Annotated in this window: 49 protein-coding genes (2 of these 49 cut by a window edge); 24 read left to right on the top strand and 25 right to left on the bottom strand. The window is 68.0% G+C overall.

Features of this window, described 5'->3' with window-relative positions; genetic code table 11:
- The 8 genes from ACW4E8_RS25445 to ACW4E8_RS25410 all read right to left on the bottom strand — a co-directional run.
- A protein-coding gene (locus ACW4E8_RS25445; RefSeq protein WP_456807045.1) for a c-type cytochrome crosses the window boundary here: on the bottom strand, positions 1-1,612 show its 5' portion. It extends 35 nt beyond the left edge of the window; the window shows 1,612 of its 1,647 coding nt (coding positions 1-1,612); the start codon lies at positions 1,610-1,612; its stop codon lies off the left edge, out of view.
- Positions 1,613-1,754: 142 nt separating this feature from the next.
- Positions 1,755-2,582, bottom strand: a complete 828-nt coding sequence (locus ACW4E8_RS25440) for a class I SAM-dependent methyltransferase (RefSeq protein ID WP_456807044.1) — start codon at positions 2,580-2,582, stop codon at positions 1,755-1,757.
- Between the two features lie 89 nt (positions 2,583-2,671).
- Positions 2,672-3,016, bottom strand: coding sequence for a Na+/H+ antiporter subunit G (locus ACW4E8_RS25435; RefSeq protein WP_013956828.1), 345 nt, complete (start codon positions 3,014-3,016; stop codon positions 2,672-2,674).
- 10 nt (positions 3,017-3,026) lie between these two features.
- Entirely contained in the window at positions 3,027-3,299 is a 273-nt protein-coding gene (locus ACW4E8_RS25430; RefSeq protein ID WP_456807043.1) for a K+/H+ antiporter subunit F, read from the bottom strand.
- Positions 3,284-3,787, bottom strand: a complete 504-nt coding sequence (locus ACW4E8_RS25425) for a Na+/H+ antiporter subunit E (RefSeq protein ID WP_456807042.1) — start codon at positions 3,785-3,787, stop codon at positions 3,284-3,286. The genes ACW4E8_RS25430 and ACW4E8_RS25425 overlap by 16 nt, the downstream gene beginning before the upstream one ends.
- Positions 3,788-3,790: 3 nt before the next feature.
- Complete coding sequence (locus ACW4E8_RS25420; RefSeq protein ID WP_456807041.1) at positions 3,791-5,332, bottom strand: monovalent cation/H+ antiporter subunit D; 1,542 nt, start codon at positions 5,330-5,332, stop codon at positions 3,791-3,793.
- Positions 5,329-5,697, bottom strand: coding sequence for a Na+/H+ antiporter subunit C (locus ACW4E8_RS25415; RefSeq protein WP_456807040.1), 369 nt, complete (start codon positions 5,695-5,697; stop codon positions 5,329-5,331). Before ACW4E8_RS25415 ends, ACW4E8_RS25420 begins: the two co-directional genes overlap by 4 nt.
- Positions 5,697-8,501 carry a monovalent cation/H+ antiporter subunit A gene (locus tag ACW4E8_RS25410; protein WP_456807039.1) on the bottom strand — a complete coding sequence of 935 codons (2,805 nt, stop codon included), beginning with the start codon at positions 8,499-8,501 and terminating at the stop codon, positions 5,697-5,699. The genes ACW4E8_RS25415 and ACW4E8_RS25410 overlap by 1 nt, the downstream gene beginning before the upstream one ends.
- A 316-nt stretch (positions 8,502-8,817) precedes the next feature.
- On the opposite strand from ACW4E8_RS25410, the gene ACW4E8_RS25405 reads away from it, so the two are divergent.
- Positions 8,818-10,386 (top strand): EAL domain-containing protein, encoded by a 1,569-nt coding sequence (locus ACW4E8_RS25405; RefSeq protein WP_456807038.1) that lies wholly within the window; start codon positions 8,818-8,820, stop codon positions 10,384-10,386.
- Between the two features lie 31 nt (positions 10,387-10,417).
- On the opposite strand, the gene ACW4E8_RS25400 is transcribed toward ACW4E8_RS25405, so the two are convergent.
- The 3 genes from ACW4E8_RS25400 to ACW4E8_RS25390 are packed head-to-tail and all read right to left on the bottom strand — an operon-like array spanning position 10,418 to position 13,842.
- Positions 10,418-11,422, bottom strand: a complete 1,005-nt coding sequence (locus tag ACW4E8_RS25400) for a Bug family tripartite tricarboxylate transporter substrate binding protein (protein ID WP_456807037.1) — start codon at positions 11,420-11,422, stop codon at positions 10,418-10,420.
- Between the two features lie 51 nt (positions 11,423-11,473).
- Positions 11,474-12,616, bottom strand: coding sequence for an NAD(P)H-dependent flavin oxidoreductase (locus ACW4E8_RS25395; RefSeq protein WP_456807036.1), 1,143 nt, complete (start codon positions 12,614-12,616; stop codon positions 11,474-11,476).
- Positions 12,613-13,842 carry an acyl-CoA dehydrogenase family protein gene (locus tag ACW4E8_RS25390; protein ID WP_456807035.1) on the bottom strand — a complete coding sequence of 410 codons (1,230 nt, stop codon included), beginning with the start codon at positions 13,840-13,842 and terminating at the stop codon, positions 12,613-12,615. Before ACW4E8_RS25390 ends, ACW4E8_RS25395 begins: the two co-directional genes overlap by 4 nt.
- A gap of 148 nt (positions 13,843-13,990) precedes the next feature.
- Between ACW4E8_RS25390 and ACW4E8_RS25385 the strand changes: the two genes are divergently transcribed.
- From ACW4E8_RS25385 to ACW4E8_RS25370, 4 genes are all read left to right on the top strand, one after another.
- Entirely contained in the window at positions 13,991-14,938 is a 948-nt protein-coding gene (locus ACW4E8_RS25385; protein WP_456807034.1) for a LysR family transcriptional regulator, read from the top strand.
- Positions 14,939-15,040: 102 nt separating this feature from the next.
- Entirely contained in the window at positions 15,041-16,468 is a 1,428-nt protein-coding gene (locus tag ACW4E8_RS25380) for an amidase (protein WP_456807033.1), read from the top strand.
- A gap of 68 nt (positions 16,469-16,536) precedes the next feature.
- Complete coding sequence (locus ACW4E8_RS25375) at positions 16,537-17,490, top strand: Bug family tripartite tricarboxylate transporter substrate binding protein (protein WP_456807058.1); 954 nt, start codon at positions 16,537-16,539, stop codon at positions 17,488-17,490.
- Between the two features lie 170 nt (positions 17,491-17,660).
- Positions 17,661-18,458: a crotonase/enoyl-CoA hydratase family protein gene (locus ACW4E8_RS25370; protein WP_456807032.1), complete on the top strand. Its 798-nt coding sequence runs from the start codon at positions 17,661-17,663 to the stop codon at positions 18,456-18,458.
- A gap of 11 nt (positions 18,459-18,469) precedes the next feature.
- On the opposite strand, the gene ACW4E8_RS25365 is transcribed toward ACW4E8_RS25370, so the two are convergent.
- The 3 genes from ACW4E8_RS25365 to ACW4E8_RS25355 form a co-directional block, all read right to left on the bottom strand.
- A complete protein-coding gene (locus tag ACW4E8_RS25365; protein WP_456807031.1) occupies positions 18,470-19,948 on the bottom strand; it encodes an acyl-CoA-binding protein in 1,479 nt (492 codons plus the stop codon).
- Positions 19,941-21,215 carry an MASE1 domain-containing protein gene (locus ACW4E8_RS25360; RefSeq protein WP_456807030.1) on the bottom strand — a complete coding sequence of 425 codons (1,275 nt, stop codon included), beginning with the start codon at positions 21,213-21,215 and terminating at the stop codon, positions 19,941-19,943. Before ACW4E8_RS25360 ends, ACW4E8_RS25365 begins: the two co-directional genes overlap by 8 nt.
- 81 nt (positions 21,216-21,296) lie before the next feature.
- A complete protein-coding gene (locus tag ACW4E8_RS25355) occupies positions 21,297-22,112 on the bottom strand; it encodes an IclR family transcriptional regulator (protein WP_010812088.1) in 816 nt (271 codons plus the stop codon).
- Between the two features lie 216 nt (positions 22,113-22,328).
- Between ACW4E8_RS25355 and ACW4E8_RS25350 the strand changes: the two genes are divergently transcribed.
- The 6 genes from ACW4E8_RS25350 (at position 22,329) to purT (ending at position 29,142) form a co-directional block, all read left to right on the top strand.
- The gene (locus tag ACW4E8_RS25350; RefSeq protein ID WP_456807029.1) at positions 22,329-23,507 is read left to right on the top strand and encodes a thiolase family protein; all 1,179 of its coding nucleotides are present in this window, start codon (positions 22,329-22,331) and stop codon (positions 23,505-23,507) included.
- A gap of 39 nt (positions 23,508-23,546) precedes the next feature.
- Positions 23,547-24,311: an SDR family NAD(P)-dependent oxidoreductase gene (locus tag ACW4E8_RS25345; protein WP_456807028.1), complete on the top strand. Its 765-nt coding sequence runs from the start codon at positions 23,547-23,549 to the stop codon at positions 24,309-24,311.
- Between the two features lie 43 nt (positions 24,312-24,354).
- Positions 24,355-25,119: a crotonase/enoyl-CoA hydratase family protein gene (locus ACW4E8_RS25340; RefSeq protein WP_456807027.1), complete on the top strand. Its 765-nt coding sequence runs from the start codon at positions 24,355-24,357 to the stop codon at positions 25,117-25,119.
- A gap of 126 nt (positions 25,120-25,245) precedes the next feature.
- Positions 25,246-26,238: a Bug family tripartite tricarboxylate transporter substrate binding protein gene (locus ACW4E8_RS25335; protein WP_456807026.1), complete on the top strand. Its 993-nt coding sequence runs from the start codon at positions 25,246-25,248 to the stop codon at positions 26,236-26,238.
- A 191-nt stretch (positions 26,239-26,429) separates the two neighbouring features.
- A complete protein-coding gene (locus ACW4E8_RS25330) occupies positions 26,430-27,674 on the top strand; it encodes an MFS transporter (RefSeq protein ID WP_456807025.1) in 1,245 nt (414 codons plus the stop codon).
- 262 nt (positions 27,675-27,936) lie between these two features.
- On the top strand, positions 27,937-29,142 hold the full coding sequence (gene purT / locus ACW4E8_RS25325) for a formate-dependent phosphoribosylglycinamide formyltransferase (protein WP_456807024.1): 1,206 nt from the start codon (positions 27,937-27,939) through the stop codon (positions 29,140-29,142).
- A 14-nt stretch (positions 29,143-29,156) separates the two neighbouring features.
- On the opposite strand, the gene ACW4E8_RS25320 is transcribed toward purT, so the two are convergent.
- The gene (locus ACW4E8_RS25320) at positions 29,157-30,488 is read right to left on the bottom strand and encodes a mechanosensitive ion channel family protein (RefSeq protein ID WP_456807023.1); all 1,332 of its coding nucleotides are present in this window, start codon (positions 30,486-30,488) and stop codon (positions 29,157-29,159) included.
- Positions 30,489-30,579: 91 nt separating this feature from the next.
- On the bottom strand, positions 30,580-30,897 hold the full coding sequence (locus ACW4E8_RS25315) for a DMT family transporter (RefSeq protein WP_018313582.1): 318 nt from the start codon (positions 30,895-30,897) through the stop codon (positions 30,580-30,582).
- A 117-nt stretch (positions 30,898-31,014) separates the two neighbouring features.
- Between ACW4E8_RS25315 and ACW4E8_RS25310 the strand changes: the two genes are divergently transcribed.
- Entirely contained in the window at positions 31,015-31,923 is a 909-nt protein-coding gene (locus ACW4E8_RS25310; protein ID WP_456807022.1) for a LysR family transcriptional regulator, read from the top strand.
- Between the two features lie 16 nt (positions 31,924-31,939).
- Here the strand turns inward: ACW4E8_RS25310 and ACW4E8_RS25305 are convergent, their stop codons facing one another.
- Positions 31,940-33,163, bottom strand: a complete 1,224-nt coding sequence (locus ACW4E8_RS25305) for an HD-GYP domain-containing protein (RefSeq protein ID WP_456807021.1) — start codon at positions 33,161-33,163, stop codon at positions 31,940-31,942.
- Positions 33,164-33,387: 224 nt separating this feature from the next.
- Here ACW4E8_RS25305 and ACW4E8_RS25300 point away from each other — a divergent pair, with 224 nt between their 5' ends.
- On the top strand, positions 33,388-33,681 hold the full coding sequence (locus ACW4E8_RS25300; RefSeq protein ID WP_010812104.1) for a putative quinol monooxygenase: 294 nt from the start codon (positions 33,388-33,390) through the stop codon (positions 33,679-33,681).
- 115 nt (positions 33,682-33,796) lie between these two features.
- Positions 33,797-34,798 carry a cysteine synthase A gene (locus ACW4E8_RS25295; RefSeq protein ID WP_436221768.1) on the top strand — a complete coding sequence of 334 codons (1,002 nt, stop codon included), beginning with the start codon at positions 33,797-33,799 and terminating at the stop codon, positions 34,796-34,798.
- A 13-nt stretch (positions 34,799-34,811) separates the two neighbouring features.
- Here the strand turns inward: ACW4E8_RS25295 and prpR are convergent, their stop codons facing one another.
- Positions 34,812-36,776: a propionate catabolism operon regulatory protein PrpR gene (prpR, locus tag ACW4E8_RS25290; RefSeq protein ID WP_456807020.1), complete on the bottom strand. Its 1,965-nt coding sequence runs from the start codon at positions 36,774-36,776 to the stop codon at positions 34,812-34,814.
- A gap of 281 nt (positions 36,777-37,057) precedes the next feature.
- On the opposite strand from prpR, the gene prpB reads away from it, so the two are divergent.
- The 6 genes from prpB to ACW4E8_RS25260 all read left to right on the top strand — a co-directional run bounded on the left by prpB (position 37,058) and on the right by ACW4E8_RS25260 (position 46,053).
- Entirely contained in the window at positions 37,058-37,966 is a 909-nt protein-coding gene (gene prpB, locus ACW4E8_RS25285; protein WP_456807019.1) for a methylisocitrate lyase, read from the top strand.
- 87 nt (positions 37,967-38,053) lie between these two features.
- Positions 38,054-39,211, top strand: a complete 1,158-nt coding sequence (gene prpC, locus ACW4E8_RS25280) for a bifunctional 2-methylcitrate synthase/citrate synthase (protein ID WP_456807018.1) — start codon at positions 38,054-38,056, stop codon at positions 39,209-39,211.
- Between the two features lie 122 nt (positions 39,212-39,333).
- Positions 39,334-41,946, top strand: coding sequence for a Fe/S-dependent 2-methylisocitrate dehydratase AcnD (gene acnD / locus ACW4E8_RS25275; RefSeq protein ID WP_456807017.1), 2,613 nt, complete (start codon positions 39,334-39,336; stop codon positions 41,944-41,946).
- An 81-nt stretch (positions 41,947-42,027) separates the two neighbouring features.
- The gene (gene prpF / locus ACW4E8_RS25270) at positions 42,028-43,218 is read left to right on the top strand and encodes a 2-methylaconitate cis-trans isomerase PrpF (RefSeq protein WP_456807016.1); all 1,191 of its coding nucleotides are present in this window, start codon (positions 42,028-42,030) and stop codon (positions 43,216-43,218) included.
- Between the two features lie 26 nt (positions 43,219-43,244).
- Positions 43,245-44,699, top strand: a complete 1,455-nt coding sequence (locus tag ACW4E8_RS25265; RefSeq protein WP_456807015.1) for a bifunctional 2-methylcitrate dehydratase/aconitate hydratase — start codon at positions 43,245-43,247, stop codon at positions 44,697-44,699.
- Between the two features lie 229 nt (positions 44,700-44,928).
- Positions 44,929-46,053, top strand: coding sequence for an asparaginase (locus ACW4E8_RS25260; RefSeq protein ID WP_456807014.1), 1,125 nt, complete (start codon positions 44,929-44,931; stop codon positions 46,051-46,053).
- Positions 46,054-46,195: 142 nt separating this feature from the next.
- Here ACW4E8_RS25260 and ACW4E8_RS25255 read toward each other — a convergent pair whose 3' ends face one another.
- Positions 46,196-47,047 (bottom strand): AraC family transcriptional regulator, encoded by an 852-nt coding sequence (locus ACW4E8_RS25255; protein ID WP_456807013.1) that lies wholly within the window; start codon positions 47,045-47,047, stop codon positions 46,196-46,198.
- Between the two features lie 126 nt (positions 47,048-47,173).
- Between ACW4E8_RS25255 and ACW4E8_RS25250 the strand changes: the two genes are divergently transcribed.
- Positions 47,174-47,719, top strand: a complete 546-nt coding sequence (locus ACW4E8_RS25250) for a carboxymuconolactone decarboxylase family protein (protein ID WP_456807012.1) — start codon at positions 47,174-47,176, stop codon at positions 47,717-47,719.
- 31 nt (positions 47,720-47,750) lie between these two features.
- On the opposite strand, the gene ACW4E8_RS25245 is transcribed toward ACW4E8_RS25250, so the two are convergent.
- On the bottom strand, positions 47,751-48,764 hold the full coding sequence (locus ACW4E8_RS25245) for a cation diffusion facilitator family transporter (protein ID WP_456807011.1): 1,014 nt from the start codon (positions 48,762-48,764) through the stop codon (positions 47,751-47,753).
- Between the two features lie 143 nt (positions 48,765-48,907).
- The gene (locus ACW4E8_RS25240; protein ID WP_456807010.1) at positions 48,908-49,378 is read right to left on the bottom strand and encodes a PaaI family thioesterase; all 471 of its coding nucleotides are present in this window, start codon (positions 49,376-49,378) and stop codon (positions 48,908-48,910) included.
- Positions 49,379-49,590: 212 nt separating this feature from the next.
- Here ACW4E8_RS25240 and ACW4E8_RS25235 point away from each other — a divergent pair, with 212 nt between their 5' ends.
- From ACW4E8_RS25235 to ACW4E8_RS25225, 3 genes are all read left to right on the top strand, one after another.
- Complete coding sequence (locus ACW4E8_RS25235) at positions 49,591-49,773, top strand: type II toxin-antitoxin system HicA family toxin (RefSeq protein WP_432260156.1); 183 nt, start codon at positions 49,591-49,593, stop codon at positions 49,771-49,773.
- A gap of 42 nt (positions 49,774-49,815) precedes the next feature.
- A complete protein-coding gene (locus ACW4E8_RS25230; RefSeq protein ID WP_456807009.1) occupies positions 49,816-50,220 on the top strand; it encodes a type II toxin-antitoxin system HicB family antitoxin in 405 nt (134 codons plus the stop codon).
- A 102-nt stretch (positions 50,221-50,322) separates the two neighbouring features.
- A complete protein-coding gene (locus ACW4E8_RS25225; RefSeq protein WP_456807008.1) occupies positions 50,323-50,574 on the top strand; it encodes a DUF1289 domain-containing protein in 252 nt (83 codons plus the stop codon).
- Positions 50,575-50,585: 11 nt separating this feature from the next.
- On the opposite strand, the gene ACW4E8_RS25220 is transcribed toward ACW4E8_RS25225, so the two are convergent.
- From ACW4E8_RS25220 to ACW4E8_RS25205, 4 genes are all read right to left on the bottom strand, one after another.
- A complete protein-coding gene (locus ACW4E8_RS25220) occupies positions 50,586-51,305 on the bottom strand; it encodes an MOSC domain-containing protein (RefSeq protein WP_456807007.1) in 720 nt (239 codons plus the stop codon).
- The gene (locus ACW4E8_RS25215; protein ID WP_456807006.1) at positions 51,302-52,009 is read right to left on the bottom strand and encodes a glutamine amidotransferase; all 708 of its coding nucleotides are present in this window, start codon (positions 52,007-52,009) and stop codon (positions 51,302-51,304) included. The genes ACW4E8_RS25220 and ACW4E8_RS25215 overlap by 4 nt, the downstream gene beginning before the upstream one ends.
- Positions 52,010-52,130: 121 nt before the next feature.
- Positions 52,131-54,593: a penicillin acylase family protein gene (locus ACW4E8_RS25210; protein WP_456807005.1), complete on the bottom strand. Its 2,463-nt coding sequence runs from the start codon at positions 54,591-54,593 to the stop codon at positions 52,131-52,133.
- A 122-nt stretch (positions 54,594-54,715) separates the two neighbouring features.
- Positions 54,716-56,093 carry the 3' portion of an aldehyde dehydrogenase family protein gene (locus ACW4E8_RS25205; protein ID WP_340527425.1) on the bottom strand. 56 nt of this gene lie beyond the right edge of the window, so the window shows 1,378 of its 1,434 coding nt (coding positions 57-1,434); its start codon lies off the right edge, out of view; its stop codon occupies positions 54,716-54,718.

Raw genomic sequence — 56,093 nt, 5'->3', positions numbered from 1 at the left:
TGTCGCTTTCGGCAAGGGTCGAGAACGCCTGTTCATGGCCGCGGTTGTCGCGCCCCGCTGTCGCAGTGTCGTAGAGCACGGGTTTCGACCACGGCTGGTAGCTGGCCGGATAGGCCCAGGTACCGTCCGCTTCGAGCCTGCCGGCGATGCCCAGCTTGCCATAGTCCAGTGCATGACCGCCGACCCAGAAGCGCCTGGGCCGCGCCTGCGGATGCATGAGATGCCAGAGCGTGGGCACGGAGCCGTTATGAAGGTACGGTGCCGTCGCCCACACGCCGGAGAGGATGGGCGCGACATAGCCCCCGGTGTTTGCAGCGTCGATATGCTTGCCTAGCTCGGAGCGCGAGATGGCTTGCAGCAGGCCGGGATCGATCGCTTGCCAGCGTGTCGGGTCAGTACCGATATCCGCTTGTGCCACCAGCCGGTTGGGGAAGCTTACAAGGCGCGGGCGCTCTGTGTCCTGGCTGTAGCTGCCGTGGCACTGGGCGCAGTGCGCATCAAAGACGGCGCGGCCGCGCGCGGCGCGGGGGCGGTCAACCGGGCCCGGAAACGGCGGCGGTGTGTAGCCGGCCATGAACCGCATGACGTCTTCCACCTGCGGAATGGCGCGGCCGGCGCGATCCGGCGGCATGCCCATGGTCGGCACGGTGAAGAAGGCCACGATATGCGCCAGCCGCCCGGCATCATCGGCGGCACCGGGCGCTACCGGCGCAAAGCGCGGCGCGCCTTTGCTAGTATAGACGCCGTCGTAGAGCAGCGATGAGCGCAGGCTGCGGTAGCCCAGTTCCGGAATCGAGGTGGAACCACTGGCGGCGATGCCCGCTGAGAGCAGATGAAACTGGAACTTGAGTGCCGCGACACCATTGGTGCTGCCGGCCGCGCCGTTGCTGAACGGCAGTGGTTCGTCACCGCTGGCTTCGAGTTCCGCCACGCGTTTCACCAGCCGCGGCCAGACGAATTTCCGGATGGTATCCAGTTCCTCCTTGCTTGTATCGGGGTAAAGCTGGTGGATGGCCGAGAGGAGCTTCTCCGGATCGGATTTCACCCGCTTCACCGCCTGATAGACCGCGGCGACGAAGGCGTCGAGGTTGAGGGAGGTATTCGGCAGCCCCAGCCAGACATCGTTGGTGGGACGCCCGTCCTTGCCGTAGGTGATGCCCGCATGGCACGATGCGCATCCCAGGTTGGACACCTCCAGGCGGATCTTCGGGATGTCCCGGCCGATCATTCCGCTGACCACGCCCAGGGGCTTGTCGAACCTGGGCTGTTGCTGGCGCGGCCAGTTGCGGACCGCATCGGGATAGATGAAGCCGAACTCGCGCAGGGCCCGGCGCAAGGCGTCCTGGGTGACAGGAACGCCGGGGCCGCCGGCCAGCAGCAGCGCGGTCGTTGCCAGCTTCCACGGCAGCGCATTGGTCTCCAGGGTATCGGTGCTCAGGCCGCCGAAGTCATCGAAGACAAAGCGCGCCGCCCCGAGGTCGTCGGCACGATCCCCGGCCCTGAAGTCCCGCATGACCGCGGATTCGCCTTCAGCATAGCCGCGCAGGAAATCGCATCCCGACAGCGAACCTAACAGCAGACCGATCGCGAGCACGCGTCGTACAAGGGGCATCGTAGTCATCGTCCGACAGTGCGCGCCAGCGGATTCCGGACCGCGCCGCGCTGATGGTAGCCGAGGAGCCGTGCTGCCTCAAGCCAACCGCTGCAGCCAGGCCACCGCCCAGGTGGCGCCGCGGCGAACTGCCGGGGCAGCCTTACCCGGCGAGCGCCGTTACCATCACCACGTGCGCCTGCATCGGCCCGGCCAATGGACCCGCGCCGTAAGCCTCCAGGAGCGCTTGTTCGCAATGGTCGGTTGCCTGGCCGAGCGCATCCGGCCCGCGCCGCTCCAGGTCGGCACGCAACGGCGTGCCCTGGCAGAGTGCCACCGCCGGGATGCGGGCGGCGCTGGCGCGGCTGGTTGCCGCGACGGTTTCAAAGACCGGGGATGACCGGAATCCGCCCAGGCGCAGATCGTGCTCGATGGTGGACTGGCTGTGGTAGCCATATGGGACGCGGGCCATGAACTCGGGCGGTGCGTCGGGAAACAGTGTGGCGAGTGCGCCGGTGACATCGCGGGCAAAGGCGTTGAATTCCAGCCGGTCCCAGACATTGAAGATCAGCATGCCGCCCGGCACCAGCACGCGGCGGGCTTCGGCGAAGGCGCGGCCCTTGTCCGGGAAGAACATCACGCCAAACTGGCAGGCGACCAGGTCGAAGCTGGCATCGGCAAAGGGCAGCGCCATGGCGTCGGCCTCGCGCCAGTGCACCGGGCGGCTAGTGCCGGCCTGCTCGGCCCGCGCCAGCATCGGCGCGTTGAGGTCGGTGGCAACGATCATGGTATCGGCCGGCAGCCGCCCGGCGATTTCCCGGGTCAGCACGCCGGTGCCGGCGGCCAGTTCCAGCACCCGCCGCGGCTGCAGCGCGGCGATGCGGGCAGCCAGGTCGGCAGCGTATGGCGCAAAGATCATCGGCACCATCAAGGCCTCATAGACTTCCGGAATCGCGCCCGCGAAGACTTTGTCCGAGTGTTGCAAGTCCATGAAACCCCCTGCCCTGGCGTGGAAGATGCCGGCATCGCCTGACTGGGTGTAGGACACATTGCGGCGAAAGTAAACCGTGGCGGCCAGACCTAATCGCGGATGCGCGGCATCCAGCCGCTGCCCCGCGTGCGCGGATCGACCGGCAGCTGGCGCTGCAGCGCCGCCTTGGCCAGCATGTGGGCGCTGATCGGCGCGGTCAGGAACAGGAAGGCGGTCACCAGCAGTTCATGCAGGCTGGCATCGCCCCGGAAGCTGAAGTACGCCACCGAGGCCAGCACCACCCCGCCCACGCCCAGCGTGGTCGACTTGGTCGGCCCATGCAGCCGCATGAAGAAGTCCGGCAGCCGGAACAGCCCGATCGCCCCGACCAGCATGAACACGCTGCCCACCAGCAGCAGCGCGCACACGATGAATTCTGCAACAGGATGCAGCATCTGGCGCTCCCTAGTATTCGATGATGTCGCCGCGCTGCAGGTACTTGGACAGCGCCACGGTGCCGACGAAGCCCATCACCGCGATCAGCAGCGCGGCCTCGAAGAACAGTGCCGAATCCAGGCTGATGCCTAGCACCACGATCAGCGCGATGGTGTTGATATTCAGCGTGTCCAGCGCCACGATGCGGTCCGGCAGGCTGGGTCCGCGCAGCAGCCGTGCCAGGGTCAGCAGGAAGGCGAGGCCCAGGATCACCAGGCAGACCGGTATCACGATGGCAAGCATTGGAAGATCTCCTTGAGCGGGGTTTCATAGCGCGACTTGATGAGCTCGACCAGCGCGGCCTCTTCCTCCAGGTCCAGCACGTGCACGAGCAAGGCGCGGCGGTCGTCGCTCAGTTCGGCGCACAGCGTGCCGGGGCTGAGCGAGACGATACTGATCAGTGCGGTGGTGGCGAGTTCGTGCTCGACATCGAGCGGCACCACGATAAAGGCGGGGCGCAGGCGCGCGGTGGGGCCCAGCACCATGATGGCCACTTCCACGTTGGCTTTCACGATATCGAACAGCACATGGAGGCTGAGCCGCAGGATCAGGTCGGGCCGCGACAAGCGGAAGGCGCCCAGCACCAGCCAGCGGTCGGCCAGCCGCCCGATGGCCCAGCCGAGCAGTGCCCCCAGCAGCCAGTGCCCGGGGGCCAGGCTGTTGGTCAGCAGCAGCCACATGATCAGCAGGATCAGGCTCAGCCAGGGATGGGGAAGCAGACGCTGCAGCATGGCTTACCCCGGCTGCCCGGGCAGCACTGCCCGGAGATAGGCGGCGCGGTCCAGCAGCTGCGCCGCCGCGTCAGCCACATAGTCGCTGACCGGCCGCGCGCATACCGTCAGCGCGACATTGCCCGCCAGCAGCAGTGCGCAGCAGGCCAGCTTGCGCGCGTCGGGCCGCACGCGCAGGCGTGCCGCGCCGGGATGGTCTTCGTCGAGGTATTCATCGCCTTCCGGCACGCGCTCCGCCTCGTGCGGCAGCCGCCACAGCAGCCGCGTGCCGGTGCGGGACACGGCAATCAGCAGCAGCAGGCTCGACACCAGCACCGCGGGCCACAGCGTCGGCACCCACGGCGGCGGGGTCGCGCGCAGGACCATGAGCTTGCCGAGGAAGCCCGACAGCGGTGGCAGCCCCACCGCTGCCACCACGCCCACCAGGTACAGCAGCCCCGCCAGCCGCGAGGCACTGACCGGGGCCCCGTCCTCGCGCGCCGGCTCCGGCTCCAGCGCGTCGGCCAGCAGGAACAGCGCGGCGGTGCACAGCGTAGTGCTGGGCAGGTAGAACATCGCCGCGGCCCAGCCGGCTTGCGTCTGCATCGATACGCAGGCGGCCAGCAAACCGACCGATGCCACCACCAGGTAGCTGGTCATCGCGCGCAGCGTGCCGGCGGCGACCGCGCCCAGCGCACCGACCGCCAGCGTGACCAGCGCCAGCACGAACACCCAGTCATGCAGGAATGGCCCCAGCAGCCCCTGCGGGCCGCCGAAGATCAGCGCATCGCAACGCAGCATCGCGTAGATGCCGACCTTGGTCATGATGGCAAACAGCGCTGCAACCGGGCCGGTGGCGCTGGCGTAGGCGCGCGGCAGCCAGAAATACAGCGGGAACAGCGCCGCCTTCAGCGCAAAGACCAGCATCAGCATGGCGCCGGCGGCCACCGCCAGCGGCAGGTCCTGGGCCGGCAGGCCGGCCAGGCGCAGGCCGAGGTGCGCCATGTTCAGCGTGCCGGACAGCCCGTACAGCACGCCGACAGCCACCAGGAAGAATGACGACGCCACCAGGTTCAGGATCACATAGTGCAGCCCGGCGCCGACGCGCGCCCGCCCTGCCCCATGCACCAGCAGTGCATAGGACGCGATCAGCAGGATCTCGAAGAAGACGAACAGGTTGAACAGGTCACCCGCCAGGAAGGCGCCGTTCAGGCCCATCAGCTGGAACTGGAACAGCGCATGGAAATGCCGGCCCTGCCGGGCCGTGCCCTCTCCCGCCGCCGCCAGCGCGGCGACGGCCAGCACTACGGTCAGGGCCAGCATCATCGCGCCGGTGCGGTCCAGCTGCAGCACGATGCCGAACGGCGCGGGCCAGTTGCCCATCGCATAGACCGCAATCTCGCCGGTAGCCGCCTGGCGCAGCAGGTGCACCGCCACTGGCGCCAGCAATAGCGTGGCCACGGCGCAGACGATGCGCTGCGCGCGCAGCCGCTGGGCCGGCATCGCGGTCAGCAGCGCACCGGCAAACATGGGGATCAGGATGGGCAGCAGCACGGCGTGGTTCATGGCCGCGGCTCCTGATTGCGGCCATCGGCATCGCGCCCCTCCTGCAGGCCGGCGGCGTCGACATGGTCGCTGCCGGTAAGCCCCAGCGAGCGCAGCGCCAGCACCACCGCGAACGCCGTCATGCCGAACGCGATCACGATGGCGGTCAGCACCAGCGCCTGGGGCAGCGGGTCGGCATAGCTGGCGCCCGCCACGATCACCGGCGGCCGGCCGATCGACAGGCGCCCCATGCCCAGCAGGAACAGGCTGACCGCATACGACAGCAGCGTCAGCCCCAGCACCACGGTGAAGACGCGCTCGCGCAGCAGCAGGTAGATGCCGCCCGCGGCCAGGATGCCGATGGTCATGGCGTAGAGCGCGGCCATCAGGCGTCCTCCGCGGCCTGTGCCGGCGGCAGGTTGCGCACGCCCAGGTGCGATACGATCACCAGCGTGGTTCCCGTCACGGTGCAGAAGACTCCCAGGTCAAAGATCATCGCCGTGGCCAACTCCACCTCGCCGATGCCAGGTATGTGGAAATGCCCGAACGCAGTGGTCAGGAACGGATAGCCGAAGGCCAGGCTGCCCAGCCCGGTCAGGCCCGCCAGCAGGATGCCCGCGCCGGCAATGGCGCGATAGTCCGGCGCAATGCGCGCTTCGGTCCAGCGCACGCCGCTGGCAACGTACTGCAGCAGCAGCGCCACCGATGTGATCAGCGCCGCGACAAAGCCGCCGCCCGGCAGGTTGTGCCCGCGCAGCAGGATATAGACCGCCACCAGCAGCGTCAGCGGCAGCATCAGCCGCGCCAGCATGGCCAGCAGCAGCGGATGCGCCTGGCTGCTCCACGGCAGGCCATCGGGCGCTGCCGACGGCGTGTCCAGCCGCATGCCCTTGAGCAGCGCCTGCACCGCCAGCCCTGCGATCAGCAGCACGCAGATCTCGCCCATGGTGTCGAAGCCCCGGAAATCCACCAGCAGCACGTTGACCACGTTGTGGCCGCCGCCGCCCGGCACGGACTGGTCGATGTAGAAGGCAGACACCGGGTCATAGGGCCGCGTCATCACGGCGTAGGCCGCCACCGCCAGCAAGGTGCCGCCGCCAAGCGCCAGCACCACATCCCGCCCGCGGCGCGCAGCCCCGGCGCGCTCCGGCGTCTCGCGCGGCAGGTAGAACAGCGCCAGCACCAGCAGCAGGATCGTCACCACCTCCACCGAGATCTGCGTCAGCGCCAGGTCCGGTGCAGAGAAACGCAGGAACGCCATCGACACCATCAACCCGCAGCCGCCCAGCAGCACCAGGGCGAGCAGCCGCTGGCGGTGCGTCACCACCACGCCCACCGCGCACAGCCCGAGCAGCGCCAGCGTGGCGGCGCCGATCAGGTCGATGACGCCCGCCGGCACGCTGCCACCGAGCCTGTCCAGGTCGGACAGGAAGTATGCCGGCACGGCCAGCAGCGCCAGCAGCATCCAGGCAACATAGGTCTGCAGCGAGCCGTTCTCCAGCCAGCGCGTGACGGCCGCGGCAAATCGTTCCAGCGCATGCATGCCATGCTCGAATGACTGGCGCGCGCTCAGGTGGCCGATTGCCTGCTGCAGGCGCCGCAGCGCGTCGCGGCGCAGGAAGAACAGCGCCGCGCCCCCGGTCATCGACACCAGGCTCATCAGCAGCGGCAGGTTGACCCCGTGCCACAGGTTCAGGCTGTACTCTGGCAGGGGCGCGCGCAGCGTGGCCAGCGAAGCCGCCGCCAGCAGGTCGCCCACGGTATAGGCCGGCACCAGCCCGACCACCAGGCAGATCACCACCAGGAACTCCACCGGCACCTTCATGAAGCGCGGCGGCTCGTGCGGCGGGTAGTTGGGCAGGTCGGGCTGCCGGGCGCCGAAGAACACGCCGTAGATAAAGCGCAGCGAATAGGCCATCGTCAGCGCCCCCGCCATCGTCGCCGCGGTCGGGATCACCCAGTTGAAGTCGCCCAGCAGGCCCTGCGCCAGGGTCTCGCCGAAGAACATTTCCTTGCTGAGGAAGCCGTTGAACAACGGCACCCCCGCCATCGACAGCGATGCCACGATGGCCAGCACCGCGGTGTGCGGCATGTAGCGCGCCAGCCCGTGCAGGCGGTCCAGGTCGCGCGTGCCGGTTTCATGGTCGATGATGCCGGCCGCCATGAACAGCGACGCCTTGAAGACCGCGTGGTTGATGATATGGAAGATGGCCGCCACCGTGCTGAGCTGGGTATCGAGCCCGAACAGCAGCGTGATCAGGCCCAGGTGGCTGATGGTGGAATAAGCCAGCAGCCCTTTCAGGTCCCGCTGCAGCAGCGCCAGGCCGGCGCCCACGATCAGCGTGGCCAGCCCCGTCATGCTGACCAGGTAGAACCAGCTGTTGGTGCCGTCCAGCACCGGATAGAGCCGCGCCAGCAGGAACACGCCGGCCTTGACCATGGTGGCCGAGTGCAGGTAGGCCGAGACCGGCGTGGGCGCGGCCATGGCATGCGGCAGCCAGAAGCTGAACGGGAACTGCGCTGACTTGGTGAAGGCCGCCAGCAGGACCAGCACCAGCATCGGCAGGTACAGCGGGTGGTGCTGCACCTTGCCGGCCTGGGCCAGCACCTCGGACAGCTCGAAGCTGCCGCAGATATGACCCAGCAGCAGCACCCCGGCCAGTAGCGCCAGCCCGCCGCCGCCCGTGACCGCCAGCGCCATGCGCGCGCCCTGGCGCGCATCGGTGCGCCATGACCAGAAGCCGATCAGCAGGAACGACAGGATGCTGGTCAGCTCCCAGAACACCACCAGCAGCAGCAGGTTGCCGGCCAGCACCACGCCGAGCATGGCCGCCATGAACAGCAGCAGCAGGCAGAAGAAACGCACCGCGGATTCATTGCGCGCGAGGTAGTAGCGCGCGTACAGGATCACCAGCAGGCCCACGCCGAGCACCAGCAGCGCAAACAGGAACGACAGGCCATCCAGCCGCAGCGACAGGTCCAGCCCGAGCTGCGGCAGCCACGCCACGCGCCAGCCCAGCGCATGCCCCGGCTGTTCGAAGACCGCGCCGCGCAGGCTCAGCAGCAGCACCAGCGCGCCCAGCGGCAACCCGATGACGACAGGCGCCAGCAAGCGCGCGGCCCGCATGCCGATCAACCACGCCAGCGCCGCGGCCAGCAGGGGCAGCGCGATCAGCAGCACCAGCGCCATGCGCCCCCCTCAGCCGTTGCCCGGGGTCACGGCCGGCGTGTGCCGGCCGTCGACGCGCCGGGCGGCAAGCCGGGCCGATGGTGCTTGTCTTGCAAATGGGGCGGTGGTCATGGGCCAGGTCCTCTATGCGGGCAGTCTTGCCCCCTACTTTCCGAATTCTGCCGGCATTGCGCAAGTCATGCTTGCCTTATTGCGCGGCGCACGAAAGAATTCATCGCTTTGCTGGAAGAATCTGAATACGCGCGGCGATGGCGCGTGCTGCGCAGCAGCGAGCGCGCGTAGTACCCTTCGACAACGCATGGCTGACATGACACCAATGAAGCGGCCTTTGTTCCTTGCGATGGCAGTGATACTCGCGTTTGCCGCGGCCGTGTTGCCGATTGCGGCCAGCATGCGCGTGGCCGAAGAGGAAGTCGCCCGGCGCGAGGTGGCGGAACTGCAGATGCTTGCCAATGCTGCCGTCGCCCGCATGGGGATGGTCATGGCAGACGCCACTGGCGCGCTGCACGAAATGGAAGGCCTGCCCGACGCGCCCTGCTCCGACGGCAACCTGGCCAGCCTGAGGCGCATCACCTTCACCTTCCACCACCTGCGCGATGCCGGGCGCTATGCCGGCAATTACCAGTTGTGCTCGGCACTGCTGGGCGACGTCTTCCGGCGGCATATGACATTGCCCGAGCCGGACTGGCGCGACACCCAGGGCTTTGAATACTGGTTCGACCTCGACAACCCGTTTGGCGCGCCCGGCCCCGCCATGCTGGTAGGGCGCCACGGCCACTACGTATCGATCGACCCCAAGTCATTCGTCGACATCGTCGAGCTCGATGGCCGGCACATCGGCGCAGTCAATACTGCCACGGGCGTCTTCATCGCCACCACCACCGGCGCCGACGTGGCGCAGATGGCGCGCGAATACCAGCGCAACGCCAACGGCGCCGACCAACTCGACAATCCCGGCAGTTCCGTGCGCCGTTCCCCCCGGATTCCGTTCGCGGCCGTGGTTCTGGCACCGCCCACCACGCTGCTGGCCACCTGGCCGATGCTGGTAGGCTCTTTCGTCGTGGCGGGGCTGGCGATCGGCGTGCTGCTGGCCGCGCTGGTGTTTCGCGCCATGTCGCGCCGCCTGACCATGGAGGGCGCGCTGCGCAACGCTGTGCGCCGCCGCCGGCTGGAGGTGCACTACCAACCGATCGTCGCGCTGGAAGATGGCCGCTGCGTGGGCGCGGAGGCGCTGCTGCGCTGGAAGCGCGACGGCCAGCCGGTGCCGCCCGACCTGCTGATCACGCTGGCGGAGCAGACCGGGCTGATGCCGCAGATTACCGACCACGTGCTCGACCGCACCATCACCGAGCTGGGCCCGCTGCTGCGCGCCAGGCCCGGCTTCTATGTGTCGATCAATGTTTGCGCGGATGACGTCAGCTCGCCGCGATTTCTCGACGTACTTACCGCGCGCCTGCAGGGCACCGGGATCGCGCCCCGGCAGATCCGCATCGAGATCACCGAACGCAGCTTCCTGCACGCCGAGACCGCGCTCGAAGTCATCCAGGCCTTCCGCGATGCCGGGCATCCGATCTACATCGACGACTTCGGCACCGGCTACTCCAGCCTGTCCTACCTGCAGGTATTCAAGGTCGATGTGCTGAAGATCGACAAGTCGTTCATCGACACCATCGGCCGCGAGGCGGCTTCCAGCACCGTGGCGCCGCACATCATCGCCATGGCCGAGGCGCTGGGCTTCGAGGTCGTGGCGGAGGGCATCGAGCGTGAAGGCCAGGCGCGCTTCCTGCGCGAGCGCGGCGCGCAGTTCGGCCAGGGGTGGCTGTTTTCACGCGCCTTGCCGGCAGACGGCCTGCAGGCGTACCTGGCATCCCCGGCGCTCCCCTGAGCGGCGACGCGCCGCGAGATGCCGGCCGTGACTAGGCGCTTGCCTGGATATTGCGGGCCTTGATCAGCGCGGCCCAGCGGACCTGCTCCGCCGCGATCAGCCGGTCGAAGGCCGGCGCGTCGAGCGCCAGGATCTCCGCATCGAGCCCGGCCAACTTGCCGCGCACGTCGGCCGTGCCCATGGCCTGCTGCAGCACCCCGCTCAGGTAGGCGATCACCTTGTCGGGGGTGCGCGCCGGCGCCGCCAGGCCATACCAGGAGCGCACCAGCATGCCGGGGTAGCCGGCCTCGGCAATGGTTGGCACCTCAGGGAGCGACTGGGTGCGCTGCCCGGCGTTGGCGGCCAGCGCGCGCACGCGCCCGGCCTTGATCAGCGGCAAGGCAATCGACTGCGACAACAGCGCGAAATGCAGCTGCCCCTGGCCCAGGTCCGGAACGGACGGCGGCTGCCCCTTGTAGCCGATATTGACCGCCTTGATGCCGGTGGCCTCGAAGAACAGCTCCTGCCCCAGGTGGATGGAGCTGCCGGTGCCGGGGTTGGGCACGTTGATGCGCCCCGGCCGTTCGCGCGCCCACGCGACAAACTCCGCCAGCGTCCTGGCCGGCACCGATTCCGCCACCACGAATATGGCCGGCACCGCGGCCACGGCGCCGATGGCGCGGAAGTCCCTGACCCGGATCGATGTCTGCGGATACAGGCTCTCGCTCACCGACAGCACCGGCGTGGCCGCCAGCAAGGTGTAGCCGTCCGGCTCGGCGCGCGACACGGCCTCAACGCCGATCTTGCCATCGGCGCCTGGCCGGTTTTCCACCAGGATGCGTTGGGGCATGGCCAGCGACATGCGGTCCGTGGCGGTGCGGATGGTGATATCGACCACGCCGCCGGCCGGATATGGCACCACGGCGTGCACCACGCGGCCCGGGTAGCCAGCCGGCGGGGGCGGCGCGGACGCACGCGCCGCGGCTGGCAGCCATGCCGGCACGGACAGTCCCAGTGCCGCCTGCATCGTCGAAATGGTGAATTGTCTGCGGTTCATGCGGGTCTCCATGCGTGTCACGGTCTTTGCCATTTGAGGGTCTGCGGGACGTCAGGCGCTGCGGGCCTCCAGGTAAGGCCGCAGTGCTGCCAGCGCCTCGCGCGTCTGCTGCACCAGGCGGTGCATCACGGTTGCCACCGGCTCAACCTGGCGGACCCAGGCCACGCTCTGGCCGGCTGCCTCGTACATCAGCGGCGCCACTGCGTGCTGTTCAACGGCCGCCAGCAGCCGCCCGGTGAGCGCCTGCTGGTATGGCATCTCCAGCGGCGCAGGCGCGCCCGGCTCCTCCCACGCGTCCGAGAAGGCGCTGCGCACCACGCGGCAAGGCTTGCCGCTATGCGCGCGCGTGATGACGGTGTCTTCGCTGCCGGCGGCGATCAGCTTGTCGGCCAGCGGGCCGGCCAGCTGTTGCTCGCTGGTGCCCAGCCACAGCGTGCCCAGCCATGCGCCTTGCGCACCCATTGCCAGCGCCGCGGCAATCTGCGCCCCGGTGCCGACCCCGCCGGCGGCCAGCACCGGCCGCCCCTGCGCCGCGGCAATGATCTGCGGCACCAGGGTGAAGGTGCCGATCGGGCCGGTATGGCCCCCGGCGTCATAGCCCTGTGCCACCAGGATATCGACGCCGGCCTCGATGGCCTTGTGCGCATGGCGCGCCGTGCCAACCAGCGCCATGGTGGTCCTGCCGGCCTTGCGCACGCGCGCCAGCGTGCCGGCCGGCGTCCCCACGCCGGCGGCAAAGACTTCGATGTCGCTCTGCGCCACGGCCTCGACCTGCTCTTCGAAGAGCGCCTGCGAGCGGACATACTGCGAGAAGAAGTTGCCCTGCGTGGCTGGCGGCACCGCGAAGCGGGCAAACAGGCTGTCGACAAAGGCCTTGTGCCCTTCGGGCACCGCGGCAGCGACTGTGTCCGCATCCACCGCGCCCGGCAAGGCGGTGGGCAACAGCAGGTCCACGCCGACCGGGCGATCCGGGCACAACCGGCGCAGGTCGCGCAGCTTGCCGGTCAGTTCGTCGGGGCCGTCGCGCGCGGCCGCGTAAACGCCAAGCCCGCCCGCATTGGAGATGGCGGCGGCCACTTCGATGCTGTGTGCCAGCCCATACACGGGCCAGCGGATGCCCAGCCGCCGGCACAGGGGATTGGTGAGATGCACTGCCCCGGGCTGCTCCGCTTGCTCAGGCGTGTGCGTCATCATGCGGCTCCGAACAGGTCGGGTTCCAGGTCCAGGCACGGGTGGCGCGGCATCGCCGCCGCGGTCTTCATCAGGTAGCGCCCGATCAGGTTCTTGTGCACCTCGCTGGTCCCCTCGCCGATCTGGTTCATCTTGGCGTCGCGCATGAAGCGCTCCAGCGGATAGGCCTTCAGGTAGCCGTTGCCGCCGAGCAATTGCAGGCAGTCCACCACCACCTTCATGCACAGGTCAGTGCTGTGCATCTTGGCGATCGAGGCATGGATCGAGGTATCGGGATCCTGGCGGTCGTAGCGCTGCGCGCAGGCATAGACCAGGCAGCGGGCGGCCTCGATGCGTGCGCCCATGTCCGCCAGCATCCACTGGATGCCCTGATGCTCGCCCTCCGCGCGCCCGAATACCTGCCGCACATCCGCGTACTGGGCGGCGATCTGCAACGCCCCGCTCATGCGGCCCAGCGCGATGGCGGCGTGCCCGATGCGCGCCCGCACCAGCGTGTCCTGCGCCAGCGCCATCCCCTGCCCTTCTTCGCCCAGCCGGTTCTCGACCGGCACGGCTACCTCATCGAAATACACCTGGGCGATCGGCACACCATTCCAGCCCATCTTGGGAATGGTCGGCGACACCGAGATCCCGGCGCTGGCGCGCGGCACCAGGAAGGCGCTCAGCCCCTTGCTGCCGGCCGGGCCGTCTGCCAGGCGCGCCACCACCACGTACATGTCGGCCACGCCCGCGCGGGTGATGAACTTCTTGGTGCCGTTCAGCACATAGTGGCCGCCATCGCGGCGCGCAGTGGCCTGCAGCCCGGCCAGGTCCGACCCGGCACCCGGCTCGGTCAGCGCAAAGGCCGCCTGCAGCTCGCCCGATGCCAGCTTCGGCACCACGGCACTGCGCAGCGCATCCGAGCCGCCGGCGACGATCGGCCGCGACGACAGGTCCGTGCCGGTGACCAGCGACGCAGCCGTGCTGCATGCCCGCGCCAGTTCCTCGATGATGCGCACGCGCAGCAGCATCGAAGCCCCGGTGCCGCCCAGGCTGCGCGGAAAGGCGGTGGCGATGACGCCCTCGGCCGCCAGCAGCCGGAACGTGTCCCAGGCAAAAACGTCCTCGCGCCCGACCTGCTCGGCCTGCGGCCCGATCTGCTCCCGGACCAGGGCCTGGACCCGCGCCAGCATGTCGGCTTCCGGGGCTTCGAGTGAGATGAGCGGATGATGCTCGGCGTGGATTGGCATGCTGCATGTCTCCTTTTGGTCTGGCCATCGGGCGCGGCCCTGGCGTAGAGGGGACGATAGACGCCTCCCATGGCATCGATCAATGCCTACAATGCATAGCAGAATTCCACTGCCAGCAAATCCAGGCTGGCCTCGAAAACGCTGCAACATGCAAGACGAACTTACCCTGAAGGCACTTGGCATCTTTGTGGAGGTGGCCCGCTCCGGCAGCGTCACCAGCGCCGCGGCACGGCTGGGCCTGGCGCAGTCGGTGGTCAGCCGGCAAGTCGCGGCGCTGGAGCGCCTGATCGGTGGCGCCCTCTTTTATCGCAACGGGCGCGGCGTGGCGCTGACGTCGCTCGCCGGCCAGTTGCTGGAGCAGGCCGTGCCGCTGCTGGACGGGGCGACCGAGCTGCTGGACACCGCGCGCGGCCACGCCGGCCATGTCAGCGGCGTGGTCACCATCGGCCTGGTGCCGGCGGTGTCGCCGGCGCTGTCCAGTGCACTGCTGGCCGAGATCGGCACGCGCTATCCCGGTGTGCGTTTGCGCATCGTGGAGGGATATAGCGGCGATATCGAAACGCGCCTGTCGCAGGGCGAGATCGATCTCGGCGTGGTCAACCGCTACCGCGCCGCCGGGCGCAACAGCTACCGGCGCCTGTTCGAGACCCCGCTGATGCTGGTCGGGCGCAGCGAGCGGCTGGCCGAACGGTGCCGCGAGCTGGGCATCGGGCCAGGCCCGCTGGCTACGCGGCAGCTGGCGCGCTTTCCGCTGGTGCTGCCGGTGCCGCCCAATGCCATCCGCACGCTGCTGGACGACCTCGCCACGCGGCAGAAATTCAGCCTGGCGGTGGTGATGGAGGCCGGCTCCTCCGCCGTGGTCAAGCGGATCATGGCCGATCACATGGCCTTCAGCGTGCTGCCTTACCACGCCGTGGCGGAGGAACTGGCCAGCGGCCTGATGGATGCCCGGCCGCTGGGCGAGCGCGCCATGCGCCAGTCGGTGGTGCTGGCGGCCAGCAGCCTGCGTCCGTTCACGCAGGCGGCGCGCACGGTGGCGCAGTGCATCCCTGAGCTTGCCGAACGCTTCCTCGTCGATGGCACCTGGCGGCGATAGTCCCCGCGTGCGCGGGCCGGTTGTAAGATGCCAGCTTATCGCCATCACGCCTGCGCGCGCCGAAGCCGGCATACGCGGCCATCTTCAGGAGACGCCCGTCCAATGAGCGAAGCGCTTTGTCTTGCCAGCGCCGCCGAACTGCAGCAGCGCATCCGGCGCAAGGAAATCTCGCCGGTGGAACTGACCGCTGCGGTGCTGGCGCGCGCCGAGCGGCTGCAGCCGGTGCTGAACTGCTTTATCACGCTGTGCGCGGACGAGGCCATGGCCGCGGCGCGCGCGGCGGAAGCGGAAGTGATGTCCGGCCGGACGCTGCCCCCGCTGCACGGCATTCCTTTCACCGCCAAGGACATCGTCAACACCCGCGGCGTGCGCACCACCTTTGGCGCCGTGCCGATGCGCGACAACGTGCCGGCCGAAGACGCCGTGGCGGTGGCGCGGCTGCGCGCGCAGGGCGCGATCCTGGTCGGCAAGACCACCACGCCGGAATTCGGCTCCAAATGCCTGACTGATTCGCCGCTGTTCGGGCGCACCCGCAATGCCTGGCACGCCGAACGCACCAGTGGCGGCTCCAGCGGCGGCGCCGCGGTAGCAGTGGCCAGCGGCATCGCGCCGCTGGCGGTGGCAACCGATGGCGGCGGCTCCACGCGCATTCCTGCCGCCTGCAATGGCGTGGTGGGCATCAAGCAGAGCCAGGGGGTGATTCCGCACAGCCAGGCCCAGGACCTGTTCGGCAACCAGACCTACGTGACGCCGACCACGCGCACGGTGGCCGACACCGGCCTGATGCTGCAGGCCATGGCCGGCGAGCACCCATGCGACCCGTGGTCGATCGGCGTGCCCGCCGCCGACTACGTGGCCGCCGCGCAGCCGCAGGGCGACCTGCGTGGCCGGCGCATCCTGTATTGCCTGGCGCCGCCGGGCCGCCCGGTGTCGGCGGACGTGGCGCGCGCCTTCGAGGCCAGCCTGGACAAGCTGCGCGCGCTCGGCGCCGAACTGGAGCCCTTCGGCGGCGAAGGGTTCGATGTCGAGCCCGTCTGGCGTGCCATCAACCACACGGTTTGGCGCACACGCTTTGCGCCGATCGTGGCACAGCACCGCGATGCCTTGAGCCCGACCTTCGTGCGCCAGGTGGAATCCGCTGCCGCATTCACCGCCGTGGAATACCAGCAGGCGATGTTCGAGCGCTCGCAGCTGTTCCTGCGCGTGCAGGCGCTGCTGGGACGCGCCGACCTGCTCGCCATGCCCACCATCACACGCACCGCACTGCCACTGGAGCAAGACCTGTTCGGCCAGATCGAAATCAACGGCCAGGACTATCCCGATGTGCGCGCGAACTGGTTCCCCTGGACCATGCCGTTCAATATGACGGGGCATCCGGCCATCAGCCTGCCTTGCGGCTTTGGCAGCGACGGGCTGCCGATCGGGCTGCAGCTGGTCGGGCAGTTCCGCGGCGACGCGCAACTGCTGCGTGCGGCGGCCTTGTACGAATCGGTCCATGACCTCACGGGCCAGTGGCCCACCCTGCCCTGACACCTTCTCAACATCGTTCCCTGACTGCCATGACTCATCAAGTCCGATTGACGCGCCGGCTGCTGGCCATGACCGCTGTCGCTGCCGCCACCTTCGCCATGACCGCGCCGGCCGGCGCGGCCGATGCCGAGCCGATGCATATCATCGTCGGCTACGCCCCCGGCGGCGCCGCTGACAGCCTGGCGCGCCTGTATGCCGAGCAACTGCGCCAGGACGGCCACGGCACGGTGGTGGTCGAAAACCGTCCCGGCGCCTCGGCGCGCCTGGCGCTCGACTACGTGAAGCGCGCCAAGCCCGATGGCAAGACCGTGTTCATCGGCCCCTCGCCCCTGTTCACCATCTTTCCGCTGACCTACAAGAAGCTGTCATACGATGCCGACAAGGACCTGGTGCCCGCGGCGGTGCTGACCGATGTGCCGACCGCGGTCGCCACCGGCGTGCAGCAGCCCTACCAGAACATGAAGGAATACGTGAGCTGGGCCAAGCGCAACCCGGGCGGCGCCAGCCTGGGCCTGGCCACCATCGGCAGCGCGGGCCACCTGGGCACAGTGGCGCTGGGCAAGGCCGAAGGCATCGCCATCACGCCCGCGGCGTATCGCGGCGCATCGCCAATGCTGGTGGATGTGGTCAGCGGCAATGTGTCGATCGGCTGGGATGCCGTGGCCAGCATGATGCCGCTGTACAAGGGCGGCAAGCTGCGCTTCCTGGGGGTCAGCGGCACGCGCCGCGCCAAGGCGCTGCCCGAAGTGCCCACCATGAAGGAACAGGGCTTCAGCCAGTATGACCACGCCACCAGCTGGTACGGCGTGTTCGTCCCGGCAGGCACCCAGCCTGACGTGGTGGCGCAGGTGGAAAAGATGTTCCTCGCCGCCTCCGCCAACGCCGCCACTGCGGCCAAGCTGGAAGCGCTGGGCCTGGAAGTGGTGGCGCGCCCCGGCCAGGAAGGCCGCCGCCGCATCCAGCTGGAGCGCGCCGCGTGGAAGCCGATCGTGGAGGCGACCGGCTTCCAGGCCGAGGACTGAGGCTTGGGCTGAGCAAAAGTGCTGGCATCCCCTGGGCTCCGAGTGATATTCAATGAATATCACTGGCGAAGAAATGAATATTGGACGGTGCGGGCGCCGGTCGCTTAGCCTTGGCGCCAAGGCAGGCAACCACAGCCCGCATTCAGCATTCCGCATCCGGAGACATCACCATGAGCAACTTCCTTCTCTACGACCAGCAGGACCATATCGTCACCCTGACGATGAACGAGCCCGAGCGCCGCAACCCGCTGACCGGCAATACCGCCGTGGCGGAGTTCCTGGCCGCGATCGACCGCATCCACGGCGACCGCAGCGTGCGCGCGGTGGTCATTACCGGCGCGGGCACGGCGTTCTCGTCGGGCGGCAATATCAAGGACATGGAACGCCAGGCCTCCGGCGAAGTGCTGGGCATGGAAATCCGGCAGGACTACCGCTGCGGCATCCAGCGGCTGCCGCTGGCGCTGTTCAACCTGGAAGTGCCGGTGATCGCCGCGGTCAATGGCGCGGCCATGGGCGCGGGGCTGGACCTGGCCTGCATGTGCGACATCCGCATTGCCTCGGAGCGGGCGCAGTTTGCCGAGTCCTTCGTCAAGCTCGGCATCATCCCCGGCGACGGCGGCGCGTGGCTGCTGCCGCGCGTGATCGGCCTGTCGCGGGCGGCCGAGATGACCTTCACCGGCCAGCCGATCGATGCCAGGCTGGCGCTGGAATGGAACCTGGTGTCGCGCGTGGTCGCGCCCGAGGCGCTGCTGCCTACGGCCTATGAGCTGGCCGGCCGCATCGCCGCCAACCCGCCGCACGCGGTGCGCCTGGCCAAGCGCCTGATGCGCGAGGCCATGCATACCCGCCTGGATACGCTGCTGGAACTGTCCGCCGGCTTCCAGGCGCTGTCGCACCAGACCGCCGACCACCGTGAGGCGGTGCAAGCGTTCCTGGACAAGCGCACGCCGGTGTTCACTGGCAACTGACCAGCTGAGCGTCAGGCGGACTGCGCCTCCGCCGACTTCAGCTGGTTGACCAGCGCCACGTAGTCGCGCATGGCCTGCTCGCGCGCCAGCCCGCGGCGCGCGGCCCAGGCGTCGTACTTGGCGCGGCCGACCATGTCCATCAGGCCCGGCCGCTCGCCGCTGACATCGCCCACGCTGCCCTGCTTGTAGAGCGCGTACAGGTCCAGCAGCGTGTCGTTGCCGGGCGCGTGGCGCAGGGTCTTCGACAAGGCTGCCGCGGCTTCGAAGGCCTGCTCGGCGGGGCTTGGCCCCTGCGCCGCCGGCACGCCGCCGAAGTGCGCGTCTTCCAGCGCGATCTCGTCCGGGAACCAGCGCCCCTCCAGCAGCTTGCCGTCGCGCAGCGCAAACGCCAGCACGCCTTGCGAGGCCAGCGTGCCACTGCGCAGCGTGGCCGGCACCACCGCCATGCCGGTATTGAGCACCGGCGCGCCGAACGCGGTAAACGCCACCCCCGCATCCGCCCACGCGCGCAGCCGCGGCAGCGCACGCTCGCCCCGGTAGACGCCGCTGGCGCGGTTGCTGCCGGGCTGGAACCACGCAAAATCGCCCTTGCCGCGCGCATACAGCGCGCCAAAGTCGCCGCGCTCCAGGTCGGCGCGCGCGGCGGCAAGCAGCTCCGTCATCTGCGCCGGGCTCATGCGGGCGTCATCGCTGGGCATGCCGAGCGAGGTGGGGACGCTGGCCTCGAAGAACTCCAGCACGCTGCGCGCCACCAGTTCGCGGTCGTTGTCGACGCAGACCATGTGGTAGCTGTCTTCCAGCACCAGCATGCGCGCCTGGCCGGCACGCTTGCCGTGCCCGATCTGCTCGACCAGGTAGTTGGCCGAGCGCAGGCTGGTCAGCTCGTCCAGGCGCGCATGAACCACCAGCGTCGGGCAGGCGATGCGCTGCAGCCCCTGGCGCACGAAGCCGCGCAGGCGGTCCACCTCGCGGATGCAGGCCAGCGGCACCCACCGGTAGTGGAAGTTCTCGCCGCGCGCAAACTTGGCCTTGACGATCTCGCGCAGCTGCTCGTTCTTGATACCGTACGGCTCTTCCTCTTCGACCTTCATGCGATCCGCCACGCCGGGCACGCGGTAGAGCACCGTGCGCAGCGCGCGGTACCAGGGCGTGGCCCAGCCGTCGATATAGACCGGCGGCGCCAGCGCCACCAGGCGGCCCTTGGTGTGCTGCTCGCGCTTGACCGTTTCCACCGCCAGCAGCGCGCCCATGCACATGCCCATCACGTGCAGCGTCTCATGCTGGTCGACGATCTCGCGGTACTTGACGCGCACCGCCTCCAGCCAGTCTTCGGCGCGCACGCCGCACAGGTCCTCGGGGCGCGAGCCGTGCCCCGGCAGCGTCAGCGAATGCGTGACAAAGCCCGCGCGCTTGAGGCGCTTGTGCATCGAGCCCAGGTCGTACTGCGTGCCGCCCAGGCCGTGGATCAGGAACACCCCGGGCTCAGCCATGGGCCGGCTCCGGCGTGGCCCGGCGCAGCAAGGCGGCCACCTGCTCCACCTGGCCGTCGGCGCCGCGGATGCCGGCAAGGCGCTCATGGATGCGCACCTTGCCGCTGTCCGGCAGCGTCACCGCGTATTCCTGCACGCTGTCGGGCGTGTCGCCGCGCGCCACGGCCGACCAGTTGGCCTGCACCAGCCCGCGCTCGGCGGCATCGACGCGGTCCAGCCATTCATCGACGCTGTTGACCTGGCGGATGGTGCCGCCCAGCAGTTCGGCAGCGCCTTCACCCCAGGTGGCGCGGCCGGTGACGGCGTCATATTCGACACTGGCCACGCCCACTGCCTGCAGCGTGCGCGCGTAGCGCAGGCGCCAGGCGCGGGCATCTTCCAGCGCCGAGCGGCGCCCTTCTGACAGTGCGCGGCCGAGCAGCATCACCAGCGCCCAGACGATGACAAAGCCCTGCACCTCGACCACGGCCTCGCCGGGAAAGCCTTCGATGATATTGAACGGACCCGCGCCGCCCGCGGTGCGGTAGATGATCAGCAGGCAGCCGAAGAGCGTGGCGACGGCGCCGCCGCGCGGCCCCCACAGCAGCGCCGTGGCCAGCAGGAATGGCATCGGCACGTAGGCCAGCGTGGAGGCCAGGCCGCCGAAGCGTTGCGTGGCGTGGTCCGAGAACACCACCAGCACCGCCAGCACAAAGAGGATGAAGGCGAGCCCGCCGGCGGCGAACTGCTGCATCGGCATCCCGCCCGAGCGGCGCACGCGAAAGCCGCGGAAAGCTACCACCACGGGGGCCACCAGCAGCAGCCCCGCAGCCGTGGAGAAAAACCAGGCGCGCCACTCGATCGGCAAATCCAGCCCGGGCCGCTGCCAGCGCCACAACTCGACCGCCAGCGTAGCCCCCAGCGCGGCGCCCACCAGCGCGCCCGCGATCAGCAGCGTGGCACCGAGCGGGCTTTGCGGGTCGCGCCGGCCATAGGTGGCAATCCAGCCCGCCGTGCCCAGGCTGATCACCTCGATCAGCCCGAATGCCGCCGCGCCGGGCAGCGGCAGGCCATGGATCACCGCGCCCCACCCCGCCAGCGCGATGCCGGCGCCTGCCAGCACCGCCGGCCAAGACCAGCGCGCGCACACCAGCAGCGCGGCAAACGTGACGCCGCTGCCCAGCCACACCGGCACAGTCTCGGTGGCGGCGTACCCGAGCGTGCGCGACACGCACGCTGCCAGCAGCACCAGCACGCCAACCGTTACCGCCAAGCGGATCTGCTGCATCGGATTTCCCTCCCATGGCACATGCGACTCACGCAGGGCATGGCAAGGGCAAGTTAAGTCACTCGGAGCAATCCGTGGCGATTATCCGGCTACGCCCAGCGCCCCCTCTACATTGCGCACCAGGCTCACCAGCCGCGGGCCGATGTCCTCCTCCATCTGCTTGCTCTGCTGGCTGAACACCGGCACCGAGGCGGCAAAGATCCACGCCTCGCCGTCGCGGCGGGTGCGCATCGGCACGGCAACCGATTCCACCTCGCGGTGCAGGTCGCGGTGGCCGCGGCAGAAGCCGTGGTCTTGCAAGTCGCGGGCGGCATCGGCCAGGCGCTCCTGCAGCCAGTCGGCGCGCTGCGGATCGGCGGCGCGGAGCTGGGCGAGATACGCCTCGCGCTCGGCCTCGGTCAGCAGCATCAGGTAGCCGCGTCCGGAACCTGTGCGCGAGACCGACACGCGCGTGCCGACCTCGGGTCGGAACACATGGCTGCCCACGCCCTGGGCGATTTCGACGTAGGTCAGCGCATTGCCGCTGCCGACGATCAGCTCGACCTGCCCGGCGATATGGTCGGCCAGCTCCTGCATGGCCGGCCGCGCCAGTTGGCGGATCGTCATGCGTGCCAGCGCGGGCGCGGCCAGGTTGATCAGCCCGACCCCGGGCACGTAGCGCGACAAGCGCTCCGAGTAGTGCAGCAGGCCCAGCTCGCACAGGGTGTCGAGCAGCCGGAACAGGGTCGGCTTGGCCAGGCCGGTGCGCTCCATCAGCTCGCGGCTACTCAACTCCTGCACCGTCGGGGAAAAGCAATTGAGGATCGAAATGCCCCGCGCCAGCGCGCTGACAAGGCGCGCCTCGCCGTCGGCATCGGCGGGAGGCGGGGTCAGGGAGGCGTGTGGTGCATTCGTCATGTTATTGCCTTGATTCAAGGTTTTTTGATACGCGTGTCTCAAAACCCGGATGTTGCCCTTCGTTTTTTCCAAAGTCAAACCAGGATTTTTGGGTTTACACGACGCTTTTCCGAAGCCAGAATCCCAATTCATCGTATTGGACGATCACATTTCGGTACTGACGTCTCAATATCCCAGCCACGACTCGCAACGCTCAGCCTTTTCAGGAGACACCCCATGCAACAAGCCGTCATCGTCGACGCCATCCGCAGCCCGATGGGCCGCTCCAAGCCCGGCTCGGCCTTCACCGAACTCCATGCCACCGAGTTGCTGGCCCAGGTGCTCAAGGGCCTGGTCCAGCGCAACAAGCTGGATCCGGGTTTGGTCGACGACGTCATCACCGGCTGCGTGACCCAGGCGGGCGAGCAATCCGCCGGCCCGGGCCGCGTGGCGTGGCTGGCGGCCGGATTTCCTGACCACGTGCCGGCTACCACCATCGACCGCAAGTGCGGCTCCAGCCAGCAGGCAGTGCATTTCGCCGCGCAGGGCATCATGGCCGGCGCCTATGACATCGTCATCGCCTGCGGCATCGAGTCAATGAGCCGTGTGCCGATGGGCTCGGCCCGCATCGGCCAGAACCCGTACGGCCCGTCGATGGAAGCGCGCTATGCGCCGGGCCTGGTGTCACAGGGTGTTGCGGCCGAGCTGGTTGCCGCCAAGTACGAACTGTCGCGCCACGACATGGACAGCTATTCGGCCCACTCGCACGGACTGGCCGCCGCCGCGCGCGAAAGCGGCGCTTTCCGCCGCGAGATCCTGGGCATCAGCACGCCCAACGGGCTGGTCGAGCAGGATGAGACCATCCGCCCGGGCACCTCGGTGGAGAAGCTGGGCACGCTGCAGGCTTCGTTCCGCAATGACGAACTCAGCGCGCGCTTCCCGCAGATCGGCTGGAACGTGACCGCGGGCAATGCCTCGCAGATCAGTGACGGCGCCTCCGCCATGCTGCTGATGAGCGAATCCATGGCGCAGCGCCTGGGCCTGAAGCCGCGCGCTCGCTTTGTCGCCTTCGACGTCTGCGGCGACGATCCGGTCATGATGCTGACCGCCCCGATCCCCGCCAGCCAGCGCGCGATCAAGAAGAGCGGCCTGAAGCTCGACCAGATCGACCACTACGAAATCAACGAAGCCTTTGCCTGCGTGCCGCTGGCCTGGCAGCGCGCGCTCGGCGCCGACCCGGCACGCCTGAACCCGCGCGGCGGCGCCATTGCGCTGGGCCATCCGCTGGGCGCCTCCGGCGTGCGGCTGATGACCACCATGCTGCATGCACTGGAAGACAGCGGCCAGCGCTATGGCCTGCAGTCGATGTGCGAGGCCGGCGGCATGGCCAACGCCACCATCATCGAGCGCCTGTAAGCGGCGCCTGAACCAAACATCCAGTCAAGGAGACACAACATGAAACTGACCAATATGTCCGCCGTCGTGACCGGCGGCGCTTCCGGCCTGGGCCTGGCCTGCGTGCGGCGCCTGGTGGAACGCGGCGTCGAAGTCGTGATCGCCGACCTGTCGGAAGAGCGCGGCAACGCCGCGGTCGACGAGTTCGGCGGCAAGGTCCGCTTCCTCAAGGCCGACGTGACCGACACCGACCAGATGAACGCCGTCTACGATGCCGCCGAAGCCATTGCCCCGCTGCGCGCGCTGATCCATTGCGCCGGCCTGGGCGGCCCGGTGCGCGTGGTCGAGAAGGACGGCTCGCCGGGTTCGCTGGAAAAGTATGAGTCGATCGTGCGCATCAACCTGATCGGCACCTTCAACGCGCTGCGCCTGGGGGCCGCGCGCATGGCGAAGAACGAACTGATCGACGGTGAGCGCGGCGCGTGCGTGCTGACCGCATCGGTGGCCGCCTACGAAGGCCAGATCGGCCAGATTCCTTATGCATCGGCCAAGGCCGGCATCGTCGGCATGACCCTGGTGGCCGCGCGCGACCTGGCACAGCGCGCGATCCGCGTCTGCACCATCGCCCCGGGGCTGTTCGACACCCCGCTGCTGGCCAAGCTGCCGGAGAACGTGCGCGCCTCGCTCGGCGCCATGGTGCCGCACCCGCCCCGCCTGGGCGCACCGGATGAATACGCGTCCACCGCGCTGCACATCCTGGAGAACCCCATGCTCAACGGCGAAACCATCCGCCTGGATGGCGCCATCCGCATGGCACCGCGCTGACCCGCGCGCTGCACCGATATCGACTTCTGACAGGGAAACTCGCATGAGCGACACGCTGCAACTGGAAACCCGCGGCAATACGCTGCTGATCACCATGAACCGGCCCCAGGCGAAAAACGCCATGGACTTCGAGACCGCGACCGCGCTGGCCGCCGCCATCGACCAGCTGGAAAGCCGCGACGACCTGAGCGTGGCCATCCTGACCGGCGCGGGCGGCACCTTCTGCTCCGGCATGGACCTGAAGGGCTTCCTGGAAGGCAAGCGCCCCAGCCTGCCCGGCCGCGGCTTTGGCGGGCTGACCGAGAAGCCGCCGCGCAAGGTGCTGATTGCCGCGGTGGAAGGCTATGCGCTGGCCGGCGGCTTCGAGCTGGCGCTGGCGTGCGACCTGATCGTGTCGTCGAAGGCGGCCAAGTTCGGCCTGCCTGAAGTCAAGCGCGGGCTGGTGGCCGGCGCCGGCGGCCTGATGCGCCTGCCGCGCCGCGTGCCGTACCACATCGCCATGGAATACGCGCTGACCGGCAATATGCTGGGCGCCGAGCAGGCTCACGCCTATGGGCTGATCAACCGCCTGACCGAACCGGGCCAGGCGCTGGCAGGCGCGCTGGCGCTGGCCGACGAGATCGGCGCCAACGGCCCGCTGGCGGTTGCCGTCAGCAAGCAGATCGTGGCCGAGTCCGCCGACTGGAGCGCCGAGGAGATGTTCGAGCGCCAGCGCCCGCTGCTGGCGCCGGTGTTCACGTCGGCCGACGCCCGCGAGGGTGCCGCTGCTTTCGCCGAGAAGCGCAAGCCGGTGTGGACCGGCAAGTGATGGCCCACGCCAGACGGAGGGCATCGATGTCATCCGCCCTGCGCTAGTGGACTACAGAACGGCCGGCCGCAAGCCGGCCGTTCGCACATGCCAAGCAGCACACAGACCAGAGCATGGAGGAGACCCATGAAACACAAGCTGCCAGAATCGCTGTTCAACACGTCCGCGGCCTTGCTGCTGGCGACCGCCGCCGCCACGCTGCCGCTGGCGGCCAGCGCCGCGGCCTGGCCTGAGCGCCCCATCACCATCATCGTGCCCGGCGCGCCGGGCGGCACCACCGACATCCCGACGCGCCTGGTGGCGCAGAAGCTGTCGGCCATCCTGGGCCAGCCGGTGGTGGTCGACAACAAGCCCGGCAGCGGCGGCATCATCGGCACGCAGGCCTTCATGCGCGCGGCGCCGGACGGCTACACGCTGCTGGTCGGCAATACCGGCTCGCACGCGATCAACTACAGCGCCTACAAGCAGTTGTCCTACCAGCCGCAGGACTTCATGCCGCTGACGGACCTGATCTCGTTCGCCAACGTACTGGTGGTCGGCGCGCAGGCGCCGGTGCGCAGCGTGGCCGAGCTGGTGGCGCAGCTCAAGCAGTCCCCGGGCAAGTATTCCTATGCCTCGGCCGGCATCGGGCAGACCACGCACCTGACGGCGGAACTGTTCCGGCTGCGCACGGGCACCGAAGTGATTCACGTGCCGTACAAGGGGTCGACGCCAGCCACGACCTCGGTGCTGGCGGGCGAAACCACCTTCATGTTCGACAACCTGACGCAGGCGCTGCCGCAGATCCGCGCCGGCAAGCTGCGCGCGCTTGCGGTGACCAGCGCCGAGCGCCTGCCTGCCCTGCCGGACGTGCCGACGATGGCGCAGGCCGGCGTGAAGGATTTCGTGGTGATGGGCTGGCTGGGCTTCTTTGCGCCGGCCAAGACGCCGCCGGCCATTGCCGCCACGCTGCAAGAAGCGCTGGGCAAGGCCATGCGCGACCCCGAGGTGGTGGCCAGGTTCCGCGACATGGGCGGCATCCCGGGCGGCGAGCCGCAGCCGAAGTTCGCCGCGCTGGTCAGCGGCAACATCAAGCGCTGGGGCGAGACCATCCGGGCATCCAAGGTCAGCCTGGACTAGCCAGGTGTGGGGCCGCCCCTTTGGCAAAGCGAAAGTCGGCCCGGCCCAAAGCCAAATTGACACGGTGGGGCCTGCGACATACTCTCGCCCTACCCTGCGGTATATTCAGCGCTCGCTTAAATACCAAGACATTCAGTACATAAAAAGCGCCCCGGGGCTCACAACGATAACGACAACGACGAGACCACACCGTGCCTACCCCAACCGCACCTTCCCGCTACGAAGCCCTGCGCCCGGCCTTGCCGATCCTGATCGGCGCCTCCGTGATGCTCAGCCTGGCCATGGGCCTGCGCCAGAGCCTTGGCATCTTCATGCCGCCGCTGACGCGGGACATCGGCATCTCGGTATCGGATTTCACCATCGCCATCGCGGTACAGAACCTGGCGTGGGGCCTGCTGCAACCGCTGGCCGGGGCCTGGGCCACGCGCATCGGCTTCCGGCCGCTGATGCTGGCCGGCTCGCTGCTCTATGTGACCGGACTGGTGCTGCTGGCGACCGCGCACAGCATGGTCGGCATCACGCTGGGCGCGGGCGTGGCCATTGGCGCATCGATGGCCTGCACCGGCAGCGCCCTGGCGATGGCGGTGGCGGCGCGGCCGGTGTCGGCGGCGCTGCGCAGCACGGTGCTGGGGCTGGTGTCTGGCGCGGGCTCGCTGGGCGCGCTGCTGGCGGCGCCGATCGGGCAGATGGTGACGCAGGCCTACGGCTGGCGCACCGGGCTGGCAGCGTTCGTGCTGCTGGCGCTGGTGATGCTGCCCGCGGCGTGGTTTGCCGGGCGCGTGGACCGGTTGCCGCTGGTGTCGCCCGCAGGGCGCGGCCAGGACAGCGCGCGTGAAGCGCTGGGCACTGCGCTGCGGCACGCGCCGTTCGTGGTGATGGCGCTGGCATATTTCGTCTGCGGCATGCAACTGGTCTTCCTGACCACGCACCTGCCGTCGTATCTGGACGTATGCGGCATGGACCCGATGCTCAGCGCGCAGGCGCTGGGCGTGATCGGCGGCTTCAACGTGCTGGGCAGCATCTTCTTTGGCTGGGCCGGCGGCCGCTTCAACAAGCTGATGCTGCTGGGCGGCATCTATACGATTCGCTCGCTGGCGCTGACGTGGTACTTCTCGTCGGCGCCCACGCCGCAGAGCACGCTGGTGTTCGCCGCGGTGATGGGCTTCCTGTGGCTGGGCGTGGCGCCGCTGGTATCGGGCTGGATCGCCGAGACCTTCGGCCTGCGCTGGCAGGCCATGCTGGGCGGCGTGGCGTTCTTCAGCCACCAGATCGGCAGCTTTCTCGGCGCCTTCGGCGGCGGGCTGGTCTACGACGCGCTGGGTTCCTACACCGTGGCGTGGCAGGTCGGCGTGACCTTGGGGCTGGCCGCGGGGCTGGCGCAAATTGCATTTGCCGTGGCCACGCGGCGGCAGCCGCCGCTGATGGCCACTTCCTGAAACCCTGGCGCCGGCCCGCCCCGAACGGGGGATGCGGAGGGCGCGCTTAGCGCCTAGCATGGACTCCGAGCGGTCCGGTCTTGGATCCTCAGGCCTTTTCAAGCCCGCCCCCGCGCGGGTTTTTTTATGCTGCTTCGCTGAATTGGGTGGCACGCCTGCCAGGCGCCCTTCCCTGGCCCATACCAATATGCGCCCCCGCCGGCGCCACAGACAGCCCCCAACACGTACAATCTCGGCTTTCCTTCCCGTCCCACCCGCTGCCATGACCACCCTCGGAACGCCTCTCTCCCCCTCCGCCACCAAAGTGATGCTGCTCGGCTCCGGCGAGCTGGGCAAGGAAGTGCTGATTGCACTGCAGCGCCTGGGTGTGGAAACCATCGCCGTCGACCGCTATGACAATGCGCCCGGCCAGCAGGTAGCCCACCACGCGCGCACCATCGCCATGAGCGACCCGGACCAGCTCAAGGCGCTGATCGAGGCGGAAAAGCCGCACCTGGTCGTGCCCGAGATCGAGGCCATCGCCACGCCCATGCTGGAAACCCTGGAAGCCGCCGGCACCGTGCGCGTGATCCCCACCGCCCGCGCCGCGCGCCTGACCATGGACCGCGAAGGCATCCGCCGCCTGGCCGCCGAATCGCTCGGCCTGCCGACCAGCCCGTACAAGTTCTGCGATTCGCTGGATGAACTGCAGGCTGCCATCGACGGCGGCATCGGCTACCCGTGCGTGGTCAAGCCGGTGATGAGCAGTTCCGGCAAAGGCCAGAGCAAGATCGACGGCCCCGAGGGCGTCAAGGCGGCCTGGGACTACGCCATGGCCGGCGGCCGCGTCAGCCACGGCCGCGTGATCGTCGAAGGCTTTATCGATTTCGATTATGAGATCACCCTGCTGACCGTGCGCGCCATGGGCGCCAGCGGCCAGGTGGAAACGCAGTTCTGCGCCCCGATCGGCCACGTCCAGGTCAGCGGCGACTATGTCGAGAGCTGGCAGCCGCAGCCGATGCACCCGGCTGCGCTGGAAACCTCCCAGCGCATTGCGCAGGCGGTCACGGCAGACCTGGGCGGCATGGGCCTGTTCGGCGTGGAGCTGTTCGTCAAGGGCGAGCAAGTCTGGTTCAGCGAAGTCAGCCCGCGCCCGCACGACACCGGCATGGTCACCATGGCCACGCAATGGCAGAACGAGTTCGAACTGCATGCCCGCGCCATCCTGGGCCTGCCGGTCGACACCACGCTGCGCAGCCCCGGCGCCAGCGCCGTGATCTACGGCGGCGTGGATGCCGAGGGGGTGGTTTTCGATGGCGTGGAACAGGCACTGAGCGTGCCGCAGACCGAGGTGCGCCTGTTCGGCAAGCCCGAGAGCTTCGTCAAGCGCCGCATGGGCGTGGCGCTGGCCTACGCTGACGATGTCGACACCGCCCGCACCCGCGCCAAGGAAGCCGCCAGCCGCGTGCGTCCGCGCGCGGTCGGCTGAGCCTCAGGCGCAGCTCAGATCGGATGGTTGCCCGCGGCGGCGCCGTGGGCAGGCGCATGATGGACGGTGGCCTGTGCTGCCGCCACCTGCGCCGCGGCCAGCACCGGCGAGATACGCACGCCGCTCAGGTCCGCGCCTGACGGCGCCTGGTACAGGCGCAGGCCCATCTCGGGCAGGATCGCCAGCAGGTGGTCGAAGACATCGCCCTGGATGCGCTCATAGTCCATCCACGCAGTCAGCGCGGTAAAGCAGTAGATCTCCACCGGGATGCCCTGCGAATCGGGCTCCATCATGCGCACGTTCAGCAGCAGGTCGTGGTGGATCTCCGGGTGCGCCTTCAGGTAGGCAATGCCATAGGCGCGGAAGGTGCCGACATTGGTCAGCCGGCGCCGGTTGACCGGGTCATTGCCGGCGGCAGTCAGCAGGCGGTTGGCCTCGTCGACCTCGGCCTGCTTCTCTTCCAGGTAGTCGTGCAGCAGCCGGAAGCGCATCAGCGCCTGCACTTCCCGGTCCTCCAGGAAGCGCACGCTGCCCGCATCCAGCCGCAACGTGCGCTTGATGCGCCGCGCGCCGGATTCGAACATCTGCCGGTAGTTGCGGTAGCTCTCCGAAAACAGCTTGTAGGTCGGCACCGTGGTCACGGTGTTGTCCCAGTTCTGCACCTTGACCGTATGCAGGGCGATGTCCTTGACGTAGCCGTCGGCATTGCACTGGGGCATCTCGATCCAGTCGCCGATGCGCAGCATGTCGTTGGAGGTCAGCTGGGTACTGGCCACCAGCGACAGCAGCGTGTCCTTGAACACCAGCAGCAGCACCGCCGACAGCGCGCCCAGGCCAGACAGCATCCACAGCGGCGAGCGGTTGATCAGGATCGACAGCACCAGCACCGAGCACACCAGCCCCAGCCCGAGCCGCCCCACCTGGATATAACCCTTGATCGAGCGCGTCTGCGCCTCGCGGCTGCTGGCATATACGTCCTGCCAGGCACTCAGCACGCCGCCAAGCATCAGGAAAAAGCAGATCCACAGGCCTGCATGGGCCAGGCGCTCGATGGCCAGCGCATAGCGGCCCATGTGCGGCACTTCGCCAATGCCGACGGTGATCACCGCGAACCCGACCGCATAGCCGAAGCGCCGATAGGCATGATAACGCGTCAGCGCCTTGCTCCAGGGCGCCTTGCCCCATACCGTCAGCAAGCGATGGGCGATGCGCGACGTCACATGGCCGAACAGCCACTGCGCCACCACGGCGATCAGCACCAGCACCAGCAGGTACAAGGCAACCTGGGCCCACGGATGGGCCGGAATACGTTGCTGGAACAACCCCAGCAGGGCATCGAAACTCATAGGGGGCGACTTTATAGCCAGTGGCTTGGCCAGATAGTGTACAGAACGTGTCCGCCACACCCCGAATCCGTAACGGATTTCCCCCAAGGGCCTACGCCGGCAGCAGCTTCAACCCGCCGATCCCCACAAAGATCAACCCGATCAACACCAGCCGCATTGGCGCCGCGCTTTCGCCCAGGAACAGGATGCCGATCACCGTCACCCCGATCGCCCCGATCCCGGTCCAGATTGCGTAAGCCGTCCCGACCGGCAGGTGCCGCAGCGCCGCGCTGAGCAGGAAGATACTGGCCAGCGCCGCCCCGATGCCCAGTGCCGTCGGCCCGGGCCGCGTCCAGCCGTCGGTATGTTTGAGCGCCAGCGCCATCACGATCTCGATCAGGCCCGCCAGCACCAGCAGCATCCACGCCATTGCCATGTCTTTCATCCAGGTCTGCCGCCCGACACCCATTGCCGGGCACGCCACGCCACTGTAGGCTGTGCAGATCAGCACGAAAACTGGCGAATTCCGCAAAGGGGTTATGCAAACATGCAGGAAGCAGACTGGGACGACCTGAAGTACTTCCTTGCCGTGGGCCAGTCCGGCTCGCTCGCCGGCGCCGCGCGCGCCCTGCACGTCAACCATTCCACCGTCCTGCGCCGGCTGGCGCGGCTGGAAGAGACCCTGGGCACCCTGCTGTTCGAACGCCATGCCACCGGCTACGCCATGACTGCCGCCGGCGAGGCCCTGGCGCACCGGCTGGCCGGCGTCGGCGAGCAGATCGATGCTGCCCAGCGCCAGCTGTCCGGCCTCGACAGCCAATTGAGCGGCCCGTTGCGCGTGACCACCACCGACACCCTGCTGGGCGGGTTGCTGATACCACTGTTCGCGGCGTTCCGGGCCATGCACCCGCGCATCCAGCTGCAGATCGTCATCAACAACAGCTTCCTGAGCCTGAGCCGGCGCGAGGCCGATGTGGCGATCCGGCCGGCGAATGCGCCGCCGGAGTACCTGGTGGGCCGCCGTATCGGGCGGCTGCAGACCGCGCCGTATGCGGCACGGCGCTACCTGCAGCAACTCGGCCTGCCAACGGAAGCCGACCATCCGCGGCTGGCGGACTGGTCGGCCTATGACTGGGTCGTGCCGGACGATGCGCTATCCCATCTTGCCCAGGCGCGCTGGATACGCGACCACGTGCCCGAACCCCGCCGCGCCGTCAGTGCCGACAGCCTGGTGGCCATGGCGGATGCCGTACGGCATGGCATGGGCGCCGGCATGCTGCTGTGCCTGCTGGCCGGGGCCGACCCAGACCTGGTGCGGCTGGCGCCAGTCGATGAAGCCATGGATACCGATTTGTGGGTGCTGACGCATCCGGATCTCAGGCACAGCGCGCGCGTGCGGGTGTTGGGCGATTTCCTGTATGAGCGGCTGAGGCAAGGGGAATGGGTGGCGGGCTGAAGACTTGCCCCCCGGTTCAGGCCGCCGCCGCATACATCTCCATCAACTGCTCATCCGTATACCCCCAGTCAGCGGCATTCTCGAACGCCACTACCGTTTCGTCGCTGTGGCGCAGGTCGATCAGTTCGGTGGGTGTCGGTCTTGACTGCGATACGGAATAGAACGCCATCACCTTCGGCCGCAGCGGATCGGCCTCGTTCTGCGCGCAGACCACTGCCAGCCGGTTCGAACGCAGCCGCAGCACGGTGCCGAGCGGATAGATGCCGACGGTGCGGGTGAAGGCCTTGAACACGCGCCGGTCGAACAGCGTGTCCACACGCACGGCCATGTATTCCATGGCGCGGGCCGGCGACCACGGCTGGTGGCCCGGGCGGCTGGAAGTGAGCGAGTCATAGGCATCGCAGATCGCGCCGATCTTGGCGTGCACGCTCAGTTCGCTCCCCGCCAGGCCGTAGGGGAAGCCGCGCCCGTCCACGCGTTCGTGATGGTGGACGCAGACATCGAGCGGGATGTTCGAATAGAGCCGGGCCTCGTTCAGGATGCGGTAGCCAGCCGACGGATGCCGGCGGTAGATCTCCTCTTCCTCGGGCGTGCGTTCGCTGGCCTTGTGCACAGGGGCCGCGGGCAGCGTCAGCTTGCCGATGTCGTGGACCAGGCCGGCCAGGCCGAGCTCACGCACCTCGTCGTCGGGCAGGCCCAGCGTGCGGCCGACGGCGATCATCAGCGCGCAGACGGCGAAGGCGTGCAGGTAGTTGTCGTCGCCACGCGCCTTGAGCCGCGCCAGCGCCAGCAACGCCTGCCCATGGCGCGACAGCGAGCGCGAGGCCGAGTCGACCAGCAGCAGCGCGCCGTTGACCTCCAGCGCCCGGCCCATGCGGATGTCGGCGAACATCGAGCCGATCACGGCCTTGCCGGATTGCAGCAGCTCGCGCGCGCGGACAATCTCGGCATCAAGCGTGGCGGCAGGTTGCGGCACGGTGGCCGGGTCCATGGGGTCGGGTGTCGACTCCGGGGCCGGGACGGGTCCGGGTATTTCCGGCGTGTCCGGCGCCGGTACGTTGCGGCCCTTCAGGATGTCAATCCAGACCTCCTGCACCCCTGCCGACTGTATCTGCCGAACCTGCTCCTCATTGGCGACCAGGAACTTTGCGCGCCAGAACGGATGGCTGATCCACGGGCCGCCAAGCCTGGCGACAAACATCCCGACCTGCAGTTGTTCCGACCGTATGCGTCTCAACATGCGTTACCCCCTCGGATCATGGTTTTCTTGTTGTCGATCCGGATATCGGCAGCCGCCGGCAGGACTTTAGCCCCCGTTGCGGGGAAGAACCGTGCCGCCCGCCCTTGTCAAGCGCCACCCGAATGCCCGGACGGCGTCCTCGGGCATTGCCGGAGGCGGTAGCGCCGGCGCTACAATGGCCTGCCCAGTGCTCACAGACGCCAGCCAGTCGCCCCCGTTCACCCATGTCCGGAACGTACACGCTAGTCGGCATCGCCCGTGCCAAGACCCACCGCCGCGAGGCGCTGGTATCCCAGCTCACCACGCTGCGCTCGCGCGGGCTGACCGAGCCCGGCTGCCTGGACTACCACGTCGGGCAAGACGCCGAGGATGCGCGGGTCTTTGTGATCTACATGGTCTGGGACTCCAAGCGCGCGCTCGAATCGCACCTGAACCGGCCCTATATGCGCGATTTCCACGCATCGCGCGCGGACTTCGTCGAAGGCGATTTCAGTTTCCGCTGGCTCAACGCCGCCTGATCCGCCTGGCCACGGGCAATCCCGGTCACTTCCGGCCGTCCCCCTGCTTGTCATTCCCGCCGCACCGATCTATCACTCAATGTGACGCCCGGAGCGGGCACGGCAGGAGTGCACTATGGAAGTCAGGGATGGATTTGCCGGCACCATCGGCCACACCCCGCTGATCCGGCTGGCCGGCCTGAGCGCCGAAACCGGCTGCGATATCTACGGCAAGGCGGAATTCCTCAATCCAGGCGGCTCGGTCAAAGACCGCGCGGCACTCTACATCATCCGTGATGCCGAACGGCGCGGGCTGCTGACCCCCGGCGGCACGGTCATCGAAGGCACCGCCGGCAATACCGGCATCGGCCTGGCCCACCTTTGCGCGGCGCGTGGCTACCGCTGCATCGTCGTGATACCCGATACGCAGTCGCCCGAGAAAATGGAGCGGCTGCGCATGCTCGGGGCCGAGGTCCGCGCGGTGCCCGCCAAGCCTTACGCCGATCCGGACAACTACCAGAAGATTGCCGGCCGGCTGGCCGACGAGACCGACAACGCGATCTGGGCCAACCAGTTCGACAACCTGGCCAACCGCCAGGCCCACTACGAGACCACCGGCCCCGAGATCTGGCACGCCACCGGCGGGCATATCGACGCCTTCACCTGCTCCACCGGCACCGGCGGCTCGCTGGCCGGCATCGCGCGTTGCCTGAAAGAGCACAAGCCCGGCGTGCGCATCGTGCTGGCCGACCCGCACGGCAGCGCCCTCTATAACTTCGTCAAACACCGGGAGCTCAAGGCCGAGGGCAGTTCGATCACCGAGGGCATCGGCACCAGCCGCGTCACCGCCAACCTGCAGGACACGCCTATCGACGATGCCGTGCGCATCGACGACCAGACCTGCGTGGACATGGTCTACCGCCTGCTGCGCGAGGAAGGGTTGTTCCTGGGCGGGTCGTCAGGAATCAACGTCGGCGCCGCGGTGGCGCTGGCGCGCGAGATGGGGCCGGGGCATACCATCGTCACGCTGCTATGCGACCGCGGCGACCTGTACATGGCACGGCTGTTCAATGAAGCCTGGCTGGAGGGCAAGGGGTTGCAGCCGATTCCGTTCCGGCGCGCCGGCCCCGCCGGGTAAATCCTTGCGCGGCTCACGCTGCCTTGAGCCGCCGCCACAGCGTGGTCGGGCTGATGCCAAGGACATGGCAGGCCGCGGCGCGGTCGCCGCCGCACTCGGCCAGCACGCGCCGGATATGCTCGACTTCGCTGGATTGCTTCACGCCGGCCAGTGAACGGCGCGGGCGTGTTGCCGGCGCGGCGGGCTCAGGGCCGGCCTCGGCCGGCGCCAGCACGCCATCGCCAAACAGCTCCGGCACGGCTGCCTGCAGCTCGCGCTGGAGCGCGTCGCTGTCCGGCCGGCGCCCGGCCACCAGCACGGCGATCCGTTCGGTCACGTTTTCCAGCTCGCGGATATTGCCCGGCCAGCGGTAGCGCGCCAGCCGCGCGCGGGCCGCGGCGGGCAGGCGCTGCGGCCGGTCCATGCCCAGGCGCTCCTGGGCGCGCCGGTACAGCAGCTCGGCCAGCTCCTGCAGGTCTTCGGAGCGGTCGCGCAGCGGCGGCATCTCGATGCGCAGGATATTGAGGCGGTAGTACAGGTCCTGCCGGAAGGAACCATCGCGCACCATCGCGGCCAGGTCGCGGTGGGTGGCGCCGATCACGCGCACGTTGACCGGTACGGCATCGAGCCCGCCGATCGGCAGCACCTGCTTTTCCTGCAGCACGCGCAGCAGGCGCGTCTGCAGCGCGGACGGCATGTCGCCCACCTCGTCGAGGAACAGCGTGCCGTTGTGGGCCGACTCGAACAGGCCGGCCTTGCCGCCGCGGCGCGCGCCGGTGAAGGCACCCTCTTCATAGCCGAACAGTTCGCTCTCCAGCAGCGCCTCGGGGAAGGCCGCGCAATTGACTGCCACGAACGGGAAGGCGCGGCGCGGGCTGGCGTCGTGCATGCCCTGCGCCAGCACCTCCTTGCCGGTGCCGCTCTCGCCGCCGATCAGCACGGTGGAATCCACCGCCGCGTAGCGCCGCGCCAGCTCGCGCAGCTCGGTCATGGCCGCGGAGGTACCGGCCAGGTCGTCCAGGCTGTAGCGCACCCCGGCCGGCCGCGTGCGGGCGCGCGAGCGCAGGTTGCGGTCCACGCGCTGGATCGCGCTGGCGTCCTGGATGGTCAGCACGGCGCCAGTGGTGCCGGCCTCGCTGATGATGGGGATGCGGTTGACCACCACCATCTTGTCGCCGAGCTTGTGGATCGCTTCCAGTTCCTTGTCGCCGCTCTGCATCACGCCTTCGAGCGCCAGGTTTGGCGCCAGCGTCTGCAGCTTGCGCCCGACCGCGGCAGCAACGGAAGTGCCGAGAAAGCGCTCCATCGCCGGGTTGAACGACTGGATGCGCCCTTCGGCATCCACCGCCGCCACGCCCTCGTTCAGGTGCGCCAGGATGGTGTTGACGTAGTCGCGCCGGGTGGCCTCGATGCGGCGCAGGCGCGCAGCCTCGATCGCGTCTTCCAGCGCCATGCGCACCGAGTTGCCGGAGTACAGGAACACGCCGGTCAGGCCATAGCGGTCGGCCAGGTCGGTCACCAGGCCGGGGCCGACCACGACCTGGATGCCCTCCTGCTTGAGCGCCTTCACGCGCGCCACGGCATCGTCCTCGGTCAGGTAGGTATAGGCCGGGACCGACAGCGAGAACGCGCGCACGAATTCGTCCACCTCGGCATACGTCGACGCGTGCGTGACCAGCGCCACCCGCGGCGAGATGCGCCGCGCGGTGGCCAGCGCGCTCATCACGTCAAAGCCCGTGACCTTGACCAGCACCACCGGCACATCCACGTGCTGGCGCAGGTAGGCGCCATTGGAGCCGCCCGCCACCACCACGTCGAGCCGGCCCTCGCGCGCCTCGCGCGCCACGGCGCTGGCGGCGGCCTCGAAACCCTTGCCGACGATGCGGAATTCGGCCCGGTCGGCATAGGCCGGAATCAGGTCGGCGAAGGCGCGTGCCAGGCGGCTGATGCCGATGGCCCAGATGCGCGGACGGGCTTGCGTGGAAACGGGAGGAGCCATGGTGCAATGCGGAAAGAATGCGTGGTGAAACCCGGGACGAACAGGCGTACAGTGCTGGCACATTGTCCGCCACGCAGCCCAGGATTTCAACTTTGAATTCCAAACTTGTGATTTTGAAATTCAATTGTGCTGAAAAGATGACATGAAATAGGCAGCGAGGCCAGCCGCCATGCCCGCCAGCCCTGCGCTGACAAGGGCTGGCGGATTTTCCGAGTGCCCGTACAGGGGCTTGGCACACCCCTTGCAGTATTGGGCCCGTCCTGTTCACCAACGCATACGCCATGACCTACTCCGCTTCCGACCTCGCGCGCTCCGCTGGCGCCCGTTTCCGCCAGGCGCTTGCCGACGAGCATCCGCTGCAGGTAGTCGGCACCATCAATGCCAACCACGCCCTGCTGGCCAAGCGCGCCGGCTACCGGGCCATCTACCTGTCGGGCGGCGGCGTTGCGGCCGGCTCGCTGGGCCTGCCGGACCTGGGCATCTCGAACCTGGACGACGTGCTGACCGATATCCGCCGCATCACCGACGTGTGCGACACGCCGCTGCTGGTGGACGTCGACACCGGCTTCGGCGCTTCGGCCTTCAACGTGGCCCGCACCACCAAGTCGCTGATCAAGTTCGGCGCGGCGGCCATGCATATCGAAGACCAGGTCGGCGCCAAGCGCTGCGGCCACCGTCCCAACAAGGAAATCGTCACGCAGGGTGAAATGGTCGACCGCATCAAGGCCGCCGTCGACGCCCGCACCGACGAGAACTTCGTCATCATGGCCCGCACCGACGCGCTCGCCGTCGAAGGCCTGGACAAGGCCATCGAGCGCGCCGTGGCGTGCGTGGAAGCCGGCGCCGACGCCATCTTCCCGGAAGCCATGACCGACCTGGCCATGTACCGCAAGTTTGTCGATGCGGTGAAGGTGCCGGTGCTGGCCAATATCACTGAGTTCGGCGCCACGCCGCTGTTCACCACCGAGGAACTCGGCGGCGCCGGCGTGTCGATGGTGCTGTACCCACTGTCGGCCTTCCGCGCCATGAACAAGGCGGCGGAGAACGTCTACGCGGCCATCCGCCGCGACGGCACGCAGAAGAACGTGGTCGATTCCATGCAGACCCGCGCCGAGCTCTACGAGAGCATCGGCTACCATGACTTCGAGCAGAAGCTTGACGCGCTCTTCGCACAAGGCAAGGGCAAGTAAGCAAGACTCACGCGCGGCCGGGCTATGTCCCGGCCGCTTGCACGACAACAGACAGGCAATACCAGGCATCACATAAAGGAGACCCAGATGTCCGAAGCGCAACCGCTCGTCACTCCCAAGCCCAAGAAATCCGTCGCCCTGTCGGGCGTGACCGCCGGCAATACCGCACTGTGCACCGTCGGCCGCACCGGCAACGACCTGCACTACCGCGGCTACGACATCCTCGACATCGCCGAGACCTGCGAGTTCGAGGAAATCGCCCACCTGCTGGTGCACGGCAAGCTGCCGACCAAATCCGAGCTGGCCGCCTACAAGGCCAAGCTCAAGAGCCTGCGCGGCCTGCCCGCCAATGTGAAGGCCGCGCTCGAATGGGTGCCCGCCAGCGCCCACCCGATGGACGTGATGCGCACCGGCGTGTCGGTGCTCGGCACCGTGCTGCCGGAGAAGGAAGACCACAACACCCCGGGCGCGCGCGATATCGCCGACCGCCTGATGGCCAGCCTCGGTTCTATGCTGCTGTACTGGTATCACTACAGCCACAACGGCAAGCGTATCGAGGTCGAAACCGACGATGACTCCATCGGCGGCCACTTCCTGCACCTGCTGCACGGCGAGAAGCCGTCGGCACTGTGGGAGCGCGCCATGAACACGTCGCTCAACCTGTACGCCGAGCACGAATTCAACGCCTCGACCTTTGCCGGCCGCGTGATCGCCGGCACGGGTTCGGACATGTACTCGGCAATCTGCGGCGCGATCGGCGCGCTGCGCGGCCCCAAGCACGGCGGCGCCAACGAGGTGGCGTTCGAGATCCAGAAGCGCTACGACAATCCGGATGAAGCGCAGGCCGACATCACCCGGCGCGTCGAGAACAAGGAAGTCGTGATCGGCTTCGGCCACCCGGTGTACACCATCAGCGACCCGCGCAACCAGGTGATCAAGGACGTGGCCCGGAAGCTGTCGAAGGACGCCGGCTCGATGAAGATGTTCGACATCGCCGAGCGCCTGGAAACGGTGATGGGAGACATCAAGAAGATGTTCCCGAACCTGGACTGGTTCAGCGCGGTGAGCTACCACATGATGGGCGTGCCGACGGCGATGTTCACGCCGCTGTTTGTGATCGCGCGTACCTCGGGCTGGGCCGCGCACATTATTGAGCAACGCATCGACAACAAGATCATCCGCCCGAGTGCCAACTACACCGGCCCGGAGAACCTGAAGTTCGTGCCGCTGAAGGATCGCAAGTAAGACCGGCTGCCGGTTTGCTCCGCGTCGGGTTGCATTGATCCGGGCCTGCGGGCAAGGGGGTAGTTGGTCGCTGACATGGGACCACTACCCCTTTTTCATACCTATATTGATTTCCCTACACCATGAATTCTGCAAACCGCAAACCGCTACCGGGCACCAAGCTGGATTACTTTGACGCGCGCGCCGCGGTCGAGGCAATCCAGCCGGGTGCCTACGACAAGCTGCCGTACACGTCGCGCGTGCTGGCAGAAAACCTGGTGCGCCGCTGCGATCCCGCCACGCTGACCGATTCGCTCAGGCAGCTGATCGAGCGCAAGCGCGAGCTGGACTTCCCGTGGTTCCCCGCGCGCGTGGTGTGCCATGACATCCTGGGCCAGACCGCGCTGGTGGACCTGGCCGGCCTGCGCGACGCCATTGCCGACCAGGGCGGCGACCCCGCCAAGGTCAACCCGGTGGTGCCGGTGCAGCTGATCGTCGATCACTCGCTGGCGGTGGAGTGCGGCGGCTTCGACCCCGATGCCTTCGCCAAGAACCGCGCCATCGAAGACCGCCGCAACGAAGACCGCTTCCATTTCATCGACTGGACCAAGCAGGCGTTCAAGAACGTCGACGTGATCCCGCCGGGCAACGGCATCATGCACCAGATCAACCTGGAGAAGATGTCGCCGGTGATCCACGCTGATAGTGGCGTGGCCTACCCCGATACCTGCGTCGGCACCGACAGCCACACCCCGCATGTGGATGCGCTGGGCGTGATCGCCATCGGCGTGGGCGGCCTGGAAGCCGAGAACGTGATGCTCGGCCGTGCCTCGTGGATGCGCCTGCCGGATATCGTCGGCGTGGAGCTGACCGGCAAGCGCCAGCCCGGCATCACCGCCACCGACATCGTGCTGGCCCTGACTGAATTCCTGCGCAAGGAGAAAGTGGTCGGCGCCTACCTGGAGTTCCGCGGCGAAGGCGCCTCGAGCCTGACGCTCGGCGACCGTGCCACCATCTCCAACATGGCCCCGGAGTACGGCGCCACCGCGGCGATGTTCTTTATCGATGAGCAGACCATCGACTACCTGCGCCTGACCGGCCGCGACGACGCGCAGCTCAAGCTGGTCGAGACGTATGCCAGGACCGCCGGCCTGTGGGCCGACTCGCTGAAGAACGCCGACTACGAGCGCGTGCTGACGTTCGACCTGTCGAGCGTGGTGCGCAACATGGCCGGCCCGTCCAACCCGCACAAGCGCCTGCCGACCTCCGCGCTGGCCGAGCGCGGCATCGCCGTCGACCTGGACAAGGCCCGCGCGCAGGAAGCCGAAGGCCTGATGCCGGACGGCGCCGTGATCATCGCCGCCATCACCAGCTGCACCAACACCAGCAACCCGCGCAACGTGATCGCCGCCGCGCTGCTGGCGCGCAACGCCAATGCGCGCGGCCTGACCCGCAAGCCGTGGGTCAAGTCGTCGCTGGCGCCGGGCTCCAAGGCAGTCGAGCTGTACCTGGAAGAAGCCAGGCTGCTGCCGGACCTGGAAAAGCTTGGCTTCGGCATCGTCGCCTTTGCCTGCACCACCTGCAACGGCATGTCCGGCGCGCTGGACCCGAAGATCCAGCAAGAGATCATCGACCGCGACCTGTACGCGACGGCAGTGCTGTCCGGCAACCGCAACTTCGACGGCCGCATCCACCCGTACGCCAAGCAGGCCTTCCTGGCCTCGCCGCCGCTGGTAGTGGCCTATGCCATTGCCGGCACCATCCGCTTCGATATCGAAAAGGACGTGCTGGGCACGGACCAGGACGGCAAGCCGGTCTACCTGAAGGACATCTGGCCGAGCGACGAAGAAATCGACGCGATCGTGGCGCAGAGCGTCAAGCCCGAGCAGTTCCGCAAGGTCTACGAGCCGATGTTCGCCATCACCGCAGCCAGCGGCGAGTCTGCCAGCCCGCTGTACGACTGGCGCCCGCAGAGCACCTATATCCGCCGTCCGCCCTATTGGGAAGGCGCGCTGGCCGGCGAGCGCACGCTCAAGGCGCTGCGTCCGCTGGCGGTGCTGGGCGACAACATCACCACCGATCACCTGTCGCCGTCCAACGCGATCATGCTCAACAGCGCCGCCGGGGAATATCTGGCCAAGATGGGCCTGCCGGAAGAGGACTTCAACTCGTACGCGACCCACCGCGGCGACCACCTGACCGCGCAGCGCGCCACCTTTGCCAACCCCACGCTGATCAACGAGATGGCCGTGGTCGACGGCCAGGTCAAGAAGGGTTCGCTGGCGCGCATCGAGCCGGAAGGCAAGGTCGTGCGCATGTGGGAAGCCATCGAGACCTATATGGAGCGCAAGCAGCCGCTGATCATCATCGCCGGCGCGGACTATGGCCAGGGCTCGTCGCGCGACTGGGCCGCCAAGGGCGTGCGCCTGGCCGGCGTCGAGGTCATCGTCGCCGAGGGCTTCGAGCGCATCCACCGCACCAACCTGATCGGCATGGGCGTGCTGCCGCTGGAGTTCAAGCCGGGCGTGAACCGCCTGACGCTGGGCCTGGACGGCACCGAGACCTATGACGTGATCGGCGAGCGCCAGCCGCGCGCCACGCTGACGCTGGTGGTGAACCGCAAGAACGGCGAGCGCGTGGAAGTGCCGGTGACCTGCCGCCTCGACAGCGACGAGGAAGTGTCGATCTACGAAGCCGGCGGCGTGCTGCAGCGCTTCGCGCAGGACTTCCTTGAGTCGACCCGTGCGGCTGCATAAGCTGTGACATGGGCCCGGGGGGCATGTGTGTCGGCCCGGGCGGCGTGTGTGCCGCCCGGGCCAACCAGGACAAAGATTTCCATGGCTCACGTACCCCAGATCAAGATTCCCGCCACCTATATCCGTGGCGGCACCAGCAAAGGCGTGTTCTTCCGCCTGCAGGACTTGCCGGAAGCGGCACAAGTGCCCGGCCCGGCGCGCGACGCGCTGCTGATGCGCGTGATCGGCAGCCCCGACCCCTATGGCAAGCAGATCGACGGCATGGGCGCCGCCACCTCCAGCACCAGCAAGACCGTCATCGTGTCGAAGAGCACGCGTCCCGACCACGATGTCGACTACCTGTTCGGCCAGGTCTCGATCGACCAGCCCTTTGTCGACTGGAGCGGCAACTGCGGCAACCTGTCGGCAGCGGTCGGTCCCTTTGCCATCAGCGCCGGTCTGGTCGATGCCAGCCGCATCCCGCAGAACGGCGTTGCCGTGGTGCGCATCTGGCAGGCCAATATCGGCAAGACCATCATCGGCCATGTGCCCGTCACCAACGGTGAAGTGCAGGAAACCGGCGATTTCGAGCTGGATGGCGTGACCTTCCCGGCCGCCGAAGTGCAGCTTGAGTTCATGGACCCGGCCGCCGAGGAAGAAGGCGCCGGCGGCGCGATGTTCCCCACCGGCAACGTGGTCGACGACCTCGAAGTGCCGGGCGTGGGCACGCTCAAGGCCACCATGATCAACGCCGGCATCCCGACCATCTTCGTCAACGCCGAGAGCATCGGCTACACCGGCACCGAGCTGCAGGAGGCCATCAACAGCGACACCAGGGCGCTGGCGATGTTCGAGACCATCCGTGCCTACGGCGCGCTGCGCATGGGCCTGATCAAGAACGTGGACGAGGCTGCCAAGCGCCAGCACACGCCCAAGGTGGCCTTTGTCGCCAAGCCGGTCGACTACGTCGCCTCCAGCGGCAAGAAGGTGGCCGCGGCCGATGTGGACCTGCTGGTGCGCGCGCTGTCGATGGGCAAGCTGCACCACGCCATGATGGGCACGGCAGCAGTGGCGATCGGCACTGCCGCCGCCATTCCCGGCACGCTGGTCAACCTGGCCGCCGGCGGCGGCGAGCGCAACGCGGTGCGTTTCGGGCATCCGTCCGGCACGCTGCGCGTGGGCGCCGAGGCGCAGCAGGTCGATGGCGAATGGTCGGTCAGGAAGGCCATCATGAGCCGCAGCGCGCGCGTGCTGATGGAAGGCTGGGTGCGCGTGCCCGGCGACGCGTTCTGAGCTGAGCCGCACCCGCGAGGCCGATCATGTCCACCGACACGCCGTCCGCGCAACGCCCCGATCCGGACCAGGTGCTGGTCGACATCGTCGACTATGTCACCCGGTACGAGATCAAGAGCGGCCTCGCCTACGACACCGCCCGCAACTGCCTGATCGACACGCTCGGTTGCGGGCTGGAGGCCCTCTCCTACCCGGCCTGCACCAAGCTGCTGGGCCCCATCGTTCCGGGCACGATCGTGCCCAACGGCGCGCGCGTGCCGGGCACCCAGTTCCAGCTCGATCCGGTCCAGGCCGCGTTCAATATCGGCGCGATGATCCGCTGGCTGGACTTCAACGACACCTGGCTCGCGGCCGAATGGGGTCATCCGTCGGACAATCTGGGCGGCATCCTGGCCACCGCTGACTGGATCTCGCGCACCAACGTCGCCGCCGGGCGCAAGCCGCTGACGATGAAGACGGTGCTGGCGGCGATGATCAAGGCGCACGAGATCCAGGGCTGCATCGCGCTGGAGAATTCGTTCAACCAGGTCGGGCTGGACCACGTGGTGCTGGTCAAGGTGGCCTCCACTGCCGTGGTCGCGCAGATGCTCGGCCTCACGCGCGACGAGATCCTCAATGCCGTATCGCTGGCCTGGGTCGACGGCCAGAGCCTGCGCACCTACCGCCACGCCCCCAACACCGGCAGCCGCAAGAGCTGGGCCGCCGGCGACGCCACCAGCCGCGCGGTGCGGCTGGCGCTGATCGCCCGCACCGGCGAGATGGGCTATCCGTCGGTGCTGACGGCAAGGACCTGGGGCTTCTACGACGTGCTGTTCAAGGGGCAGCCGTTCCGCTTCCAGCGGCCGTATGGGTCATATGTGATGGAGAACATCCTGTTCAAGATCTCGTACCCGGCTGAATTCCACGCGCAGACCGCGGTGGAGGCAGCCATGCAGCTGCACGGCGCGCTGGCGCTCGCGGGGCGCAGCGCGGCGGATATCGCCGCCATCACCATCCGCACCCACGAGGCCTGCCTGCGCATCATCGACAAGCAGGGTCCGCTCAGCAATCCGGCGGATCGCGACCACTGCATCCAGTACATGGTGGCCGTGCCGCTGCTGTTCGGCCGCCTGACCGCCGCCGACTACGAAGACAAGGTTGCGGCCGATCCGCGCATCGACGCGCTGCGCGGCAAGATCACCTGCGTGGAAGACCCCGCACTGACGCGCGACTACCACGACCCCGGCAAGCGCTCGATCGCCAATGCGCTGACCGTGACGTTGATCGACGGCACCGTGCTGGACGAGGTGCTGGTCGAATACCCGCTCGGCCACAAGCGCCGCCGCGCCGAGGGCATCCCGCTGCTGGTGGAGAAATTCCGCACCAACCTCGCCCGCCGCTTCCCGCCGAAACAGCAGCAGGCCATCCTGGCCGCGTCGTTGGACCAGGCGCGGCTGGAGGCCATCCCGGTCAATGAGTACCTCGACATGTATGCGATCTGAGTTATCGCCCCGGCACTTTCATGCCGAATCGGCATAACCCTGGCGCGCGCCTCCCGCACAAATTTCTCCTGACGTATAGTCTTTGCCGCTGCCGGCAACCGGGCCCTGCAACACAGGCCCCCGTTGCCGGCAGCCACTGACTGAACACGGACGGCACCATTCCACCCATAAGGTATGTCGGGCCGAATCCAGTACGGGCCACACGTTCGTATAAATACCGAGGAGAACCATGAAGCCAATCACCCGCGTCACCACGCTGGCTGCCGCCCTGCTGTCGGCGAGCCTGATCACCGGCACTGCCCACGCGCAGCTCGCCCCCGCCGCACAACCTGCCGCCGCACCCGCCACAGCCCAGGCCGAAGCCCGCAAGGCCAATATCGTCATCATCGGCACCGGCGGCACCATTGCCGGCGCCGGCGCATCGGCGACCAACACCGCGGCCTACCAGTCCGCCGTGGTGCCGGTCGACAAGATCATCGCCTCGGTGCCCGAGATCTCCAAGGTCGCCAACGTCAAGGGTGAGCAGATCTTCCAGATCGGTTCGGAGAGCTTCAATAACGAACGCCTTCTGAAGCTGGCCAAGCGCGTATCGGAACTGCTCAAGCAGCCGGACGTGGACGGCATCGTCATTACGCACGGCACCGATACCATCGAGGAAACCGCTTACTTCCTGAACCTGACGCTCAAGAGCGACAAGCCGGTGGTGGTGGTGGGCTCGATGCGCCCGGGCACCGCGCTGGGCGCCGATGGCGCGCTCAACCTGTACGACGCCGTGCTGGTCGCCTCCAACCCTGCCTCCAAGGGCAAGGGCACGCTGGCCGTGCTGAACGACGAGATCCACACCGGCCGCGACGTCACCAAGAGCAACACCTTCAAGACCGAGACCTTCCGCTCGCCGTTCGGCCCGCTGGGCTACGTGGTCGAAGGCCGCACGCTGTTCTACCGCCTGCCGGCGCGTCCGCACACGCAGCAGACGCAGTGGGACATCGACAAGATCGACAAGCTGCCTGAAGTGGCGGTGCTCTACGCCTACGGCAACGCCAATCCGGCCGCGGTCGACGCCGCGGTGAAGAGCGGTGCCAAGGCCATCATCTATGCCGCCACCGGCAACGGCAGCGTCGGCGACTACATGGTCGAGTCGCTCAAGGCCGCGCGCGCCAAGGGCGTGCAGATCGTGCGCGCCTCGCGCACCGGCAGCGGCGTGGTGGTCCGCAATGCAGAGCAGCCGGATGACAAGTACGACTGGATTGTCACCGACGACCAGCTGCCGCAGAAGGCACGCATCCTGATGGCGCTGGCGCTGACGCAGAGCAACGACACCAAGGCGCTGCAGCAAGTCTTCTGGAAATACTGATGAGGTCGTGGAGCAAGCGGTATCGCCGCTAGACGCTCCTGCCCTCTCCCCCGGCCCCTCTCCCGTACGCGGGAGAGGGGAGCAAACCGGCGGCTGCATCGGCTGGCACCAGCTTCCCGGCCTCCTCCCCTGCGTTTTCCCCTTAGTCCCGTTCCAGCCATTGCCTTGGCGATTGGCCCAGCCGTGCCGTAAACGCACGCGACAGCGCGGACGCATTGGCATAGCCCAACTCCAGCGCCACGGATTTCACCGGGCGGCCCAGCCGCAACTGCGCCTGCGCCAGCGTCAGGCGCCAGTCGGTCAGGTAGTCGGCCGGCGGCTGCCCCACGACATGCCGGAAGGTCGCGGCAAAGGCGCTGCGCGACATGCCTGCGCGCGCCGCCATGCGCGGCAGGTCCCACGGCTCGCCCGGCGCCTCGTGCAGCGCCACCAGCGCGCGTGCCAGGCGCGGGTCGGACAGGCCGGCAATCAGGCCCGCCTGGATGCCGGCCTCCTGGTGGTGGTCGATCAGCCAGCGCAGCAGCTGGATCAGCACTACCTCGAACAACCGGTCGGCCAGCAGGCGGTGGCCGCAGCGCACCTGGCCGGCCTCGGCAAACAGCAGCGCCAGCGACTGCTCCAGGCCAGCCACGTGCGCCAGCGGCAAGGCGATCAGCGGCGGCAGCGCGCGCACTACCGGGTTGCGCGCACCTCCGTCGAAGTCCAGCGCTGCACAGGTGAAATCCGAGCCTTCCTGCGGGGGGTTGTGGAACATGTGGTGGACCGGGCGCGGGTAGAACAACAGCGTGGGCTCGTCAAAGCGCAGGCTGCCCGGCAGGCCCATGCCAGGCGGGTGCCGCAGCTCCAGTTCGCCGCGGCGCAGGACATGCAGGAAGCCACGGCCCGGCTGCGCCGCGAACTGGGTCAGTCCGCACAGCGGCCCCTGATGGAACAGGTGGGCGCGCGCGCGAAACCGCTCCAGCAGCGCGGAGAGACGGTCGATGGGTTCGGACATGGCAGTCTGGACGAATTGGTATGTACACAGGACTTTACGCACCCAATGGTACTCGATGGTTGCCCATACTGCAGTCAAGGCGATCGCAACTGCCTTGTCCTTTCAACCTGTACCAAGGAGTCCACCATGTCCCGCGTTCCCCTCGTCAATCCCGCCACCGCCACGGGCGACAGCCAGGCCCTGCTGGCCGAGATCCACGGTGCTTTCGGCGTCGCCCCGAACATGTTCCGCGCCGTCGCCAATTCCCCCGCTGCGTTGCGCAGCATGTGGGGCGCGTTCGGTGCGCTCGGCGGCGGTGTGCTGGGTGCGGCCCTGGGCGAGAAGATCGCCGTGGCCGTGGCCGATCGAAACCAGTGTGAATACTGCCTCGCCGCCCACACCGCGCTCGGCCAGAAGGCCGGCGCCACCGTCCAGGAAATGTCCGAGGCGCAGGCTGGCCGGGCGCAGGATGCACAGACCGCCGCGGCGCTGTCGTTCGCGCTCAAGCTGGTCAACCACCGCGGCCAGGTCAGCGATGCCGATGTGGCGCAATTGCGTGAGGCTGGCTTCAACGACGAACAGATCGTCGAGATCCTGGCGCATGTGGCGCTGAACCTGTTCACCAACTACGTGAACGTCGCCTTCGCGGTGCCGGTAGATTTTCCGAAGATCAAGCTGCGCGCGGCTGCATGACCTGCCGCAACCGGGTACGCGGTGGCGGCCTTCAGGCCGCCGCGCGCGTGCTCTCGGTCATCAGCCGGGCCTCGATGAAGATCCGGCTGACCTGAGGGAACCGCGCCCGGATGCGGCGCTCGATCCGGTCGATGGCGCCCGCGGCGCCGTTGGCAACCGTTTCCGGATGGAATTGCACGTCCAGCGTCACCAGCACCTCGGCCGGCCCAAGATGCATGGTCAGCGGCATGCCGGCTGACTGGACCGCGGGGTCGTCCAGCACGATCTGGCGCATGGCGCTTGCCATCTCCTTGTCGATTCCCTCGCCCACCAGCAGGCTGCGGCTCTGCACGATCAGCAGCGTGGCCACGCCGGCTAGCAGCAGCCCGATCAGCAATGAGGCCGCCCCATCCAGCACCGGCATATTGAGCCGATGGCTGGCATACACCCCCAGTGCGGCGATCACCAGACCGGCCAGCGCCGTAGCGTCCTCGGCCAGCACGGTCACCGTGGTCGGATCCTTGCTGTTGCGCACTGCGCGCCAGAACGGCACCTCACCCTTTTCCTGCAGGAACGCGCGCAGCGCAATGCTGAAGCTGGCGCTTTCGAACACCAGCGCAAAGCCCAGCACGATGTAGTTCCAGTGCGGATCGGTCAGCGGCGCCGGGTCCAGCATATGCAGCACGCCCTCATAGGCCGAGATGCCGCCGCCAACGCCGAACAGCAGCACGGCGACCATCAGGCTCCAGAAATACAGTTCCTTGCCGTACCCGAACGGGTGCATGGCATCGGCCGGCCGGCGGCTGCGCGCCATGCCTACCAGCAGCAACAGCTCATTGCCGGTGTCGACGGTGGAATGGATGGCCTCGGAAAGCATTGCCGAACTGCCGGTCACGCCGGCGACGACAAACTTGGTGGCAGCGATCGCCACGTTGGCGGCAATCGCGCCGTAGACAGCGATACGCGACCCCGAAGGTGCGGGGCTTGCCGGGAGCGTCTGGGGTGCGGCAGCCGCCGGGGACGTTGATGCCCCGCCCTGCTGCGCCGTTTCAGGCCCATGCTGCATCGCTTTCCTCCACGAAGCTGCCCCTTTGCATTGGGAGCAGATCGCGCCAGTGTACTGGCGCGCCTGGGTGTGAAGGTGAATTTCCGGCGGTTAATTGCGTTTTATACATTTGAAAACGGACGCACGATGCGTCCGCTCCGGATTCAGAACATGGCGCTGCTCATCAATGCCTTGGCCACCAGTACGCCCTCGTCCTGCGCTTCCGCATAGACCGACACGTCGGTGACCACCTGCCGGCGCCCACGCCGCACCACCATAGCCACCGCGCGCAGCGCCGCACCCTGTGCCGGGGCCAGGTACTGGATAGACAGCGAACTGGTCGCCCCGCCCTTCACTTCGTCGGCACTGGCGCCAGAAGCTGCCGCCGCGGCGCCGGCAATATCGATCAGCGTGGCAATGACGCCGCCATGGACGATGCTGCCGTGGGTCACGTTGGTCGGCAGGAACGGCATCTCCAGCTCGACATGATCGGGGGCCAGGCAGGCCAGCCGCACGCCTAGGGCGCGCGCCACCGGGGAGCCTATCAGGACGTTGTCGACCGTGGCGCGCATGCGTGGGTCAACGGTGACTTGGCGATCGTGCTGGAGGGGCAAGGTGGCGATGGCTTGGGGCATGGGTGGCTCCGGTCAGCATTGTGCAAGGTCGTGCATGAAGCGTATTCGGCTGGCAGGGCATGCTCAATTACTCGTCGCGTAGTTGTGACGTGCCCAGGCATTTAAGGGACGTACCATTCACATGAATGGCTGAATGACGCATCTTTGCACACACAAATACACATCGGATTGACCAACACATATCCGGTGTGTATAAATACACACGGCATGCGATGCGATCTTCCAAACTGATTCGGATTCTTGAGCAAGATGGCTGGACGCTCGCCCGTACTACCGGCAGCCATCACCACTTCAAACATCCTGAAAAGCGAGGCTTGGTAACGGTCCCGCATCCAAAGCAAGACCTGCCCACCGGAACGCTTCAGAGCATCCTCAAGGCTGCCGGCTTGCGATAGCCCACCGTTCTCGCCACCCACTACGCCATGCAGAAGAGTTCAATGGAGTTCCCGATCGCCATCCATAAGGAAGGTGGAACCGTTTATGGCGTAACGGTACCGGACGTCCCAGGCTGCCATTCCTGGGGTGAAACCATCGACGACGCCGTTCGCAACGCAAGAGAAGCCATCAGAGGCCACATTGCTACGCTGGTCGAGCTTGGCGAGCCGGTGAACGTCCGGTGCTCGACGATCGAAGAACTCATCGCGAAGGAAGAATACGCCGGCGCTATCTGGGCCCTGGCCGATGTGGATGTGAGCAAGCTGGATGCGCGACCGGAGCGCATCAATGTCAGTCTTCCGCGCTTCGTCTTGCAACAGATCGATGTGTACGTCGAAAAGCGCCATGAGACACGGAGTGGGTTCCTTGCCCGCGCAGCCCTGGCAGCGCTTGCCCAAGAACGCTAGGCGCAGGCGCGCGGGCCCTTTCGCAACAAAGGTTGGAGCCGGGTATAACCGCCTCAACCCTTATAATGTCCCCCCGTTTCACCCCCAACCCCTCCCGCCACCATGCCGTCGCCCTCAGAATCCGCCCCGCTCCGCCCTGAACCGGACCACGGCACCACGGATTCCACGCTGTCCGAGCGCCCGGACAGCCCCTGCATCGGCATCTGCTCGACGCTGTTCGACGAGATCTGCCAGGGCTGCGGCCGCACCGCGACCGAGGTCAGCAACTGGGTGTTCTTCAGCGAAGAGGAAAAACAGGTGGTCTGGGAGCGCATTACCCGCGAAGGCACGGGGAAGCGGTTCCGCCAGGGCTGAGGCTGCGGCGCTCAGCCGCCCGCCAGCCGCCGCTCCATATCTTCGATTTCACGCCGTTCCACGCGCTGCCGGGCAAGCTTGCGCCAGTTCTCGGCCAGCGGTGCCAGCTCTGACATTTCCGCGAGCGCGGCATAGTCCAGCCGGTCGACATACAGCACCTGCAGCAGGCGCTGCAGCGACCATCGCGGACAGGGGCGCGCCACCAGTTCCAGCGTATCGCCCGCCGCCACGTCGCCAGTCTCCAGTACACGGTAGTACCAGCCGGTGCGCAGGCTTTGCTGCACGGCGCGCGACATGCCTGCATAGCCGAATCGATGATTGAGCTTCCAGCACGGCTGGCGTGCCTGCGATACCTCCACCAGCGCCGAGCCCAGACGGAAGCGGTCGCCGATGCAGACGGCGGCCTCGGTCAGCCCGGTGGCGCTCAGGTTCTCGCCGAAGGCGCCCGGAACGTCGAGCACACCGTTGCCTTGCGCACCCTGCGCAGCCAGTTCCTCGCGCCACGCCGGGTAATGATCGAAGGCGTAGTGGTGCAGCGCCTTTTCCGGGCCACCGTGATGGCGCGGATCGCCCTGCCCGTCGCCTTCGAGTCCAAGCGCAGTCACGCGAATCCGCTCGCCAGCCACAGTCTTGGCGATGCCGCTGGGCACGCCCTTGGGCCCGAACGGGCGCACCTGTCCCGTCAACACGGCGCCAATCACCGCGCGCACAGGCGATGCCGGCTGGCTCATAGCCCGGCTTCCTCCAGCCAGCGCGCGAACATGCGCTCGCCGGCGGCCGCCACCGTGGCACCGACTTCCGCAGTACGCGCGCGGATGGTGCGCGGATCGATGCCGGCCTTGGCCAGCTCGACGGTATGGCCGATCAGCCAGGCCTCGATATCGCGCGGCATGACCTCGGGGTGGAATTGCAGCGCCAGCACCTGGTTGCCGATGGCATAGGCCTGGTTCTGTACCGCGGCGGTGGACGCCAGCAGTTGCGCGCCGGGCGGCAGGTCGAAGGTATCGCCATGCCAGTGCAGCACCTCCCAGTGGGCGGTGGCCAGTTCGGCCAGCGCGGAATCCTGTCCCGCCGGCGTAGGCGAAATCGGCGCCCAGCCGATCTCGCGCGTGCCCGCGTAGACGCGCGCGCCGGCAGCACGCGCGATCAGCTGCGCGCCCAGGCAAACCCCGATCATCTTGCCGCCAGCCGCCAGGCGTTGGCGGATCAAGGCGATCTCGGCCTCCAGCCAGGGATAGGCATCGGTTTCATAGACACCGATGGGGCCGCCCAGGATCAGCAGCAGATCGGCCGGATTGTCCGCGATGGGTGCCAGGTCATCGACACCGGCCTGGAACACCTGCAACGCGTGCCCGCGCGCGCGCAAGGCATTGCCGATCACGCCCGCATGTTCGAATGCGACGTGCTGGATCACATGAGTGGTACGCGTTGCCATCGGGGACTCCTGCCGGTCGAAAGGGGTCCCCATGGTAGCGTCAATTGCTGCACCCCGCGAAGACCATGGCAGGATATCGCCTATTTGCGAGCATTCTCAGCACGGCATGTCATGCCCTGCGCTATTTGGTCGCAGCCGGCACCAGGATCAGGGTATCTGGCGCAACCTGCTGCGGCAGCGATGGCACGGGCGGGATGGTCACGTACTCGACCGCCGCCCATTTGCCGGCCCAGTCGCGGTAGCGCGGCAACAGCGCGTTGCCTGACTGCCCGGTGGAGTCCATGAACCGCGACGCCTCCAGGTCCGCCAGGTCATAGAGCGCACGCACGCTGGCCGCGTGGGTGTTCTCGAACGGCGCCTTGTCGTCGCGCAGGTTGTGCCGGCCGACATTGACCGTATAGGTATCGCCGCCGGTCGGCACGCGCAGGTTGAACAGCGGCGACAGGTACGCGACCTTGCCGAAGGGCTTGTGCTCGGAGCGGGCCGTGTGCGCCTCGCCCCAGCGCCAGCGGGCGGAGTCGTCGCCATAGCGGCGCGACAGGTCCGCCATGGCCTGGGTCCAGGCGTCTGCAATGGCGTCGTCGCAGGTCTCGGCCGGGCGCGTATGCTGCCGGTCGCACCAGAACGCGCCCAGCGTACGCGGATCGCGCAGGATGTTGAGCATGGGCTGCTGCACGTTACGCTGGTCCCACAGGCGGGCAAAGATCGCCTCGCCCGCTTTCTCCTCGAACAGCCGCCGCGACAGTTCGCGCAGCCAGGCGGTGACCACCAGCGGCTCGGCGCGCGCCGGGTCCATGGTGCCGTCCCACTTGCGCAGCGCTTCCAGCAAGGCGCGTTCGCGCTCGGGCCGCGCTGCATCCCGGCTGACGGGCGCGGCCAGCAGCAGCGGCAAGGCATCGCGCACGGCCAGCGAGACCACGTCCTTCTGGATTGCCGCAAAGCTGTCGAAGCTGTGCCTGGGCGTGGCCGCCAGCAGCGCCTGGATCCGGTCAAAGCGATACGGCACGGTCCATTCGCTGGTGATGAAGTACGGGTAGTCCGGCGCAACGATGCGCTGGTTGGCCGTCACGATCACGCCGTCGGCCGGGTTGTAGCGGTGCGGCAGTGCCTCAAACGGAATAAAGCCGGTCCAGTCGTAGCGCGCGTCCCAGCCGGGCGCCGGAGCCAGCCCCTTGAGGTCGTTGTCGGCGCGGCGCAGCGGCACGCGTCCGGGCGCATAGAAGCCGATATTGCCGTCGACATCGGCATAGACAATGTTCTGCTGCGGCGAATGGAAGTCGCGCAGCGCCGCAGTGAAGCTGGCCCAGTCGCGCGCCTCGTTCATCCGCAGTCCCGCCTGGAAGGTGCGGTCGTCCGGGCGCAGCGCGGTCCACTGGAAGGCCACCACATACTGTGCGCCCAGCGGTCCTGCGGCAGCTGAAAGCGGCTCGGCCACATCGGAAATCACCGGGCCGTGGCGCGTGGCGCGGAGCTTCAGCACCACGTCCGGGGCGCCCTTGACGCGGATGGTCTCGGTGCGGGTCTCGAATGCAGCCCAGCCGTCCGGGGTCTGGTACTGGGTGTCGTTGCCGGGGCGCAGCCGTTCGATATACAGGTCCTGCACGTCGGGAGCGGTATTGGTCAGCCCCCAGGCGATGCGGTCGTTGTGCCCCAGCACCACCAGCGGCATGCCCGGCAGCGTGGCGCCGGTCACGTCCAGGCCGGGCGCCGTCATCCTGGCGAAATACCACAGCGCGGGCGCCTGCAGCCCGAGGTGCGGGTCATTGGCCAGCATCGGCTTGCCCGATTGCGTATGCGCGCCCGACACCACCCAGTTGTTCGAGCCCATGCCCTCGACATATCCCGGCGGCGCCTTGTCGCCGACGCTGGCCATGGCATTCGCCAGCGGTGCCAGTTGCTTGTACAGATGGCCGTAATCCATGGTGCGCACCGGCTGCTCGCCCGGATACGGCGCCAGCAACTCGCTGATGCGGGCCACCGGCAGCACTTGCGCCAGCCGCATGCGCAGGGTTTCCTGGGTCCAGTTGCCGCCCAGGTCCCAGGCCATCATGGTCTGCCAGCCCAGCGTATCGGCCGGCTCCCAGTGCTCGGGCTGCGCGCGCAGCAGCAGGAATTCAGGCGGCAGCGGGCCCTTGCGATGGTCGATCCAGGCATTGACGCCGTCGGCATAGGCCTGCAGCGCGGCACGGGTCTCGGGCGAGGCCTGCGCCAGGATGGCCTCGGCATTGCGCCGCACTCCCAGCGTGCGCAAGAACCTGTCGGTATCGAGCGCGGACGGCCCCAGGATCTCCGCGAGCCGGCCTGCCACGACGCGCTTGTTCATCTGCATCTGCCACAGCCGGTCCTGTGCATGGACGTAGCCCAGCGCAAACCAGGCGTCCGCCTTGCTGGCGGCGCGGATATGCGGCACGCCATGGCCGTCGCGCACGACCGTGACCTGGTCGCGCAAACCCGCCAGCGCTTCCTGGCCGGAAGCAGGCGGCTGCGCCGCATGGCGATACCAGACCAAGGCCCCGGCAGCGCCGGCCACCGCCAGCACCAGCAGCCCCACCACAAACCTGGCCAGCCGACCAAACCAGCGCATCGTTGCTCCCCCAATGACTTTTGTCGTTATGTTGTGCGTGTTTTCCGCGCATTATCCGCACGAAAAAATGCCCGGACCAGCCGGGCATTTCCCATATTGCATCAACGCCGCTCAATGCCGCATCAGGCCGCCGGCTTCTTCAGCTGCAGCGACTTGTACTCCAGGAATTCCTCCAGGCCGTACTTGCCCGCTTCGCGCCCGTTGCCGGACTGCTTGTAGCCGCCAAACGGCGCCTGCATATTGAACGGGCCGCCGTTGATATCGACCTGGCCGGTGCGGATGCGGCGCGCCACGCGGATCGCGCGTGCCTCGTCACCGGACCAGACCCCGCCGCCCAGGCCATAGATGCTGTCATTGGCGATGCGCACCGCGTCTTCCTCGGTGTCATAGCAGATGATCGACAGCACCGGCCCGAAGATCTCTTCCTGCGCCACGGTGGCACGCGGCTCCACGTTGCCGAGCACGGTCGGCTTGACGAAGAAGCCCTTGTCCAGCCCTTCCGGGGTGTCCGGACCGCCAGCGACCAGCTCGGCGCCCTCTTCCAGGCCTCGGCGGATATAGCCGGTCACACGGTCCTTCTGCACCGCGGAGATCAGCGGTCCCAGCTTGCTGGTTTCCTGCAGCGGATCGCCCACGGTAAAGCCCTCGACCACCTTCTGCGCGATCGCCTTCACTTCATCGTAACGGGCCCGCGGCACCAGCATGCGGGTGTGCGCCGAGCAGGTCTGGCCGGAATTCAGGAAGCAGGCATTGATGGTGCCCTTCACCGCCGACGGCAGGTCGGCGTCGTCCAGGATCACCGAAGCGGACTTGCCGCCCAGCTCCAGCGCCACGCGCTTGACGGTCTGCGAGCCCAGTTCCGACACGCGCTTGCCGGCACGGGTCGACCCCGTGAACGACACCATGTCGACTTCCGGGTGGCTGGCCAGCACCTCGCCCACCACCGGGCCATAGCCGGTCACCAGGTTGAACACGCCCGGCGGCAGGCCGGCGGCCTCGATCACCTCGGCCAGCACGAAGGCATTGAGCGGCGCCACCTCGGAGGGCTTGAGCACCACGGTGCAGCCGGCTGCCAGCGCCGGCGCCACCTTCAGCGTGATCTGGTTGAGCGGGAAGTTCCACGGCGTGATGGCGCCCACCACGCCCACGGGCTCGCGCACCACCAGGGAGTTGCCGACCTCTTCCTCGAAGCGGAAACCGTCCAGCAGCTTGGCGGCCTGGCCCCAGTTGTAGACCGGCCCGCCCACCTGGATCGCGCGCGCCAGCTTGATCGGCATGCCGACTTCGCCGGCGATCAGCTGGGCCAGCTCTTCGCTGCGCGCCTTCAGGCCTTCGGCGATCTTGGCGATATAGCCGGCACGCACTGCCGGCGGCGTGGCCGACCAGCTGTCGAAGGCCGCGCGGGCCGCCTGGATGGCATCCTCGGCGTCGCGCGCCGAGCCTTCGGGGATGGTGCCCATCACCGCCTCGGTGGCGGAGTGGATGACGTCGATCTTGCCG

The organism is Cupriavidus sp. CP313 (assembly GCF_054072015.1).
Note: the sequence above shows the minus strand (reverse complement) of the source record. Positions and strands in the feature narration are given on the sequence as shown.

What these genes read in the sequence shown, in the direction of transcription:
- ACW4E8_RS25345 (WP_456807028.1), top strand. Translation starts at nt 23,547, where the DNA reads ATGAAACTGACCAATATGTCCGCCGTCGTGACCGGCGGCGCTTCCGGC.
- ACW4E8_RS25315 (WP_018313582.1), bottom strand. Translation starts at nt 30,897, where the DNA reads ATGGCGTGGATGCTGCTGGTGCTGGCGGGCCTGATCGAGATCGTGATG.
- ACW4E8_RS25335 (WP_456807026.1), top strand. Translation starts at nt 25,246, where the DNA reads ATGAAACACAAGCTGCCAGAATCGCTGTTCAACACGTCCGCGGCCTTG.
- ACW4E8_RS25340 (WP_456807027.1), top strand. Translation starts at nt 24,355, where the DNA reads ATGAGCGACACGCTGCAACTGGAAACCCGCGGCAATACGCTGCTGATC.
- ACW4E8_RS25220 (WP_456807007.1), bottom strand. Translation starts at nt 51,305, where the DNA reads ATGAGCCAGCCGGCATCGCCTGTGCGCGCGGTGATTGGCGCCGTGTTG.
- ACW4E8_RS25310 (WP_456807022.1), top strand. Translation starts at nt 31,015, where the DNA reads ATGCAGGAAGCAGACTGGGACGACCTGAAGTACTTCCTTGCCGTGGGC.
- prpB (WP_456807019.1), top strand. Translation starts at nt 37,058, where the DNA reads ATGACCTACTCCGCTTCCGACCTCGCGCGCTCCGCTGGCGCCCGTTTC.
- ACW4E8_RS25300 (WP_010812104.1), top strand. Translation starts at nt 33,388, where the DNA reads ATGTCCGGAACGTACACGCTAGTCGGCATCGCCCGTGCCAAGACCCAC.
- prpF (WP_456807016.1), top strand. Translation starts at nt 42,028, where the DNA reads ATGGCTCACGTACCCCAGATCAAGATTCCCGCCACCTATATCCGTGGC.
- ACW4E8_RS25390 (WP_456807035.1), bottom strand. Translation starts at nt 13,842, where the DNA reads ATGCCAATCCACGCCGAGCATCATCCGCTCATCTCACTCGAAGCCCCG.
- ACW4E8_RS25395 (WP_456807036.1), bottom strand. Translation starts at nt 12,616, where the DNA reads ATGATGACGCACACGCCTGAGCAAGCGGAGCAGCCCGGGGCAGTGCAT.
- ACW4E8_RS25250 (WP_456807012.1), top strand. Translation starts at nt 47,174, where the DNA reads ATGTCCCGCGTTCCCCTCGTCAATCCCGCCACCGCCACGGGCGACAGC.
- ACW4E8_RS25305 (WP_456807021.1), bottom strand. Translation starts at nt 33,163, where the DNA reads ATGTTGAGACGCATACGGTCGGAACAACTGCAGGTCGGGATGTTTGTC.
- ACW4E8_RS25230 (WP_456807009.1), top strand. Translation starts at nt 49,816, where the DNA reads ATGGAGTTCCCGATCGCCATCCATAAGGAAGGTGGAACCGTTTATGGC.
- ACW4E8_RS25430 (WP_456807043.1), bottom strand. Translation starts at nt 3,299, where the DNA reads ATGCTTGCCATCGTGATACCGGTCTGCCTGGTGATCCTGGGCCTCGCC.
- ACW4E8_RS25410 (WP_456807039.1), bottom strand. Translation starts at nt 8,501, where the DNA reads ATGGCGCTGGTGCTGCTGATCGCGCTGCCCCTGCTGGCCGCGGCGCTG.
- acnD (WP_456807017.1), top strand. Translation starts at nt 39,334, where the DNA reads ATGAATTCTGCAAACCGCAAACCGCTACCGGGCACCAAGCTGGATTAC.
- ACW4E8_RS25225 (WP_456807008.1), top strand. Translation starts at nt 50,323, where the DNA reads ATGCCGTCGCCCTCAGAATCCGCCCCGCTCCGCCCTGAACCGGACCAC.
- ACW4E8_RS25260 (WP_456807014.1), top strand. Translation starts at nt 44,929, where the DNA reads ATGAAGCCAATCACCCGCGTCACCACGCTGGCTGCCGCCCTGCTGTCG.
- ACW4E8_RS25375 (WP_456807058.1), top strand. Translation starts at nt 16,537, where the DNA reads ATGACCGCTGTCGCTGCCGCCACCTTCGCCATGACCGCGCCGGCCGGC.
- ACW4E8_RS25400 (WP_456807037.1), bottom strand. Translation starts at nt 11,422, where the DNA reads ATGAACCGCAGACAATTCACCATTTCGACGATGCAGGCGGCACTGGGA.
- ACW4E8_RS25425 (WP_456807042.1), bottom strand. Translation starts at nt 3,787, where the DNA reads ATGCTGCAGCGTCTGCTTCCCCATCCCTGGCTGAGCCTGATCCTGCTG.
- ACW4E8_RS25350 (WP_456807029.1), top strand. Translation starts at nt 22,329, where the DNA reads ATGCAACAAGCCGTCATCGTCGACGCCATCCGCAGCCCGATGGGCCGC.
- ACW4E8_RS25435 (WP_013956828.1), bottom strand. Translation starts at nt 3,016, where the DNA reads ATGCTGCATCCTGTTGCAGAATTCATCGTGTGCGCGCTGCTGCTGGTG.
- ACW4E8_RS25370 (WP_456807032.1), top strand. Translation starts at nt 17,661, where the DNA reads ATGAGCAACTTCCTTCTCTACGACCAGCAGGACCATATCGTCACCCTG.
- ACW4E8_RS25440 (WP_456807044.1), bottom strand. Translation starts at nt 2,582, where the DNA reads ATGGACTTGCAACACTCGGACAAAGTCTTCGCGGGCGCGATTCCGGAA.
- ACW4E8_RS25265 (WP_456807015.1), top strand. Translation starts at nt 43,245, where the DNA reads ATGTCCACCGACACGCCGTCCGCGCAACGCCCCGATCCGGACCAGGTG.
- ACW4E8_RS25215 (WP_456807006.1), bottom strand. Translation starts at nt 52,009, where the DNA reads ATGGCAACGCGTACCACTCATGTGATCCAGCACGTCGCATTCGAACAT.
- ACW4E8_RS25355 (WP_010812088.1), bottom strand. Translation starts at nt 22,112, where the DNA reads ATGACGAATGCACCACACGCCTCCCTGACCCCGCCTCCCGCCGATGCC.
- ACW4E8_RS25320 (WP_456807023.1), bottom strand. Translation starts at nt 30,488, where the DNA reads ATGAGTTTCGATGCCCTGCTGGGGTTGTTCCAGCAACGTATTCCGGCC.
- ACW4E8_RS25365 (WP_456807031.1), bottom strand. Translation starts at nt 19,948, where the DNA reads ATGGCTGAGCCCGGGGTGTTCCTGATCCACGGCCTGGGCGGCACGCAG.
- ACW4E8_RS25295 (WP_436221768.1), top strand. Translation starts at nt 33,797, where the DNA reads ATGGAAGTCAGGGATGGATTTGCCGGCACCATCGGCCACACCCCGCTG.
- ACW4E8_RS25360 (WP_456807030.1), bottom strand. Translation starts at nt 21,215, where the DNA reads ATGCAGCAGATCCGCTTGGCGGTAACGGTTGGCGTGCTGGTGCTGCTG.
- prpR (WP_456807020.1), bottom strand. Translation starts at nt 36,776, where the DNA reads ATGGCTCCTCCCGTTTCCACGCAAGCCCGTCCGCGCATCTGGGCCATC.
- ACW4E8_RS25240 (WP_456807010.1), bottom strand. Translation starts at nt 49,378, where the DNA reads ATGCCCCAAGCCATCGCCACCTTGCCCCTCCAGCACGATCGCCAAGTC.
- ACW4E8_RS25415 (WP_456807040.1), bottom strand. Translation starts at nt 5,697, where the DNA reads ATGGCCGCGCTCTACGCCATGACCATCGGCATCCTGGCCGCGGGCGGC.
- ACW4E8_RS25420 (WP_456807041.1), bottom strand. Translation starts at nt 5,332, where the DNA reads ATGAACCACGCCGTGCTGCTGCCCATCCTGATCCCCATGTTTGCCGGT.
- ACW4E8_RS25255 (WP_456807013.1), bottom strand. Translation starts at nt 47,047, where the DNA reads ATGTCCGAACCCATCGACCGTCTCTCCGCGCTGCTGGAGCGGTTTCGC.
- ACW4E8_RS25405 (WP_456807038.1), top strand. Translation starts at nt 8,818, where the DNA reads ATGAAGCGGCCTTTGTTCCTTGCGATGGCAGTGATACTCGCGTTTGCC.
- ACW4E8_RS25210 (WP_456807005.1), bottom strand. Translation starts at nt 54,593, where the DNA reads ATGCGCTGGTTTGGTCGGCTGGCCAGGTTTGTGGTGGGGCTGCTGGTG.
- prpC (WP_456807018.1), top strand. Translation starts at nt 38,054, where the DNA reads ATGTCCGAAGCGCAACCGCTCGTCACTCCCAAGCCCAAGAAATCCGTC.
- purT (WP_456807024.1), top strand. Translation starts at nt 27,937, where the DNA reads ATGACCACCCTCGGAACGCCTCTCTCCCCCTCCGCCACCAAAGTGATG.
- ACW4E8_RS25235 (WP_432260156.1), top strand. Translation starts at nt 49,591, where the DNA reads ATGCGATCTTCCAAACTGATTCGGATTCTTGAGCAAGATGGCTGGACG.
- ACW4E8_RS25385 (WP_456807034.1), top strand. Translation starts at nt 13,991, where the DNA reads ATGCAAGACGAACTTACCCTGAAGGCACTTGGCATCTTTGTGGAGGTG.
- ACW4E8_RS25380 (WP_456807033.1), top strand. Translation starts at nt 15,041, where the DNA reads ATGAGCGAAGCGCTTTGTCTTGCCAGCGCCGCCGAACTGCAGCAGCGC.
- ACW4E8_RS25245 (WP_456807011.1), bottom strand. Translation starts at nt 48,764, where the DNA reads ATGCAGCATGGGCCTGAAACGGCGCAGCAGGGCGGGGCATCAACGTCC.